Here is a 57,671-nt window from a genome sequence, read left to right as displayed (position 1 = left end):
CTTCGTCTGCTAATAATAAAATTTGTGTTTTCTTACCTTTGTTTTGAACTTCGATTACATCGTAAGCACCTAAGTCTCTTATTTTGCTTTGAGAAGCGTTAACCATAACTTCAATAGAATCAATTAAGATATCTTCTTCAATGTATGATTCAGGCAATGCCATATCTTCAGTATCTAATACACATGCGTATAGATTTTGTAAGTTTTCAGCAGTTGGATTTTGTTCTTCAACATCAATGATGTTTTTTACTGCTTCCATATTTTCTTCTTTTGCTTGGTATACTTTAATTTTAGCCATTGTTTTAATCTCCTTTATAACGTAATCGTAGAGGCTACACTTCATTATAACGTTTTTTTCATGAAAGATGAAATTGTTATATGTATTTATAGGGAAATTTATGTGTTAGTATTCATTTTTAATGCGATAAGTAGGCAAATATGTTCCTACGTTAAAGTTATATTGTCCAAGCTTTTCTCATATCCCCCTCATATTATGTGTATGAGATAAAACATATAGAGAAGGGATGGAGTGTAAGTGGGTTGTGAGCCGAAACGAAATGATCGATGTTGCCAAAATAGTATTTGTGAATTTTTGCGAAGTCTAGAGCCTTTTACAAAAGTTGAGAGTATTGTAATTGCCGGAAATGAAATTGTTGTATCTTATTTTCTTTCATTTAATAAGAAGAATGGTGTCGTATCCTTCGTACAAGAGGTCGGTGAGGTTATTTTTGTAGATTGCTCTAAGATTGATGCAATTCGAATAGGAAAAGTTTGTAGTTGTAAAACGAAAGTCAAATTTATTGAAGAGGATTTCAGTCTACTTGGAAACGTTTGTCCGCAATGTTTAACAGAGGGAAGCACACTCTTTTTTGACTTTCACAATTCAGAATTGAATTTATCACTTCAAGCAAAAACAATTGATGCGCCTAATTGTACTGAGTTTATAGATGAGATGGGAAATGTAGTAAAGCAAATTACTATAATAGGTGAAGCAATTGTTTCTAAAGATTTTGTTCAAGTGCCTGAATTATTACGTTTCCGACTAGTATTATCTGATACGGCTACGAATCCTTTAAAGTTTGGAATACTGTTCATTAATTTCCCTGATCTTACGTTTATTATTCTTTTCGCATCGAGTGGATACCTCAACATTTCGAGTTGTTTGAGGATAGAGAGTGGAACTGGTAATGCTGAAATAGAAGAGATGAAAAGAATAATATCGAATGACGATAATACGTACACATCAGTTGTTAAAGTAACTAAAGTATATAAAAACGGAGGAACAGAATCATTTGTTTATAAGAATGAGTTATAACATATATTTTTAAATGAACCCTTAAACTAATGTTAAGGGTTTTACATAATAAAAGATTATAGATTGTGAATTTTTATTAAGTATATTATCTGTAAACCTATACACTAGAAAGTCATTTACTTTTTGATTAAATGTTATAATAATTTTATATTTATGAATAATTTATAATTATATGGAATGTAGTAGACGTTTGCTTATATGTAGAAAAGAGTAGAAGTACATTAATTCTAAAGAAAGCAGGAATGTAAATGATATATGAAGCGAATATACATACAAGAGAAAAATTAGTTACTATGTTCGAAGATTTCAATAACGTTGTTTTACTTTCTTATTTACAAGGACATATGGGTACCGCTTGGGTAAATGATCTTGAAAATCCGACAGTAGCGCAAATTACGGTAGGGATCTTTACATTTTACGCTGGGGATTCAAAGGTGAAAGAAACAGAAGAATTGCTTCGAAACATTCCTGATAGAATGTTAGTCATCGTAAATAGTGTAGAATGGAAAAAGCGTTTAGAAACATTTTACGAAAGAAAAACAGATAAGTTTTTACGCTATAAATTTAAACGTAATGCAGAAGTTTTTGATCGTTCAAAATTACAATCTCTTATATCAGCGCTTCCAAAAGGATACGAGTTAAGAAGAATAGATGAAAATATCGTAAATAACCCTACATTACATAAAGTCTCTAAAGATTTTACAAGTCAATTTCAATCAGTAGAAGATTATATAAACCGAGGTATAGGGTATTGTATTTTGTATAAAGGAGAAGTTGTATGCGGTGCATCATCATATAGCATTTATGATAATGGCATTGAAATTGAAGTTGCGACTGCTCACAATTATAGAAGAAAAGGATTGGCGACTATAGTTAGTGCAGCACTAATCTTGGACTGTTTAGAAAAAGGAATATATCCAAACTGGGATGCAGCGAATACTACATCTGCAAAACTAGCTGAAAAACTAGGATATGTTTTTGATAAGGCGTATGATACTTATTTTGTGGATAATAGTTCAAATAAAAGAGCAGTTAGCCAAAGCTAACTGCTCCTCTCCAAAGGGGGAATGGAGAGATACAATCATGTTATTTACATTATTGACGGGAGATTGATTTTTAATCAATCTTCTATACAAGTTGAGATAAAATATTTTTAATTAACCCTGAGGATCCAATTAAGAGTACTGATAAAAAAACGATTGAGAATATACTTTTTTTAGGTTTTTTAAATTCTATGTATATGTTAATAATGGCACCAATTGCAACTACAGTAAAGATAACGAGTCTTATTACATCTATCATAAATAACGCTCCTTTTAATTACTTAATTGTATTATATAGGAATTGGCCTTTCGATTAGTTTATTTGAATACGATTTAAGGTAATTTTAAACAAACTAATCTTTTATACAAAAGTAAGGTTAAGAAAAAAGACAGCGTAAGAAGTAATAGTATATCTTGTAGAAGCTGATGTTGACCAAATAAAGTAGGGTTATTATCTATGCGGAAAAGTATAATTAATATTTATATATACTCACTTTAGGTACCTTTACAACTTAAATAATAAAACATGCTTTTCATAATGATCCAAACACCAATTATATTTTTCTAGAATAATTGGATGAACAAATTCTTTCGTAGTATCGACCTCAGTATAGCCATATTTCTTATAAAAGTTTTCTAATTCCTCAAAAGGAAGACAATATACATGTTGTACTTGTAATTTCTTCGCAGTTTCTACTAAAAATGAAAACAAGTTCCCCGGCTAAGTGTAGCCCTCTAAATTGAGGGAGAATATAAATCCCGCCCATTTCTAAAGTATCTTCATCTATTTGGACTAATCGTCCAACACCTGCATACTCATTGTTGTATGTAATGATTGCGACTTTCTCTCGATTTAAATCACTTCGTACAAATCCTATTGAGTCATATTGTTTATTAATCCATTCTAGATCATTAGATGTAGCTAGTTGAATGCTCATTTGGATCACTCCTTTGGAAAATTCGATATATTTGTATTATACAGAATGTAAAGCGGTTAAATTTAGATGATTTTTAATAACAGTTCAAGTTTTGAAGAATAGTGCATACAATATAAAGTCTTTTCCTTTCTTCATTTAAGTTTTACGTATATAATTTAAAAGTACTATTTTTATTTTATATTTTTATATTTATAACAGAATAGAGGTTTAAAAATGGGTGTTAAAATCATTACGGATAGTGCGGCGGATTTACCGGTAGAATTGCTGCAAGCATATGATATTGATTTAATTCCACTCCGTGTTTATGATGAAGCAGAAACAGAGTATTTAGATGGAGTTACATTAGAGTCAGTTACGTTATTGCAAAACATGAGAGAAGGCGCTGTTTATAGAACGTCATTGCCTTCCCTTGAAACTTTCCAAGAGAAATTTGTTTCTTATGCAAAAGAAGGTAATCCTTGTATATATTTAGCTTTTTCATCTGAACTGTCTGGTACATATCAATCATCAGTTCTCATTAAAGAGGAAGTAAAAGAAACATATGCTAACTTAGACTTAGAAATTATTGATACGAAATGTGCTTCGCTTGGTCAAGGACTTGTCGTTTTAGAAGCTGCTAAAATGGCAAAAGACGGCGCATCAAAAGAAGATATTTTAAAACGTGTTGATTTTCTAATGAACCATATGGAACATATCTTCACTGTAGCTGACTTACAGTACTTAGTGAGAGGTGGACGTTTAAGTAAAGTCGCAGGATTTATCGGTGGTTTACTAAACATTAAACCGATCTTAAACGTGGAAGAAGGAAAACTTGTACCACTTGAAAAAGTACGAGGGAAAAAGAAAGTATTGAGCCGTATTGTAGATATTATGGAAGAACGCGGAAAAGAGCTTAAAGGTCAAACAATTGGTATGACTCATGGCGATGACTTAGAAACAGCTGAAGCATTAAAAGCATTAATTACAGAAAGATTTGGCTGTGAAGTATTTATCGTAAATACAATTGGTGCAGCAATCGGAGCACATACAGGACCTGGCGTTATAACGTTATTTTTCTTAAATGAAGTAGAGTAAAGGATTGATCTTTTGATCAATCTTTTTTTCTTCAAGATAATGCTACTGTTTCTGTAGCAGATGAGCTGAAATAATTTAAGGAATTATTAGGTATGGGCGTTATTACAGAAGATGAATTTAATGCGAAGAAAAAGCAGTTACTAAATATAAGATGTTAAAAAGATGATTCTTTTTCCAACAGAATCATCTTTTTTGTGTGTTGAAGTCTTTTGGTTATAAAAATCTAAATATTTCAAGATGTTAAAATTTAGCTATCTCATATATAATTGTTTTACGGGAGATATCTGTAACTATTTGTAAAAATAGGAGGCGGCTATAAAAATGCATGAAATTGCTAGGTGGGATTTAGATCGATTGTATTCAAATGGGGATATTCTAGTACCAATATTGGAGTTGAAAGAACAATATTTTGTAACAAAAGATATAGAGATTCTTTCAAAACTTATACAAGCTATTGAAAAAGCAGAATATTATTTGTATTGTCGATCAGTTGAAGAAAGCGTTGCATCGGATATTACTAGATTGACTGTGAAAGTAAAGGAATTAAAAAGTGAAGTGCAGCAACCAAGTGAAGTGGAAATTACCGATAATACTAGGCTAATAAAAGATGAACTTCATGCGTGGGAAAATATGTACATACAATTAAGGAATAGGATAGAAATAGAGCACAATAATAAGCAATTATCATTTGGACAAGCAAATCATATTGCAATGAATAGTCATAATAAAAAGGAAAGACTAGAAGTATTCGAGTTATTAACAAATGCCTTATATAAGGAAAAAGAAATTTTTGCTACTGTATTAAATCAAATAGGGAGATTGCGTAATACAAAGGGCAATGCATTAGAAGATATAGAGATTTTAGCAAGGTCCCTTCATGCGAATGGTATTTCAGAAACTGTATTATTACAAATATGGAATGCGACAGAAGAAAACATAGATAAATTAGTAAGTGCTTTAAACGTGTATAAAAAAGGAAAAACTTCGATAACATGGTATGAACTTATGACAGTAAAGGAAAATAATGAGGTAAGTATTTCTTTTTCAGTAGCAGTACAAAGCATATACGATGCATTAAAAAATATAGATGAAGAATTAGCAGAATTTGCACGTAATGCGATAGAAAGTGGTTGGGTAGATGCAGAACCGAGAGAGAATAAACCACCTGGCGGATTTTGTGCTCCTTTTTTCAGTGAAAAAGAATCTCGAATCTCTATGCGTTATGACGGAAGTATCGATAGTGTAAGAGTACTTGCCCACGAACTAGGACATGCTTGGCATTTTTATAATATGAGTTTTGAACAATCCTCTTCTTTTTTAGATGATTATTTGCCAATGAGTACAGCTGAATCAGCATCTATTTTCTTTGAAACGGTGCTTATAAATTATCTAATTCAAACAACAGATAGTATAGATATGAAAAAGTTATTGCTTAGCTGGAAAATAAGAAACTGTTTTAATTATGTAATGGCAATTCGAGCATCGTACGAATTTGAGAAGAACTTTTACGAGAAATGTAAAGAAAGTCCTTTAAGTGCTGATGAAATCGAAAAATTATCTATAGTAGCGCAAGAAAAAGCATATGGAAATTCATTATCAGAATATCAGCCGTTTGTTTGGATGAAATATGTTCAGTTTTATTTAGCAGATGTTCCTTTTTATAATTATCCATACATATTTGGGTATTTAGTTAGTTTTAGTTTATTAGAAATAGCTAAAGAAAGGAAAAGTACTTTTCACTTGAAATATAAAGAGTTTTTACGAGAAACAGGAAAAGCTCCAGTGGAAGAACTTATGAAAAAGCATTTTGAAATAGATATAACGAGCTATGAATTTTGGGGTAAGGCTTTTAGACAAATTTCTATAGATATTGATGAATATTTGAGGCTTATATAAGGGGAGAGTATAGTGGATCACCAACTTATAAAGGGAATACCTTTTTCAACTTTAGAATATGCAAAAGCTATAAGTTTATTAAAAGGTTGGCTACATGAAAAACAAGAAAAACCAAGATTTGTAGTAACTGCAAATCCTGAAATTGTTATGTCTGCAAAGGAAAGCACGGCTAAATCAAAACAGTTTAAAAAGATGTTACTTTCTGCAGATTTAATAACAGCGGATGGGATTGGTGTCATAATAGGCTCGAAAATATTAAAAGGAACGCTGAAAGAACGTGTTACTGGGGCAGATATTACTCATGAGTTAATAAAGTATTGTAATGACAATGAATATCGTGTCTTTCTTTTTGGAGCTGCGCCAGAAAGTAATAAAAAGGCATTAGTAAAATTAAATGAGCAGTTCCCAGGAGCACAGTTTAAAGGACAGCATGGATTTGTAAATAATGAAGAAATAGAAGAAGTAAAAATAAAAATTAAGCAATTTAAGCCGCACTTACTACTAGTAGGACTAGGTTCACCCAAACAAGAAGAATTCATCTATGAAAACATGCAAACATTAAACGTTCCACTATCTATTGGTATTGGAGGTATGATCGATATATTATCTGGTACTGTAAAAAGAGCACCTAAAATTATGCGGGATACTGGAACTGAATGGCTGTATAGGTTACTTTCACAGCCGAAACGGTTAAAGAGACAACTTGTACTCCCAAGATTTATATTTTCGGTTTTGTCTGAAAGAATTAAAGGGATTAATTAATAAAGGGGAAAACATACATGAACAGAATTGGCATTATCGGGGCAATGCAAATTGAAATAGACTTACTTTTAGAAAAACTAGCTATACAAGAGGAACAGACGATTGCGGGAATGCCCTTTTACATTGGCGAATTCATGGGAACAGAAGTAATTATTACACGTTCTGGTGTAGGGAAAGTAAATGCAGCCGCATGTACGCAAACGTTAATTCATAAATTTGATGTAGATGCTATCATCAATACCGGTGTTGCTGGCGGGTTACACCCAGATGTAAAAGTTGGTGATATCGTTATTTCAACGAATGTTACCCATCATGATGTAAGTAAAACTCAAATGAAAAACTTATTCCCGTTCCAAGAAGAATTTGTCGCAAGTAAGGAATTAGTAGAGTTAGCACGTATTGCATGCAATAGTAGTTGTTTACATATGGAGGTTCATGAAGGAAGAATTGTAAGTGGTGAATGTTTTGTTGAAGATTCAAAATTAAAAGCGAAATTAATAGATGAATATGCGCCGCTTTGTACAGAGATGGAAGGTGCAGCAATAGGACATGTTGCTTACATAAATGAAGTACCGTTTCTCGTAATACGATGTATTTCTGACAGTGCAGACGATGAAGCACAAATTTCTTATGATGACTTCGCGAAAACGGCCGCAAACTATTGTTCAGAAATTATCGTTGAGATGCTTAAAAATATATCAAGTAAAACTGTATTATAATTCAAAAGGAGAGAATGAAATGTTACAAGCATTAATTTTTGATATGGACGGAACGTTATTTCAAACAGATAAAATTTTAGAATTATCGTTAGATGATACTTTTAATCATTTACGTGCATTACAATTATGGGATACGGTAACACCTATTGATAAGTACCGTGAAATTATGGGCGTGCCGTTACCGAAAGTTTGGGAAGCTTTATTACCGGATCATTCTCTTGAAATAAGAGAACAAACAGATGCATATTTTTTAGAAAGATTAATTGAAAACATTAAGAGCGGAAAAGGTGCTTTATATTCGAATGTAAAAGAGATTTTTACATATATAAAAGAAAATAATTGCTCAATATATATTGCAAGTAATGGTTTAACTGAATATTTACGAGCAATTGTATCTTATTATGATTTAGACCAATGGGTTACTGAAACGTTTAGTATTGAACAAATAAACTCACTTAATAAAAGCGACTTAGTAAAAAGTATTTTGAACAAATATGATATAAAAGAAGCAGCTGTAGTCGGGGATCGTTTATCTGATATAAACGCAGCTAAAGATAATGGCTTGATTGCGATTGGATGTAATTTTGATTTTGCACAAGAAGATGAACTTGCTCAGGCGGATATAGTAATAGATGATTTACTGGAGCTGAAGGGAATATTGTCTACTGTGCAGAGATTATAAAGTGTGTGCAGTTTTTGGCCAATTCCTATATATCTTATTCCACGGAGGAAATATGCTTAAAGATAATTTTAACATTAGTAATATTCCCACGGTTTTGTGGGGAGATAAAAGTGAAAAAGTTTTTATTGCAGTACATGGAAATATGTCAAATAAAGAAGATGCAGTTATTCAAATATTAGCTGAAGGAGCTAATCAAAAAGGTTATCAAGTATTAAGCTTTGATTTACCTGAGCATGGAGAAAGAAAAAATGATGATACTCCTTGCAAAGTACAGTTTTGTGTTAGGGAATTATCTATAATTATGAATTACGCAGAAGAACATTGGAAAGAAATAAGTGTGTTTGCATGTAGTATAGGTGCGTATTTTAGCCTTTTAGCTTATCAAAATGATGTGATAGAAAAGGCGTTATTTTTATCACCAGTAGTTAATATGGAACGAATTATCGAAAATATGATGAAATGGTTTAATGTAACACCGGAGCTTTTGCAAAAAGAAATGACTATAGAGACACCGATTGGTCAAAAGTTATATTGGGATTATTTATGCTATGTAAAAGAACATCCTATTAATACATGGAATATAGATACATATATTATGTATGGAGCCAAGGATGAACTGTGCGAATTTAAAATTATTAACGATTTTACAAAAAAACATCGCTGTGAATTAGAGGTCGTGGAGACAGGTGAACATTACTTTCATACTGCAGAACAGTTAAAGATATTTCAACAGTGGTTACACAAACATATCAATTAACGAAGTATAATTTATCTTGGGTCTGTTTGAGAATAAACTAATATAATATTTGAGTACAAATAGTTTTAAACGTATAGCAATTAAACAATTATATTATCGATTTACATCTGAAGTGCAAAATACGCATGACACAAATTGAATAAAATAACAACCATAAAAATGCTCAGAATAAATAATTCTTGAGCATTTTTATGTATTTTTAAATCAAGGAGGAAATCACTTGAAAGATATACATATTCAACAAATAGAAGATTTAATGATATACGAACATAATTATCTTGTTCAAGAAAGCAAAGAAGAAGGATTTAATTTCTTAATAAAGCTAAAAAGTGAATATAAAAATAAAACAAATACATTTAATAAAACAGGCGAATGTTTATATGGCATTTTTCAAGAGGGAAAGTTAATTGGAATAGGAGGGTTAAATGAAGACCCATACTCAGAAAATAATAAGATTGGCCGATTAAGGAGATTTTATATTGCGAAGGACCATCGTTGTATAGGACTAGGGAAGTTGTTATTAAAGCAGCTATTATCTCATGCGGAAAAGTATTTTAAAGTGGTTGTTCTACATACAGATACGAAACAAGGTGATGCGTTTTATATTGCAAATGGATTTGTGAAAGGGAAATTATTTAAAGGATCTAGTCATTATAAAGTGTTATATTAGTAAAAAAGGAGACCTCATCTTCAAAAATAAGCTTATGAAGTCTCTTTTTTTCTAATCAATTATGTTTCACATTCATTTCTTTCAATAATCCCTTCGGATCACCTTTTACATAATAAAAATGTGGATTATTTTCATCATCGTAAAGCATAATATAAGGTTTTTGGTTAAGCGGGAGAAGAATAAGTACTTCATCAATTGTTGAATGTAGCCATTGATTTGTAATAGAAACTGGTTTAGATAAAGGGATTTTTATCATGTGACCATCTTTTGGAACGACGTTTAAGTTTTTGAACGGGCCAGTAATCGATTTAGCATATTGAATAGCGTCTTTTTGAATAGCTGGATCTAAAGATTGCTTTTGAATGACCATTTCTTTTTGACAATCAAACACTTCAATTTGTTGATTACTATTTGCGAACACATTTGTTGATAATAAGAAGAACAGAAGAGTAATGACTCCGATTTTTTTCATCATAGTACAACACCTCGTTTTTACTATACCCTTAAATGGTTCAAATATTTTTTTGTCACATACATGTAACAAAGAAGTTGTATGATACAATTGATTTTTGTTTAAAAGCAATGGAGGATAATGTATGAAAGTATTAATCGCAGATGATGAACAAGATATGTTAAGGATTTTAAAAGCTTATTTTGAGAAAGAAGGCTTCGAAGTTTTCTTAGCGAAAGATGGAGAAGAAGCACTTCAAATATTTTATGATGAAAAAATTGATTTAGCTATTTTAGATTGGATGATGCCGAAACATAGCGGTATTACTGTTTGTCAGGAAATAAAGAAAAACTCAAGCGTAAAAGTATTAATGCTCACGGCGAAAAGTGAAAGCGAAGATGAATTAGCAGCTCTTCAAAGCGGGGCAGATGAGTACGTAAAAAAACCATTTCATCCAGGTGTACTCATTACTCGAGCGAAAAAGTTAATACAGCATGATGATGTCATTCAAGTTCAAGATTTGAAAATTGATTTTACGAAAAATAAAGTTTATAAAAATGACAAAGAATTAGATATTACAAAAACAGAACTACAATTAATAAAATGTTTTTTAAATCATAAAGGGATGATTTTAACTCGTAAAAAATTGTTAGATATCGTATGGGGATTTGACTATTTTGGAGAAGAGCGAACTGTTGATACACATGTAAGGAGATTACGAAAAAAAGTTGGAGAAAATATTATAAAGACGCACCGCGGGCTAGGATATAGTTTGGAGGAACAGAGTGAATAAACTTGGAAAAAAGCTATTTCTTAGTATATCTTTAACCGTTATTCTTATATTTACGATTTCTTTATTATTAATTAACTATCTTTTACCGAAATATAATATTTACAAAACACGAGAAAGCTTAGAAGGTATTACAGCGCAAATTCAGTCCATACCGAGAGAACAATTGGATGAAGCAATTACGAGCATTGAAAATGAGGGGAATGTTACGATTGCGTATACATCCATAAAAGACTCAGAAGATCATATTAATGATGAGTTACGTATGCAACTTACAAAAAAGAGAGTTGCCCTTAATAAAATTTGGATTACAAAAGAAGAAATAATGAAAGTAAAGAAATTCGGACATTCGAATAAAATATATGATCAAGAGAAAATCAAATCTAGTTTTTTTGTGAAATACATGGCGAAAGATGATATGTTGATTTTAGTAGGAGTTTCTATCGCACATTCAAATGAAATAATAAAAACGTTAAACTCATTTTATTTATTCATTTTAGGTATTACGATTTTTCTCATTATCGTACTTGTATGGATATTGTCAAAAACAATTACGACACCGCTGAAAGAATTAAGTGATGTCGCAGAAGATATTTCACGTTTACAGTTTAAAAAGACAAAAGTGAAAACGAATGATGAAATAGGAGACTTAGCTACTAGTATTAATATCATGAGTGAAAAACTACAGGAAGCGCATCAAGATTTAACAGATCGTAATGAACATTTAAAACGATTTATGGGTGATGTGACCCATGAATTAAAAACTCCAATCGCGTTAGTGAAAGCATATTCTATGGGAATAAAAGATGGTCTAGATGATGGTACATACATAGATACAATCATTAAACAATCGGATCACATATCAAACTTAATTGAAGAGTTATTACGATTTTCTAAACTAGAAAGAGATGTGTTACAAAAAGAAGAATTCTCTATTAAATCACTAGTCCAAAGTATATTACATAAGCATAAGATTGAACTGGAGTCGAAAGAAATTAATTTGCAAGTGAACTATAATGTTGGCGATGCAATTGTTTATGCAGATGTAAATAAAATGAGAATGGTGTTCCAAAATTTAATTTCTAATGCGATAAAATATACATCAAATCAAAATATAAAAATTACATTAGAAGATCGAAATGAGAGTGTATATTTTCAAATTCAAAATGGTATGAATGCTGAACATATGAAAGATATCGATAAAATTTGGGAACCTTTTTACGTCTTAGAATCTTCTCGTAGTAAAGATCATTCAGGTACAGGACTAGGCTTAGCGATCGTGAAAAGTATTTTAGAAAGACATGGTTTTGACTATGGCGTATTTACTATAGAGGGAGAAATACGATTTTATATAAATTTGATGAATGAGTAATTCAATACTATTAGAAGCGTCGTCTATTATTAGACGATGTTTTTTATAGTAGTAAGTCAGAATATATAATATTGGAAGAGTGTTCTACAAATTTCTCAAGTTGTTGTATAAAGTATAAACTGAATTTTCTGCAATTTTACTGTATAGTAAAAAGAGAAATATATGGGGAGGGAAGGGTATGGGGAAAAAGAAAATAGCAACATTATCAGCAATATTATCTTTATCAATTACATCAGGAGTTTCTAGCACGACTGCGTATGCAGACAATAAAGAAACAAACTACATAAATGAGAATGACGTGAAGTTAAATGGAAAAGTTTCAGAGGCGTTACAATCAAACACGAAAATTGAATTAGAAAATGGGATGACAAAACCGATTTATTCGCTTGATGAAGCGATTATTGAAAATTTATTTGTAGAAACAGAAGTAGATAGTGATCGAGATGGAAAAAAGGATCGTGTATCGGTAAAAGTTATGCGTCCAAAAACTGATCCAAATGTGAAAGTTCCTGTTATATATGAAATGAGTCCATATCGAGCTGGTTTAAAAGATGTTCCTGTATATAATGTAGATGAAGAATTGTATGCGTATGAAGGGAAACCGTATGGAGCTGTTAATCTTGGTTCGTATGGAAATTATTATGTGCCAAGAGGCTATGCAGTCATTTTAGGCGAAAGTATTGGAACTGGAAAATCAGATGGATGTCCGACTACTGGAGATGAACAAGAAATATTAGGGACGAAATCTGTCATTGATTGGGTGAATGGACGTGCGAAAGCATATACAGAAAATGGTGAGGAAGTTAAGGCGGATTGGTCAACAGGTAATGTAGGTATGACAGGAGTTTCTTATAATGGTACGTTACCGAATGCTGTTGCAACGACTGGTGTTGAAGGGTTAAAAACAATTATTCCAATCGCAGCGATTAGTAGTTGGTATGATTATTATCGCGCAAACGGTGCAGTCATTGCGCCAGGTGGATACCAAGGAGAAGATACAGATAATATGGCAGAAGCAGTACTAACAAGGGAAAACCCTGAAGTTTGCGGACAAGTAATAAAAGAGCTAACAGCCGGACAGGACAGAAAAACTGGTAATTATAATGATTTTTGGGATAAACGTAATTATGTAAAAGATGCCAAAAACGTAAAAGCGAGTGTATTTGTTGTTCATGGTTTAAATGATTGGAATGTAAAGACGAAGCAGTTCGCGCAATGGTGGGATGCACTTGGAGAAAATAATGTTCCTCGTAAAATGTGGTTACATCAAGGTGGACATGGTGGCACATCAACGAATGACTGGCAAAGAACACAAAATAAATGGCTCGATTATTGGTTGTATGGAATTGAAAATGGAATTATGAATGAACCAATGGTGGATGTACAACGTGAAAATAAAACGTGGGAGAAATTAAAAAATTGGCCGGATCCATCAGCTGTGCCGTCAAAAGTTCGTATGTATTTAAGTAACAAAGCAGTTAATTTACCATTAAGTATGGGATCTGCAAATAAAGTTTTCTCATTCGTAGATGATGCAAAAATGAAATCAAACCAATTAGTAGCAAACCCAGAATTAGAAGTAGCCAATCGATTAGTGTATACAATGCCTGTACTGCAAAAAGATACACGTATAAGTGGTACACCAAAGATTTCAATTACAGGAAATATTGATCGATCTGTATCAAATTTAACAGCATTACTTGTTGACTATGGAGGAGCGAAGCCGGAAATCGTAACGAGAGGCTGGATGGATCCACAAAACGTAAAGAGTATAGAAAATTCAACGGCGATTCAACCGGGCAAAGATTATACATTTACATGGGATATGCAGCCAGATGATTATGTATTTAAAGCTGGGCATCAAATAGGGGTCGTTTTAATGGCTAGTGACTATGATTATACAATTAGACCGAAAGCGGGCACGAAGCTTACAGTAAAATTAAGTGAAGTGACATTGCCAATTGTGAAATAAATAGTGATGGATAAAGAGCTTACCGCCTAGTAAGCTCTTTACATTTTGAAAAGGGGGAGTGTAATGTGAATGTTTATTGGTAGATACAAAAAAGCTTACAATAAATAAAAAAATGACATTTATGATCAATAGGCCACTAAAGATAAGCCCAGCAAAACCTCCAGCGAATCCATCTCCTCTACTTTTTCACCAATAACGTGCAAAGTGGCAAAGAAAACAACGGGAGAAGAAAGTATGAAAATGCCACTAGCTATTTTCCATATTCGTTTATACTTCTTTGCTATAAAGAAAGTTAGTGCATTTAAAGCAAAAAGAAGTAAAAGAAATATAATTAATGAATTCATCACATCCTCCTTTTCAAAAAAGACTGAATTTTCATTTTGATGAGAATATAATATGATTATATTATATGGAAAGCGAGTGATATATTATGACAGTCAGCTCTTTCGAATTTTTATTAAAAATAAAGGTACAGGAAGATTAATTGAAAGAAAATCTTCCGTACGTAAAAACGGAGGAGAAAATAAATGTTTAGTTTTTATAGTACACTTTGCACGGAACTTTATGATTTCACTAAGCCTGTCGGTTATTCTTTAAATGGTGATATTGAGTATTACAAAGAACGTTTAAAAAATTGCACCGGAAGAATTCTCGAAGCAGCGGTTGGGTCAGGGCGTGTCATTATCCCACTTCTAGAGGCTGGATTTAAAGTAGATGGGATAGACTATTCACCTGAAATGCTAGAATCGTGCCGCGTGCGATGTAAAGAGAGAAACTTACATCCTCACTTATATGAAGGAAGCTTACAACAATTTTCACTGCCACATAAATATGAGGCAATTATCATTCCAACTGGATCTTTTTGTTTAATTGAAAATCGTACGGATTCGATAAACGCATTGAAATGTTTTCATGAACATCTTAATCCAGGCGGGCGATTAATCGTAGATATTATGCTTCCGCATGACTGGAAAACAGGAGAGATTCATACATCGACTTTTTCTTTGCCGAGCGGAGACGGAATTACATTAGAAAATAAATCAATTGAAATAGATTGGCTGAACCAAGTTACTCTATCCTATTTAAAATATGAAAAATGGAGTAAAGGGCAGTTAGTACAAACGGAATTGCAACGCTTTGCGGTGCGCTGGTATGGAATAGAAGAGTTTAAACTTCTGCTAGAAAGTATAGGTTTCTCTAACATTACGTGCTCCGCTGACTATGTTTATGAAAAAGAACCGTCAAATGCAAATCAAATGTTTACTTTTGAAGCGGTGCGAAACGAAAAATAAAGAATTATTTATGAAAATAAGGCAATCGATACAGTATCGATTGCCTTATTTCAATTGTATATCACTTACATGGTATTACGTTCCAGTTGTCCAAGCATCCTTCTACTAAATACATATACTACTTATATTAAAGGGAGTTACTATTTTAAAAAGAACCGTTATTTTTTGTAAATGATATTTTAGAGAAGTAGGGGGGATAAATTTTGGAAAACGAAGCACAAGATAGAGTTGAAAATCAAGTGTATTCCAATCGTGTAGTAAGATCAGAATTTGATGCAAATTGGGAAACATGTATATCAAAAAGTGGCTATGTAATTTATGTAGCAACAAGTAACAATGCCGAAGTAATAGTACTTCTTGCAGATGGTTCAAGTAAATTATTAATTTTTGAAAAAGGCGGTAAAGTAGTAGTAGGCGGTGGTGGAACAAGTCATTATAGTAAGCCGCATATTGCAAGAAATATTTAAGGTAGAACATATTAATTGAGAAGAAACCAATAAGTAACTTAAAAAAGCATTTCCTATTTCGGGGAATGCTTTTTCTATGTTATAGTATAATAGTGTTTTGGAACGATGTTATTTTAATATACCTCAAGTTTTGTTGTGTATTATTTTTATATTAAATTAGTTGCGTAAGTATTTTTTTATATAAGGAGTAATAATTAGAGAAATGAAAAATATAGACTTTATACTAGAAAGTGACGAAGCATTAAAACCGTCTGAACGATTAGTACTATTATTATTGGAGAAGCATAGAATGCTATATACGAACGATCTATTAGCATTATCTAATTTATCATATAAAACATTAACGGATTCATTAACGTCGCTCGTATTAAAATCGTATGTGTTAAAGGAAACAGGTAAGGGAAGAAGACAGAATTGTTATAGATTGGTATGATAAGACTGCTGATTTTAGAGGGTTTACATTCATGTTTTTCAAATGTAAGGGTAAGTGAAAAAATAGCTTTCAAATGAAAAAACGTACTGCAATTCGCATTTAAATATTCGCATTTCATTTTTATTAATGGGAATGAAATCATTATTGGAAATAGAAAAATAAAATAAACCGCACAAAAAAGAAATAAAAAAACAATCCATTTTAAAAATGGATTGTTTTTTATTGGAATAATATTATTTGATATATTGAAATTAAATCATAGTTCTCACTATTTTAAAACGAAAAATAGATAATATTATTATGTAAACTACTGTGTTGACAGGAAAATATAATAATCAATAGAACATATAGAAGAGTATACTTAAATATTTTGAGAGATGGGAGATTATTATGGCGATTTTACAATCAATAGTACAAGCTATTATAAGTGGTAATAAGGAAGAAGTGGTGGAGTTTATAAAGACGAATCCAAGTGCTATTAACGAATTTAGTGACGATGGTTGGACTCTAGTTCATTTATCGGCTTATTTTGGACAAAAAGAGATAGCAAGTTTTCTTTTAGAAAGTGGTGCAGATATACATATTAGAGCAAAAAACGAAAATGAAAATACACCTTTGCAAGCGGCAATCGCGAATAAACAAAGTGAGCTTGTTGCTTTCTTAATTGAAAAAGGATCAGATGTAAAAGCTATACAAAGTGGTGGTTGGACAGGGTTACATGAAGCAGCATTATTAGGAAGTGAAGAAATAGTTATGTTACTTCTTGAAAATGGAGCTAAAAAAGCGATTAAGAAAAATGATGGAAAAACAGCTTATGATATTGCGTTAGAAAAAGGGTATGATCACCTTTTACATCATTTAAAACAGGAAGTGAACGTATGATAAATAAATGGAGCGTAGGCATATTTTTATTTAATGATGTAGAAGTGTTAGATTTTGCAGGACCATTTGAAGTTTTTTCTGTAACCGAAGTGGAGGAAGAAAAACCATTTACTGTTTATACAGTTAGCCAAAATGGAGAAATGATTACAGCAAGAAACGGATTAAAGGTAAAGCCGGATTATAGTATTGAGGATTTACCACCAGTTGATATTCTAATCATTCCAGGTGGTAAAGGTGTTCGGGAAAACGAAGTGAAAAATGATATTATAATAAATTGGGTTCGTCAGCAAATGAAAGAAGTAAAACTAATGACTTCAGTTTGTACGGGTGCATTATTACTTGCGAAAGCCGGTCTACTGGAAGGCTTAAAAGCAACAACGCATTGGGCTAGTATTCAAACTTTCAAAAAGGATTTTCCGAATGTAGAAATAATGGAGAATGTGAAATTTGTAGATGAAGGTCACATTATTACATCTGCAGGTATTTCAGCTGGTATTAACATGTCATTTCATATTGTGAAAAATTTGTTAGGTGTGGAGATTGCTGAGGATACGGCAAAAAGCATGGAATATGATATTGATTTGTAAAATAAAAAAGCCCAACTTGGGCTTTTTATATGTAGCAAAGTTTCGTAACAGATAATCTATGCTTAAAACTTTAGTTCAGAAACAATAATTTCAGTTTTAGCGAATATACGACAATTTATCTTTTTTCTCCTTGCAAGCATGTTATTACAAGGAGAAATTTCGTATGTAAAAAAACTCTTCTACAATAGTAGAAAAAGAATAACAGAAACTACTATTTTATGTCAGCATACATAAAAAAATTCAATGTAAATATGGAAATGTCGTCGAATGCTATCTTTAATTGGTTAATTTGTGAGATATTTTTATGAAGGAGTTTATTTTATAAGAATAGAATTAAAGTTAGTAAGAGATCATGCCGATGGTAGTGAAAATATATGTGTTAGGGGGATTTCATAATGAGGAAACTCAAGCGGATAAATGTTCCTAATATACAAGAACAACTATCACAGTCCAATGAGAATCGAGCAATTAATAAGAAAAAACTAAGGCGATTTATATTCATGTTTATCTTTATTGCGGCGGCTACTTTGTACGTTCAATTTATTTTAACGAAACAACAAGAAATAATCGTAGAAAAAAAAGATACAATAACGAACCAAAAAAAACAATTGGTTTCTTTAAAGAAAGATAAGGCTTCTTTAAAGACTAACATAGAAAATTTAACAGACGATGAAGAAGAAATTTTAAAGTTTGCGAGAAAAGAATATCAATTTTCTAAATCAAATGAAACTATATTTGTGTTGCCGAAGTAGTGTAATAGAACAGTTAGCAATAGCTAGCTGTTTTTTCATGTATGAATGTCATGGTACAAGAAACAATTACATATTGTAAAAATGAAGAGCTCGAGCTGTTTTTGTACTTATGGAATATATACGAAAATAAATGTTGTTAAAATTCTGTCAATTGTATTATAATACAAGGTAAGCGGATACATTTTTTAATCCATGTTGAGTTTATCACTCATACGACTATTAAGAAAACCGTTATCCCGTATTAGAAAGGAAGAGAGCTGTGTACGCTTCAAATACAATTTATGTCGTAGGGGATGCGAAAGCACCTCAAAATAATCCCATTACCGAAAAGTTTAAAAGCTATTTTGTAGCGTTTGTACTTGTTAAGGAGACTGGGGAAATTGTAGATGCAGATTGCTCAGCGACAATTGCATTAACATCTCAATTCGTTAAATATTTATTTCTACATAAAAATATTAATGACCCAGAATTAGTAATGGAAATAAAAGATCGTTATTTCGGTTCGTCTCAAAAAGCACTACTTGTAGCATTAAAAGATGCACAGAAAAAATATAATCAAATCGCTGCTTTGTCTACACATTCATAGACAAAATCCAGCCGTAAGAATCTTCTTATGGCTGGATTTTTTTATTTCACATGTACCTTCTACATGGAAAGTAAGCACAACCGGAGATCTTTTGATCCAAAAAAGTTAAGAATTAAGGCTCTATTTTGCTAGATAAAGAAAGGATGAACAAAATGAAAATTACCGATGTAAAAGTAAATCGTAGACGTGTAAATCTTCATACACCGTTTAAAACCGCGCTTCGTACCGTAACCGAAATAGAAAGTATAGATGTATATATTCATACAGATGAAGGAATTGTCGGTAAGGGAGCTGCAGCTGCAACACCAGTTATTACGGGGGATTTCGCTAGTGGGATTGAAGAAGCAATTTTAGGGCCGATGCGTTCAAGTTTAATTGGTCAAGATATTATTCAGTTTCAGCAGTTACTACAGCACATTCAAATGAGTTGTATTGGAAATCCAAGTGCAAAAGCGGCGGTAGATATCGCTTTATATGATGTGTATTGTCAGTATCATAACGTTCCACTTTACGCATTATTAGGTGGAAAAAAAGAAATTCACACAGATATTACTGTAAGTGTAGATGAACCGTTCATTATGGCGAAAGAGGCAAAGCAACATGTAGAAAAAGGATTTCAAACTTTAAAAATTAAAGTGGGGAAATCTGCACACTTAGACTTAGAACGTATTGAAGCGATTCGAAATAGCGTACCAAAAAATACGACGTTACGATTAGATGCAAATCAAGGGTGGAATCCAAAAGAGGCAGTTTCTATCATTAAAGAGATGGAAAATCGCAATTTAAATATTGAATTTATTGAACAACCTGTTCATGCGAAAGATTGGGATGGATTAAAGTACGTCAAAGATCATGTACAAACGCCTATTATGGCAGATGAAAGCATATTTTCAGCGAGTGATGCATTAAAAATTGTGCAAGGAAGATATGCAGACTTAATCAATATTAAATTAATGAAATGTGGTGGCATTCGCGAAGCGTGGCGTATTGCCGATATTGCAGAAGCAGCTGGTGTGAAATGTATGGTAGGAAGCATGATGGAATCTTCTCTTTCTGTTAGCGCTGTTGCACATTTAGCTGCTGCACATCCTAATATTCATTACTTCGATCTTGATGCACCGCTTTGGTTAATGGAAGAACCGGAAGGAATGACTTATTCTGGATCAAAGGTAAACCTTCAATCGACAGTGAATAGTAAATCTTAGGAGAAGAGACTAGTAAATTATCTTTTAAGGGGGATATGTATGAAAAAAGTAGGAACTGCATTTTTAACAACTTTATTTATATTTTCATCGTTTACATCAGCAAATGCTGAAGAAAAGAAAGATAGTAAGGCTTTTATCGATGTATCTGCTGCAACACTTTGGACCACGCCTGATTCATTACGGCCAATTGATGCACCAAGTGCTACAAATCCAGTTGATTTGTGGAAGTGGACGAAATCGATGACGCTTGATGAGAAACTTTGGTTAACAAGTGCAAATAAATTAGAAACGCAAGCGTTATTAGGCCAAGAAGTAACAGTTGTAGATAAAAAAGGGGATTGGGTGAAAGTGTTAGTTCATGGCCAGCCAACACCTCGAAATGAAGAAGGCTACCCAGGATGGATGCCTGAAAAACAGTTAACATATAATCAAGAATTTGCAGATAAAACAAATGAACCTTTCGTATTAGTAACAAAACCGACAGCCATTTTATATATAAATCCTTCTGAAAAACATAAATCGCTTGAAGTGAGCTATAATACGCGACTGCCGCTACTTAGTGAAGATACGATTTCATACCGCGTGTTGCTACCAAATGGGCAGAAAGCTTGGCTACGAAAAAATGATGGAACGGTTTACCGTTCTCAAAATGATATTCCAACCCCGACGGCCGATGATTTAATAAACACAGGGAAAATGTTTTTAGGATTACCGTACATTTGGGCTGGTACAAGTGGTTTCGGATTTGATTGCTCTGGATTTACACATACGATTTATAAATCGCACGGTATTACAATTCCACGAGATTCTGGTCCGCAATCGAGAAATGGAGTTGCAGTGGATAAAGAAAATTTACAAAAAGGAGATTTAATCTTCTTTGCATATGATCAAGGGAAAGGTAGTGTCCATCATGTGGGAATGTATATTGGTGACGGAAATATGATTCACTCACCAAGAGCTGAAAGATCAGTAGAGATTATCCCGTTAAATACACCTGGATATATAGAAGAATACGCTGGTGCTCGTCGTTACTTACCTTAAAAAATAGAGGGGGTTTTCAAATGAAAAAATTTGTTCGCTACTCATTAGTTAGTACTCTATTCGTTTCTTCGATTTTAGTTGGCTGCGCAAAAGAAAAAACAACGACAAAGCCGAAAGATGAGAAGAAAGTATTACAGTTACTAGAAACGGGTGAAATCCCGTCTTTACATTCAGGGAAAGTAACAGATGCAGTATCATTTAACGTTTTAAATAACGTAATGGAAGGATTATTCCGTTTATCGAAAAATGATGAAGTGATTGAGGCTGGAGCACAAAAATATGAAGTGAGTAAAGATGGGAAAACATATACATTCCACTTGCGTGATGCGAAGTGGTCTAACGGAGATCCAATAACAGCGCAAGATTACGTATATGCTTGGAAGCAGCTTATTAATCCGGATACTGCTTCTCAATATGCATACATTGCGTACGATGTGAAAAATGCGGAGAAAATAAATAAGAAACAACTAGGATTAGAGGAATTAGGAGTAAAAGCGAAGGATGATAAAACGTTCGTTGTAGAGTTGGAACATCCTGTACCGTATTTTACGAAACTACTTATTTTACCGTCCTTCTATCCAATTAACGAGAAATATGCGAAAGAGCAAGGCGATAAATATGGATTAGAAGCAAATAAAACGGTATATAATGGGCCATTTACATTATCTGATTGGAAGCATGAAGCGAGTTTTACAATGAAGAAAAACGATAAGTATTGGGATAAAAAAGAAGTGAAGCTAGATGAAATAAACTATCAAATTGTAAAAGAAATTTCAACTGCGGTAAATTTATATGAAACAGATAAAGTTGATAGAGCTGTCATTTCAACAGAATTCGTAGATAAATATAAAAATAATAAAGAGCTTAAACAATATACAGATCCGGTTATGTACTTCTTCCGATTCAATGAAAATGTACCGATTCTTAAAAATAAAAATGCACGTCTTGCGCTAAGTACAGTGTTTGATAAGAAAGGACTTGCGACTTCGTTTTTAAATGATGGTTCGGTAGCAGCGAACTATTACGTACCTAAAGGGTTCTTAAAAGGCCCTGATAAAAAAGACTTTAGAAGTACGGCAGGTGAGTTTAATAAGACGGATGTAAAACAGGCGAAAGAATATTGGGAAAAGGCGAAGCAAGAAACAGGTACAAATGAAGTGACGCTTGAGTTATTAAACTATGACTTAGAAAACTTCAAAAAAGTAGGAGAATACATTAAAGAAGAGCTAGAGAAAAACTTACCAGGCTTAAAGGTAAATGTAAAATTACAACCGCATACGCAAAAACTAGCGTTAGAGAAGAAGAAAGAATATGAAATGTCACTATCACGCTGGTTACCGGATTATCCAGATCCAATGACTTACTTAGAAGTATTCCTTTCTGGAAGCAGTGTGAACAATACAGAATATGCAAATCCGGAATATGACGCTTTAATTAAGAAGATTAAAACAGAATTAGGTAATGATGAAAAAACTCGTTGGAAAGCAATGCAAGATGCGGAAAAAATGCTGCTAGATGATGCAGTAATAGCACCGGTATTCCAGCGCGGGTTATCATACTTACAAAAGCCATATGTGAAAGATTTATATGTACATCAATTCGGCCCGGCAACTAGTTTAAAATGGGCAGATGTACAAAAATAAAAGTATGGAGAAACAGACTTCACCTGTGTGATAGTCTGTTTTTCTTATTTAAAGTTAGAGAAATAGTCCGTGGTATAATTTACTGGTCTGTATAAAACGTTTGGATGGGAATGATGTTTATGTTTGAAGAAAAGGAAGTAACATGTACAAAAAGATTGTTCATGAGGAAACCAAGTATAGAATATGTTGATCAATTTTATAACATATTAAAGCAAGAAGCTGTTGGCAAATGGCTTGCTAAATCACGAGGAATGTCAAAAGAAGAAGCAAATGATTATATCAGGAATCTTATATTACATTGGGAACAGTATAATTTTGGTGTATGGTTGTTATTTAATAGTGAAACAGGAAAGCTTTTAGGACATTGTGGTTTAAGGAAAGTGGATGAAACTGATGAAATAGAGATTATGTATCTACTTGATCCAGAGTATTGGGGAAATGGCTATGCGTCAGAAGCAGCAAAGGCGTCCATTCAATATGCAAAAGAGATGATGAATGAAAAAAGAATAATTGCTAGAGTAAAAGTAGAAAATGAGAATTCGAAAAAACTTTTACGAAATTTAGGTTTCACATATACTCATGATGTTGATCATAGTGGCCGTTTATTATCGTACTTTGAACTCAAGACATCATTGGATAAATTATAGACATTTTTTATGTTTTTTAACTGTTTAAAAATAAAATTATTACTCAAATTCCAGTGTGAAATGTATGTAGAATCTTGTATAATTAACGTGTTTCTATGGAAACATTTTCTTGTGCTAAATATAGGACTTAATAGAACAAGGAAAGAAATACATACATGTATATAATAGATAAATAGAATGGAACATGTATAGAGAAAAAGGAGAGAAATGATGGCGTGTCAAAGACAAGGGTTACAATTTAATAGCGAGAGAAAGAGGAAGAGACGATGAAAATGAAGCATGCTTTTGGTCCGATAATTTTAGCGTGTGTACTTTTTTTCATTATCATACTCATTCCATCGAAAAGTTTAGTATCACTTATTAGTGATAAGAAAGTAGAAGATGCGGCAACTTCCTTACAAAAAGAAAAATTACAAAGTGTATTCTTGCAACAGAAAATGTTAGAGAATTCGCAGTATTTACCGATGTACGGTTCATCTGAATTTTTACGAATGGATGCATATCATCCGTCTAATTATTTCAAAGTAAATCCCGCTGGTTTTACGCCATATTTAATTGGGATTGGCGGTACACAAAGTTTAGCTCATATATTAAATATGACATCTACAATGGATGAGTTAGAAGGTAAAAAAGTAGTCTTTGTTTTATCACCACAATGGTTTACAAAGACTGGGGTATCACAAGGGGATTTTACGAACAACTTCTCGAAGCAACAAGCATATCATTTTATTTTTAACGATAAAATAAATTTTGAAATGAAGAAGCAAATTGCGAAACGACTTTTAGATTATACAGTTGTTCAAGAAGATGATATATTAAAAAATTCATTAGAAGGTATTGTATATAATGATACGAAACATAACATAAAAGCAGGATTGGTTAAACCACTTGCTTATATGCATCGAAATATTTTAGATCATAGAGATTTATTTAACTCCTTATTTAAGATTGAACCGATGAAAGAAAAAACAAATATGGGATTACGTTCAATTTCTTGGGTAGATGCACGTAAACATGCAGAACAAGAAGGGAAGGCTGAGTCTACTACAAATACATTCGGAATTGAAAATCCCTATTATCATAAGAATAATCTGAAGAAAAAACTAAAAGGTTTAAAAAACTTTAGAGCAAATGAAACATATGATGAATCACCAGAATATGGTGATTTGCAAATTATTTTAGATTTATTTAAAGAGAAAAATGTCAAACCACTCTTTATTTCTGTACCTGTAAACGGGCCTTGGTATGATTATACTGGCTTCCCGAAAGAACGCCGTGAAGTGTATTATAAAAAAGTTCGAGAACAAGTTGAGAAAGCAGGATACCCAGTAGTTGATTTCTCTGGCCATGAATATGATAAGTATTTCTTAAAAGATACAATTCATTTAGGCTGGAAAGGCTGGATTTACTTTGATGAAGCAGTGCAAAACTTTTATAGTGAAAAATAAGCGTGAAGAAGGAACGGCTATAAGCTGTTCCTTTTTTAGTATAGAGTATTTTGATGTGGGCAATTCGGGAAGGCATGTATATCTTGAATTTGTCTAAAATCATAATGCTTCATTGCGAATTGCGCTTGGTAAAGGTATTCATACACATATAATTGACCATCATGTGCTGAACATAATACACCAGAAGTTCCTTGGCCATTAATGAAGGAAATGCCGATAGGGCGTCCGATTAAGTATTGTATTTTTTGTTGCCAATGCATAGGGGAATCACTCCTTTTTGAGATAATATACGAAATGAATGAGTGAATTGTAGCTTATCCACATAAGTATGAAGGCTTTTTATACAATTTCTAGAAGATATTAATATGAATGAATTATAAGTGCGAGAAAGGATTGAATAATGAAGAAAGAGAATATTTTGGAAGAAAAATTAAATATAATAGAATGGTGTCAAACATTGAAGGGATTAAGTGATGATATGTGGCTTCGATCATTTAAAAATGGTTCGTGGGGAATTGCAGATGTGATTTCACATTTTATCGTTTGGGATACGTTTTTAATAAAGCATAGAATTCCATACTTTATAAGTGGACGATCTGTACCAAATGTTCCAATAGATGTTGAGGAAATGAATAAGGGAGCAATAAAATATGCGAGATCTGGAATTTTAAGAGAAGAGCTTATCAACCAGTTTAGCTATACCCGTAAACAATTAGTAGACGAAATTGAGCGGATTCCTACCGATAATTTTTATAATGACTTTCAAATTGGTATTAAAAAAGTAAGGCTGAATCATTATTTTTCATCACTCATTCATCATGACTTAAAACACAAAGAAGAAATAATCCAATTTTTAATACATAATCCAGTCTATAATAAAAACCGCTAACATTCGTAATGAATTTTTAGCGGTTTTTATTATTTTAAGCAAGCTTTTTACGTTTTTTTGTCCATTTTTTAATGACGAAGTATAAGAGAATAAGTATGATGCCACCTATTGCGAACGATTTCACATACGGTCCTGCAACATCGTTAATATTCTCCCAATTCTCACCTAGTTTTTCACCTAAATAAATGAAAATGATAGACCAAGGAATGATTGCAAGTGCTGTTAATGTAGTGAAACGTAATAATGGCATTTTTGTAATGCCAGCAGGAATTGAAATCGCATGACGCACTACTGGAATAAAGCGGGCAGTGAAAATTACACCAGTTCCGTAACGGTTAAACCAATCTTCAGCTGCATCAATATGTTTTTTATGAATGAAAATATATTTTCCGTATCGTTCTAATATAGGTCGTCCACCATATCGTCCAAGCCAATAAATAAAGATTTGAGCAATAACGCCGCCAATTGTACCGAATACAACTGCACCCACAAATGAGATACTACCATTGAATACTAGGAATCCCGCATAAGCAAGGACAATCTCACTTGGGATAATCTCAATCATAAGTCCAAGCATAATGCCCCAATAACCTAATCCCTCAAAAAACGTTAATACTGAATGAATAAAACTACTTACCATTGTTGCACCTTCTAGTTTATGTATTTTTGAATAGGTGAACCTTATACTTAATAACATAAAAGATTCACTATGTGTAGATTATACCTTATTTGTATAGAGGATTGCTATTTCAATTCTTTTATGTCTCTTATAAGTAAAGTATGTAAGCTCGGTTTTCCTGAAGAGGTAATGAAAAGGTTATTAAAAATTTCTCATATACTAATGATAATAGACTGAAAATTAAGTATAATTGTATAGGTCTTTAATTTACAAAAATAGGAGGAGAATGTATGTATATTACAGATCCGATTTATGGACCAATATCTATTCAGGATAGATATATTCTTCAATTGATAGATACAAAAGCATTTCAAAGGTTGGCGTGTATTAAACAACAAGGACATATTGTTGCAATCCATTTTTCGAAAGGTAATGGAAAAAAATCTTAAGTTCTATACTCCTGAATTACAAAATTTCTTTTATAAAGAAGATTTATTAGTAGAAGACTTTCTTCCATTACAAGATGAAATGATTTTACATGAAATTCAGTGCTTTGCAAAATCAGAGGACAAACAATTAGTGGCGTTAATTCAACTTTATTTTTCAGGTGCTAAAAGTTTATCATTTCAAAAAGGAGTAGAGGGTGATTTTAAAAAGGAAAACAACAATTTAGCGATAATAACTGAGAAAAAGGCGTACAGTTCATATGTAGGTGGTATTTACGTCTATAGTGAGGAGCAGTTAGAGGACATTGTAGAAAAATCCCTTTTTATTCGAGAGATAGTAAGGTTACCTAAAAAAGAATATGCATATTCAATTTAAAATGGATGAGGTGGAAATATGGTTTGGAAAGAACGTCTTTTAGAAATGGATGATTTACCAGTTATATTAGAATGGTATAACGATGAAGAATTACATAACATAGCGGATATAAAACCATTCAAGCGATATACAATCGAAGAGCTTCGTGAGTACTGGACTGAAAAATTTTCGCGTTCTTATGCAAGTTATCATGTAATAGTAGTGAAGGATGAAGTAATAGGGAGGGTCGGATTAAAAAAGACGAAATATGATGATACATATGTGATGGAATACTCTATTCTCATTGGCGTTTCGAAGTTATATTCAAAAGGGCTTGGGACGGAGATTACAAAGTATTTTATTAATAAATCATTTTTAGACCCTGATATAGAAGCAGTTTTATTGCAAGTTAGGGAAGATAACAAGAGGGCGATTCGTTGTTATGAGAAAGCTGGATTTGAAAAAGTAAAATTGTATGTGGAGAATGAAGTGAAAGTGTACGAAATGCGTAGAGTTAAGAAAGAGGAAACAGTATAGAAAGAAAAAAGCGTGTGCATTTAATTCTGAATATAGCGTGAATTAGGGAGAGTGAATAAAATACATGAAACATAAAAAATGAAACTTATATGTAAACGATTTTTGCATCTTATATTGATATAAAAAACAAGCATCTCCCAGTTCTACATATAAGATAGGGGGATGCTTGTTTTTTTACGGTTTCACATCTAAATTTTGTAAAAATAACGTTGCTGTTACGTAACGTTTCGCTAACATTTGTACATAAGCGGTATGTACAGAAAGTGTGGCGATAATAATGGCGTTACGAATTGCTTCACGTTGTTCGTTATTAACCTGATCGAACTTGCTTGCAATTTTATCAGCTCTTTCTTTTACGATGTTTTCAATTGTATGGATTGTATCTGTTGCATTTAGTTGTAAGCAATTCCCTTGATTGAGTTCTTCAAATAGGGAAGAGTATGCTCCATATAAATGAACAGGATTGATTAAGTCATCACTTCGATCGGCTGGGTCATTTACGATAAGGCGTAATAGCTTACGAATGGATTCAAAATCAAGTGCTGTTTTTAAATCTTCGACAATGAATAGTAAGGCTGCTTGTTCAATTGAATATTTTTTTCCTTTTTGAGGAGAGCCAATCATTTCTTTTATATCTCGTTTCACCCAGTTTTGCATGGCCGTTACTGAGAAACTTGTGTTTTCAATTTGATTTCCAAGCGCAACTATTTCATTTAATGAAAAACCAACGTCCGTATCTTCAATCTTAATTAGTTTTTCAAAAATAGGTGAAAGTGCGGTAGTAATAAAAGCAGTTACGCTTTGTCCGCTTTCAATATCTTTTTTATGTGACTTCGCCCATGCTTCTTGTAAAATACCGAGAGGCTTTTTCGTATTCCATCCTCTTAATGATAGAAGAAGGGTAGCCATTTCGTTTCGTGTGAGATGAAATGTTTCCATCTTTTCACCTCCAAAAATAATAAAAAGTTCTTATGAACCTATAATATGTTTTGTTTCATTTAAAGTCAATTCTGTTTTGCTTAATTTTTCCTTTGTCACCAAACTGTCGGAAGTAAATAATACTTGCATATTTCGACAAAAGTTCATATAATAAGTTCATAAGAACCTTTAAAATGTTTTTAAAAACAAATCTATCATTCTGAATTTACTAGAAAGGTAGATTTCACATATATCTATATAAAAGGAGAATGGATATAATATGTTGAAAAAACTTGTAGCAGTCATGACAGCATTCATGGTTATCTTTGGTGCTAGTAGCTTTATGTTTGTAGACCACGCAGCAGCGAAAAGTTACAAATCTGGTAAAAAATCATTTACACCAAGTTCAGGTCAAAAATCAAAAGTTGATTTAAACAAAAAAGATTCAAATGTAAATTCTCAAAAAACGACTCCAGATTCAAAAACAAAAGCAACAAATACAGCACCAAAAAGTAATAAAGGAAGCTTTATGAAAGGTTTATTACTAGGTGGTCTCGGTGGTTTACTAATGGGTAGCTTATTTGCAAATATGGGAGCTCTTGGTTCTGTATTAGCGTTTATGGTAAATATGTTAGTAATGGCTGGTATCGTAATGTTAGCAGTTCGTGCATTTAAATACTTCAAAGATCAACGTAAGAAAAAGGAAGATGAAGTAGCATGGAAACAATAAAAATTTCTGAACAAGAATTAATAAATGCGCTTTGCATATATATTGCTGAAAAAAGACAAGTTGGCCCAGAAGAAGTTTTAGTTGAACTCATGTACGACGATGACTACGGTTTCTCTGCTGAAGTAGAGGTAAATGGTCGCCAGCAAATTTTAATTCAAGCGAACTTAATCGAAGCACTACGCTTATTACTGGACAGAGAATATAATGTCAATTCATTTGCGGCAAGATTACAACTTGAATTAGATGATGAAGAAGGCATTTACGCATTAGCGAAATTTAATAACTCAGATGAGTAGGAAAAAGAGCTGTTGAGATTACTCTCAACAGCTCTTTTTAGTATGTGCATATGCAAGGTAATAATCACGCCAAATTTCATTCATTTTTCGTCTACCAACATCAATGTTCGGGTTAAATTGTATAGCAGCTTGTTGACGTACGGCATGTACATGTTGGATCGCTTGTTGTAAGTGTTGTTCAACCGAATGAGATTTTTTATTTGCTTGTTTTACAATTGAATATCCAGCAACAGTCCCTTGTGCCATTGCAATTTTCCCACTTTCAATGCCAATTATATTGCCAGCTACAAATAAACCGGGAAGAGGGGTTTCCATTGTTTCGGAATGGAGAGGAACATGACCGCCTAATTCCGGAATGTAACGGAACGGACAACCAGCTACAGCGGCCAGCTCAGCAAGAGGATATAAGCCGCCGGCAATACAAACGAAGTCTGCCTCATATATTTGTTCCGATCCAGTTACTATATTTCCTTTCGTATCAATATTAGCAACCCGTACACCTTCAACTTGATCTGTTCCGATAATTTCAAGAGCTGCTTTTCGAAGGTGAAGAGGTGTGCCGTTTATGTTCATACCTTTATTTGGATAGAAGTTTAATCCAGCTTGTTTCGCCCAATTATATTTCATCAATCGACTACCTATACGTAATAAAGGTGACGGGGCAAGATGAGCAGCATGTAAGAGAGAATTTAATACTTCTTCTGGTTCACCAGCCTTTTGACTTAATTCATTTTTTTCAGGAAGCACGATATGTTCCACTTTAATTCCCGCTAATTGTAATTCATTTAAAATAGCGAATGACAAAATGTTAGCACCAATAATTACTCCTTTTTTCCCAACTTGAACGCGGTGTACATTTGTCATTACTTGGGCTGCCCCGATTGACATAACTCCTGGAAGTGTCCAACCAGGAAGGGGAATGGAGTATTCAGCAGCGCCAGTAGCAAGTAGAACGAACGGTGCTTCTAACGTACCGATATTCGTATGTACGAACCAAGTGCTTTCATCTTTATCTAAATTATAGACGGAAATACCACATCGAATATCAACTGAAAGTGATTTTGCTTCTTCGTGAAGGCGTTTTGATTCTTCTATGCCGTTCCACCATTCTCCAGTAGGTTCTTGATGTAATTGACCGAGCAACCTTCCGCCAGGCTTCATAAATTCATCAATAACAAGTACATTGAAACCAAATCGAGCGCAAGAGATGGAGGCTGATAAACCTGCTGGTCCAGCACCGATAATAATGACATCGTTCATCGTTTTTTCACCATCTCTCTCACGATATTTGGATGTTGTTTGCCGCTATCAACAAGCATATCTTTTTCTACAACAGTTAAGCATGCTCGTACGTTCGTTTGATTATTTACTGTGACGCGGCACTCAGAACAATGTCCGATATTACAGTAAATACCTCGCGGCGTCCCGCTGTCTTCATGCACTCTTAAAGTTCTTATTCCGTTTGCAAGTAAAGCGGCCGCAATCGTTTCATGTTCATATGCCTCATATTGTTGACCGTTAAATTGGAAAGTGATACGTTTACTACTATTTAAACTCCCTAAAACAGGGTGATGGGTAATTCTATTCATTTATTTTCACCTACCGCTCCAAAGGTAACTGCACGCACTGGTGGTTGATATTTTAATGGAATTTCATTAGTAGTTACGTCAGGATTTGCACTTTCAATCATTCGATCTATCATCATTCTACATGTGCGGCCACCGCAAAATCCCATACCAGCACGTGTTCTTAGTTTTAATTCTCTTGCCGAGCAATTATATTCAGCAATTGTCGATTGAAGTTGACCGTATGTAACTTCTTCACATCGACAAACAATTACATGATCTTTATTCGTCATATGTATTCCTCCTCTAGTTCGGTTTGCACAAATTATTATGCAAAAACTATGCCAATATAGAGGAGGGAAACGGTTATTGTAACCCAAGTTTTTTTAAACGGTTATATAAGGTAGCCCTCGTAACACCGAGCTGTTTTGCGCATTCTAATTTATTCCCATTCAAAATGCGTAAAGCCCTCTCAATGACTTTCTTCTCATGTTCATCCATCTCTTCTTGCAAAGAGAGAATCGTATTATTGTTGCTGAGTAATAGGGAATGAGCCGTATGATTCTCTAACGTTTCAGTTGTATGAAATGGTAAATACTCTTGTTTTATAATGCCGTCAGTCGCAAATACGACAAGTCTTTCAACAACGTTACGAAGCTCGCGAATATTACCTGGCCAATTGTAATGAAGCAGTTCATGCATAATGCTGGAAGGTAAGTCACGAATTGGTCTGTTATAGTTGATTGAAAAATGGTTTAAGAAAGAATAAGTTAATTCAATAATATCCTCACGTCTTTCGCGTAGCGGTGGAATATGCAAACTAACTACATTTAGGCGATAGTATAAATCTTCTCGGAACGTGCCTTTTCTCATTTCTTCTTGTAAATCACGATTTGTAGCAGCGATAATACGGAAATCAATCTTTATTTCTTTTTCTCCACCAACTCGGTAATATTTTCTTTCTTGTAGTACACGCAAAAGCTTTACTTGCATATCGAGCGGCATTTCTCCTATTTCATCAAGAAATAATGTGCCACCTTGTGCGAGCTCTATTTTACCTTTCTTACCTTTACTATTTGCACCAGAAAATGCCCCGCGCTCATAGCCGAATAATTCACTTTCAAATAATGCTTCTGGAATGGCGCCGCAGTTAATTGAAATGAACGGAGCTTTAGCTGCTTCACTTGCATCATGAATCGCTTTCGCAAATACTTCTTTTCCAACACCACTTTCGCCGAGTATTAAAACAGTTGATTTCACCGAACAAACTTTTCTAGCTAATTGTATCGTTCTTTGTATAACAGGGCTCTTTCCATTCATCGCAAGGAAAGGGTCTGATTCATCTTTATACTTTGCGACCTCTTGTTCTAAACGGTGCATTTCATGTGACATATTAAATAGTTTTTCATTTAAAGCAACTTGATTCGTAACATCAGTTTCTGAAACGACGGCTCCAATAATTTCATCGTTACAATACACTGGGTTTGAATTAATTAATACGAACAGATCTGGACGGGGCTGATGGAACTGAGCAATTATGCTTTTTCCGTCATGTAATGATTGTAAAATTTCCAAATCTTTATAGTCAAAAAAGCGAGTGATAGGTTGTCCAATAATTTCATTATGACTGACTGAAAAAATTTTTTCGGCGCCATCTGTCCAAGTACGAACACATTCTTTATCATCGATGACTGTAACGGAAGAATCAGTTGTTTGTATTACGGTGTTATAGAAAGATTGTAGTTCATAGTAAGACTTAACAAGAAACGGAATGATTTGCTGTGCCGTTATACAGCATATAGGCTCTTTATTTCGGTTCATTATGATACCGGCTAGTTCATTGGAAAACCCGTCAATTAAAGCGGTGAACGAGTCATCTTCATATATAACTGCACAAGTATATTCTTCTGTAGTAGAAGGTCGGTAATAAAATTTTTCGTCAACTTGTTCAATGTGTTGAATGCTATATGTATGATCAATAGATAATGTTTTTAGAAATTCTTTTATTGTGGGAAATGAGAATGTCATAATGTCCTCCTATTATGTATAAAAATTTTGACAGTGATAAAAAAATAATACACCTATTTATGATAAATTCAAAATATTTTTACAAATAAAAATATTGTTTGTAAAAATTGTATATATGTACAGTTGGCACGTCAATTGCATAAAAGAAAGTGAGAGGTTTAGGGGAAGGAGGAGTATTTTGTGAGGCACTGCGACGTTTTAATAATTGGCGGTGGTATTATTGGCTGCTCGATCGCTTATTACACTTCAAAATACGGAAGAGACGTAACAATCATTGAAAAAGGAGAATTTGTCAGTGGGACGTCTTCACGGTGTGACGGAAATATTTTGGCTATTGATAAAGACCCAGGGTTTGATAGTCAAATGTCGTTAGTAAGTCAAAAATTAGTAACTGATTTAAGTGAAGAGTTAGAGCACTCATTTGAATATAGGGCGCCAGGAAGTATTCTCGTATGTGAGTCGGACGAAGAGATGGAAGCAGCGCAGCAATGGGTGAATCGTCAAAAAGAAGCGGGTTTACCGTTTCGAATGCTTGATAGGCAAGATATAAGAGCGGAATCGCCATTCTTTGCAGATGATTTATTAGGCGGGTTAGAATGCGCAACGGATTCGACTGTAAATCCATATCTTCTCGCTTTTTCACTTCTTGCAGAATCGAAGAAATTTGGTACGAAAGCATTTAATCATACGGAAGTAAAAGAAATGAAAAGAGATATAGACGGTTCCTTTATTATAGAAACGACAAATGGGACGTTTACTGCGAAGCAAGTAGTAAACGCAGCCGGTGTGTGGGCTCCGAAAATCGGACAAATGCTTGATGTAAATATCCCAATTGAACCGAGAAAGGGGCATATTATTGTAGCATCAAGGCAACAACACGTTGGTTGCCGTAAAGTAATGGAATTTGGTTATTTAATTTCTAAATTTGGCGGGAAACGAAAAGTGGATGCTTTAACTGAAAAATATGGGGTAGCTCTTGTATTTGAGCCGACAGAAAGCCAAAATTTTTTAATTGGTAGTAGTAGAGAGTTTGTAGGATTTCATACGAGGATAAATAATGAGGTAATTAAATGTATTGCGAACAGAGCAATTCGTTTTTATCCGAAAATGGCGGATATGATGGTGATTCGTTCATATGCTGGGTTACGCCCGTGGACAGAAGATCATTTGCCGATTATTTCACGTGTGGAACATATCCCGAATTACTTTATTGCAGCAGGGCATGAGGGGGATGGCATTAGTCTTGCCGCAGTTACAGGAAAAGTGATTGAAGAGCTATTAAACGAAAAAGAAACAATCATTCCTATTGAATCACTTCGTTTGAGTCGTTTTACAGAAAGGGTGTTAAATGGATGAGGTCACAAAGAGTCTTTACGACGATTGATACACATACGGGTGGGAATCCAACGAGAACATTGATTAGCGGCCTGCCTAAGTTAATAGGCGAGACGATGGCAGAGAAAATGTTACATATGAAAAAGGAGTATGACTGGATTCGCAAATTGTTAATGAATGAACCGCGTGGTCATGATGTAATGTCAGGAGCACTATTAACAGATCCATGTCATCCTGAAGCAGATATTGGTGTTATTTACATAGAGACAGGTGGATATTTACCGATGTGTGGTCACGATACAATTGGCGTATGTACAGCTTTAATTGAATCAGGTTTAATTCCGGTAGTTGAACCGATTACTTCGTTAAAGTTAGACACGCCAGCTGGGTTAGTTGAAGTGGATATCTTTGTTCAAGATGGAAAAGCGAAAGAAGTCTCCTTTTGTAACATACCAGCTTTTTTACTGAAACACATTACTGTAGACGTCGAAGACATTGGAACAGTAGAGGCAGATATTGCGTATGGAGGGAATTTTTATGCCATTATCGATGCGAAATCAGTAGGGTTAGAGTTAGTACCAGAAAACGCATCTACAATCATAGATAAGGCAATTCATATAAGAAATATCATTAATGAGAAATTTGAAATCATTCATCCAGAGCATTCGTTTATTAGAGGATTAACCCATGTGGAGTTTTATACAGATCCTACACATGAAAGTGCGCATGTGAAAAATACAGTTGTCGTTCCGCCTGGAGGAATTGATCGTTCTCCATGTGGTACAGGAACATCAGCGAAGTTAGCGGTATTATATGCTAACCAAAAAATTAAGATTGATGAAGAGTTTGTTCACGAGAGTATCGTTGGCTCTTTATTTAAAGGGTGTGTCATAAATACGACAAATGTTGAAAATATGGAAGCTGTCGTAACGAAAATTACAGGTTCAGCTTGGCTTATGGGGATGCATAAATTTTTTTACAATGAAAAGGATCCACTGAAAGAAGGCTTTTTGCTAATTCCGCCGATGGAACATGAAACGGAGGATGTAAAATGAACATTCAAAAAATGTATACAGCAGTAGACGTACACGTAAATGGCGAGGCATTCCGTGTAATAAAAGATGTACCATGCAAGTACTACTACAATTTAGAACAATTAAACGAACAATTTTCAGGTGAATTAGCAGAAGAAATGCAGCTTTTATTAAATGAACCGCGTGGTTTTATCGGTTTAAATGGATGTATCGTCGTTCCTTCTATTCACACGGAAGTTGATGCAGCTGTATTATTTTTTAATCATGAAGGGTCAATCCCTCTTCATTACGGAGGTATTGTCGCAGTCATAACGATGTTACTAGAAAGCGGGTATTTAAAAAAAAGAGAGACGAATCAATACAAAATCGAAACGTTATCTGGCATATTTTCAGTCCTTGCGTATGTAGAGAATGATGAAGTTGTATCTGTTTCGTTTGAAAGTAAACTATGTTATATGATTGAGAAAAATTTACAAGTTGAAAATATAAGTTACTCTCTCATACAGGCAGATAAAGTATACGCAGTTGTAGAAAAAGGTGCATATTCACCAGAAATTTGTATTGAAAACATTTCTGAATTGAAAAAATGGGGAGAAAGTACACTACAAGCTATACAAAAACAGTCGTTAATAAAAAGGCTTATTTTAGTAGATTCTTCGCATAAAGAGAAGAACCATATAAAGTCAATTACATTTCATGAAGATAACTTTATCGTACGTTCGCCGGGGTTTGTCTCTACTATTGTGTCTTATGTTCACGCGTTATTTAAAAATAATTATATAGTGGATAAACCTTTTATAAATGAAAGTATATGTAATAGCTTTATAACTGTTGAAAAAGTGAAGAAGGAGGAAACGGGTTACATTTTCCGTTTTGAAAGTAGAGGATTTATTACAGGGATGCAGACGTTTCTATTAGATCCTACAGATCCGTTTCCGACAGGATTTTTATTAAAATAACATGTGGTAAAGGGAGAGGTAAATATGAAAAAAATTAAAGGGGCATTTCCAGTATTAATCACACCTATGGATGAGTTTCAAGAGATTAATTGGAACGGTGTAAAACAAAACGTAAACTACTTTATTGAGCAAAAAGTGGCTGGCATTATTATTAATGGAAGTACAGGAGAGTTTGTTAGTTTATCAAAAGAAGAGCGATTTAAAATGGTAGAAACAGTATTAAAAGAAGTTGATGGTCGTATACCAGTTATTGTTGGAACTGCTGCGGAGACGACGAAAGAGACGATTGAATATACGAAACATGCAGAAGCGCATGGAGCGGATTGTGCATTAATTATAAATTCGTATTATTGTAAACCGAAAGAAGAGGAAATATATTTTCATTTTAAAGAAATCTCAAACGCTGTAAATATTCCAATTATGTTATACAATAACCCGTTTACATCTGGTGTTGATATGAGTACAGAACTCATGCTACGTATTGGAAAAGACTGTGAAAATGTTACACATATTAAAGAATCTAGCGGAGATATTCGAAAAGCGAGAGATTTAGTAAGACAAGGCGAAGGTGCTTTTCAAGTATTCTGTGGATCTGAAGATTTAGTTATGGAATCTTATTTAGTTGGTGCGACGGGCTGGGTTTCAGTAGCAGGAAATATCGTACCGGGACTTGTTACGAAAATGTATGAGCATTTCCAAAATGGTGAATTAGAAAAAGCTTGGGAAATAAACGATGCGATTTTACCTCTTTGTGAGTTTCTTGAAGGGTCCGGAAAATATGTACAAATCGTGAAACGCTCAATGGAATTACACGGGCAAGCTGGGGGGCCTTCTCGCTATCCGAGACTCAGATTAACTGAAGAAGAGGATCAAAAGCTTCAAATGATTATTTCAAAAATTGCAGCTCATGCAGCTGTTTAAATAAGGAGGAAAGCATATATGTTAACGAAAAACATTGAACTAAGACCAAAAGTGAAAGCGTTTTTAAATGAAGAAATTAAAATGTTTATTAATGGTGAATTTGTTCCTTCAATTAGTGGAAAGACATTTGAGACATACAATCCAGCAACTGAAGATGTTTTAGCTGTCGTATGCGAAGCACAAGAAGAAGATATTGATGTCGCAGTAAAAGCGGCAAGATCTGCATTTGAATCAGGACCTTGGGCAGAAATGACTACTGCTGAAAGAGCACATCTTATTTATAAATTAGCAGACTTAATTGAAGAGCATGGAGAAGAATTGGCGCAGTTAGAAGCTTTAGATAACGGGAAACCATATCAAGTAGCACTGGATGATGATATTGCAGCGACTGTAGAAAATTACCGCTATTATGCGGGGTGGGCTACGAAAATTATCGGACAAACAATTCCGATTTCAAAAGATTATTTAAATTACACACGCCATGAACCTGTTGGCGTTGTAGGACAAATTATTCCTTGGAATTTTCCTCTCGTTATGTCTTCTTGGAAAATGGGAGCTGCACTAGCAACAGGTTGTACGATCGTATTAAAACCAGCAGAGCAAACTCCTTTATCCTTATTATATGCAGCGAAACTTTTTAAAGAAGCAGGTTTTCCAGATGGTGTTGTAAACTTTGTGCCAGGTTTCGGCCCTGAAGCGGGAGCTGCAATTGTAAACCATCATGATATTGATAAGGTAGCCTTCACAGGTTCAACAGTTACAGGAAAATATATTATGCGTCAATCTGCAGAAACAATTAAACATGTAACGTTAGAACTTGGTGGTAAATCACCAAATATCATTTTAGAAGATGCTGATTTAGAAGAAGCGATTAACGGTGCATTCCAAGGTATTATGTATAATCACGGCCAAAATTGTAGTGCTGGATCTCGCGTGTTCGTTCACCGAAAACATTACGAAACAGTCGTAAATGAACTAGTAAAAATGGCGAATAACGTGAAACTTGGAGCAGGTATGGAGAAGGACGCGGAAATGGGTCCACTCGTATCTAAAAAGCAACAAGAGCGTGTGCTACATTACATTGAACAAGGAAAAGCTGAAGGCGCTACTATTGCTGCTGGTGGTGAACGTGCATTTGAAAAAGGTTATTTTGTACAGCCAACAGTATTCATAGATGTTACTGACGATATGACGATAGTTAAGGAAGAAATCTTCGGTCCAGTTGTCGTTGTACTTCCATTTGATTCAACGGAAGAAGTAATCGAAAGAGCAAATCGCTCTTCTTACGGACTCGCTGCAGGCGTATGGACACAAAATATTAAAACAGGACATCAAGTTGCCAATAAATTAAAGGCAGGAACGGTATGGATTAATGATTATAACTTAGAAAATGCAGCGGCACCATTTGGTGGATTTAAACAATCTGGTATCGGCCGTGAGTTAGGTTCATATGCGCTTGATAATTACACAGAAGTGAAAAGTGTTTGGGTAAATATAAAGTAATAGAGAGATGAAATAATGAGATAGACGGACAACTGGAATTTTTAATAATAGTTGTCCGTTTTCTTATATATAAAATAGTTTTCTAAAGAATGATAAGGGGGATTTGGATGGAGCAATTAGTAGAGTGGTTAGTAGGGCAAGTGTGGAGTATTGGTTTAGTTGTTTTCGCATTAGGAGCAGGTGTGTATTTTACAATTGCAACTCGTTTTCTTCAAATTCGTTATTTTAAAGAGATGATTAAACTATTATTTGAAGGGAAGAGCTCAGAAACGGGAATATCATCCTTTCAAGCATTTTGTTTAGCCTTATCAGGTAGGGTTGGAATAGGTAATATTGCAGGGGTCGCAACAGCTATCGCTTTTGGCGGACCTGGAGCTGTATTTTGGATGTGGATAATGGCTCTTTTAGGAGCAGCTAGTGCCTTTGTCGAATCAACATTATCTCAAATATATAAAAGTAAAGTTGGAAATGAATATCGCGGTGGTACACCGTATTTCATTGAAAAAGGCTTAAACATGAAATGGTTTGCAGTTATTGTAGCGGTCGTTGTAACAATTTCATATGGCGTTTTATTACCAGGAATTCAATCTAGTAGTATCGCAGTTGGATTCGAAAACTCTAATGGTATTAGCAAATATATAACTGGTATATTGTTAGTCATATTATTAGCAGCAATTATTTTTGGTGGCGTAAAGAGAATTGCTGGCGTTTCTCAAATGCTCGTTCCATTTATGGCAATTGGTTATGTAATTGTTACATGTATCGTATTAATTGCAAATGCAACAGAAATCCCAAGTATGTTCGCTTTAATTTTCTCAAGTGCTTTTGGTGTGAATGAAATGTTTGGTGGAATCGTCGGTGCAGCAATCGCGTGGGGCGTAAAGCGCGCTGTATTTTCAAATGTAGCTGGCGTTGGAGAAGCGACGTATAGTTCGGCCGCGGCTGAAGTATCTCATCCAGCAAAACAAGGGTTAGTTCAAGCATTTTCTGTATACATTGATACAATTGTCGTATGTACAGCGACAGCTCTTATGATCTTAATAACAGGTATGTATAATGTTATACCTGAGGGGAAAAGCGCTATCGTAAAGAATATAGGGAATGTTGATGCAGGTCCAATTTATACACAACAAGCAGTTGAAACTGTTATGACAGGGTTTGGTCCATTATTCATTTCAATCGCAATTTTCTTCTTCGCATTTACAACATTACTCGCATACTACTATATCGCTGAAACGACACTTACTTATTTAGATCGTGAGCTTAAACATAGCTGGTTAAAACCAGTTTTGAAAATTGGATTTTTAATTATGGTTTACATCGGTAGCATAGAATCAGCGTCGCTTTTATGGAATCTTGGGGATTTAGGAATTGGTAGTATGGCATGGTTAAACTTAATTGCGATTCTACTATTAAGTAAAATCGCATTAAAAGTGTTAAAAGATTATGAAGCGCAGAAAAAAGAAGGGAAAGATCCAGTATTTGATCCTAAAAATGTAGGAATTGAAGGTTTAACATTTTGGGAGGAAAGAAGTAAAGAGGTTGCAAGAAAAAACTCTAAAGAACAAGCGGTAGTGGATGATAGTCTGAAACTGTAGTTATAATAAACTGAATATTCATTCTTTTTGGGTGGCGTATATTGCCTTCTTTTCATCACATACTACAATAGGTACATATAATTGGAATGGAGGTAATAATAAAATGGCGCACGAACAACATAGTTCAGTAAATGACGTTCTACATCATTATAAAGAAGGTATCGGTAGTTTTACAAACCAAATTCCTGAAATTGCTGAAACATATAATGCATTCACGCAAGCTTGTTTTCAAGAGGGTTCTTTAACAAAAAGGGAAAAACAACTTATTGCATTAGGAATTAGTCTAGCAACGCAAGATGAATATTGTACCGTTTATCATACAAAAGGGTGTCTGGATCAAGGGTGTTCAGATAAAGAAATTCTGGAAGCATGTGGTGTATCAGCAGCATTTGCTGGTGGAGCTGCAATGAGTCAAGCGGTAACTTTAGTGCAAGAGTGTTTAAGTGAACTGAAAAATCAAAAGCATTGAATAGAAAAAACGTTTTAAACTTTATGTTTAAAACGTTTTTTATGTGAAATTACATTTGTATTCATTTTAATATTTTATTTCTTCATAAATCGAATTCTCTACATCAGGAAGAACTGTGTATATGCTTTTACTGATTAAAGCTTCTAATTCTTTCTTAATTGCATAAAACCCTTTCCAATGTAATGATGTATGAGACGTTGTACCGTGACGTAAACCAACGGAAATCAATCTTCTTTCCAGCGTAGTAAAACCATCCGCGTCAGCAAGAGCATCACAAAGAGTAATTACTTTATTGTATAAATCGTAGTTACAATGTTCATTCAATATTTCAACTAATTGGATTCTCATATGGTCAGGAACGAGACTCCACTCCGCTGCGATATCTATATGTTCATTTTTGCAGGGGAATGAGTGTGTAACACAAATAACAGCGTTTCCTGTATACCCTAAATCATTCATATACATATAACCATCATAGGAATGAATGACCGATTTGGTAAAACCTTTGTATCTTCCGATATCATGCAAAAGGGCAGCATTATATGCTATATCAGCATCTAGGTTATACCCATTTTTAATAAGTTCTATAATTATGTTTTCAGTTGCCTGAGCAACATTTATTGAATGTTCAAACCAAGGACCGGGGTTTTGTTCATATGCCCATTCGAGTAATTCTTTTGCATATGTTCTATCTACTATATATTTCATATCGTTATCCTTTCCCTAAAAAATCATGTTTTAAAGAATTTCATCTTAGTATATCATTATTCCTGCTTTAAAAATTGATACAATGAAACAAAAGGGGGATTAGTAATGCAAAATTTAGTAATTGAAGAGATTAAGAAAATAAATGATGATATGGAAGAGCTTTCTGAACTTTTGAAAACGGTTGTAAATGATGGGGCATCAATTGGTTTTTTACCTCCACTGGATCAAAAAGAATCAGCGAAATATTGGGAAACTGTTTTAGCACCAGAAGTGATCTTATATGTTGCTAAAATAAATAATGAAGTGGCAGGGAGTATTCAATTACATTTAGTTGCAAAGCCTAATGGGATTCATAGAGCTGAAATTTGTAAGTTAATGACTCATCCAAACTTTAGACGTAATGGCATTGGACGTTCACTTATGCGCAAAGCAGAGGAACGAGCGAAGCAAGAAAACAGGACTCTTTTAGTGCTAGATACTAGAGAAGGAGATCCTTCGAATAAATTGTATAAATCATTAGATTATCAAGAAGCTGGAAAAATACCAGAATACGCAATTTCTCCAAATGGTAATTTAGATGCCACAGTTATTTATTATAAATTTTTATAAGTGATGATTAAAATGCTGTCATGCTTAAAATAATAAAGTTTGATTTTTAACACCGTCTATATTTCTCTAGCGGTGTTATTTGAATTTAATTAATGTGCTAATTGAATTTGAGAAAGTTTTTAGAGGGTTCTTTTCGTAATGTTCCTCGACTTATAATGGATGTAGAGAAGATGACTAGGCAACTATAGTTATTTTCGCTTTATTATGGGAAAGGGGATGACGAGATGAAAACGAAAGGTTTACAGAAGGTAAAGAAAGTTATATTAAGTGGTGGGATATTACTTACAGGATTGTTAACTTTCGGTTTTTCAGAAAAAGCTTCAGCTCATGGATACGTAGAATCACCAGCGAGCCGTTCTTATTTATGTAAGCAAGGGGTAAATGTAAACTGCGGTCCGATTCAATATGAGCCGCAAAGTGTAGAAGGAATAGGTGGATTCCCGCAATTAGGACCTTCTGATGGTCAAATCGCAGGAGCTGGCCATTTCCCTGCTTTAGACGTTCAAACAGTTGATAGGTGGAAAAAAGTTACGTTAAACGGCGGGACGAATACATTTAAGTGGAAACTAACCGCACCTCATAGTACGAAAGAGTGGAAATATTATATTACGAAAAAAGATTGGAATCCAAACAAGCCTTTAACGAGGTCTGATTTAGATTTAGTGCCTTTCTATGTGAAAAATGATGGAGGAGCTAGACCTGGAACTTCCGTAACACATGAAGCAAATGTGCCTACTGATAGAAATGGATATCACCTTATTTTAGCTGTGTGGGAAATAGCGGATACTGGAAATGCATTTTATCAAGTTATAGATGTTAACCTTGTAAATAACGGTTTACCATCAAATAACGTGCTAAATCATGTAGCACAAGTTCCTACTTTATTTTAAATAAAGTATACATTTCGATCATCTAATTCATTTTAGATGATCTTTTTTACGAAAAACGATGAAAAATATAGAAGAAAGTGCAATTATTTATAAAAAATTATGCTTTAAATATTGTCATATTTGCTTCTTTAAGATATCCTTTTCATGAAGAGGTGGAAAACATGGAAAAAGTACTAGTTTTCGGGCATAAAAACCCAGATACAGATGCAATTTGTTCTGCAATTGCTTATGCAGAATTGAAAAAAGAATTAGGAATGAATGCTGAGCCTGTACGTTTAGGCGAAATCAGCGGTGAAACTCAATTTGCGTTAGACTATTTTAAAGTAGAAGGACCGCGTTTTGTTGAGACAGTTGCAAACGAAGTGGACAACGTTATTTTAGTAGACCATAACGAGCGTCAACAAAGTGCTAACGATATCGAATCTGTTCGTGTGTTAGAAGTTATTGATCATCACCGTATTGCTAACTTTGAAACAAGCGATCCTATTTACTACCGTTGTGAGCCAGTTGGTTGTACAGCTACAATCTTAAACAAAATGTACAAAGAAAACGGTGTTACAATTCGTAAAGAAGTTGCAGGTTTAATGTTATCTGCAATCATTTCAGATTCTTTACTATTCAAATCTCCAACTTGCACAGAGCAAGACGTAGCAGCAGCTCGTGAATTAGCGGAAATCGCTGGTGTAGATGCTGACAAATACGGCTTAGAAATGTTAAAAGCTGGTGCTGACTTAAGCGGAAAAACAATGGAGCAATTAATCTCTCTTGACGCTAAAGAATTCCAAATGGGTAATGCGAAAGTTGAAATCGCACAAGTAAACGCTGTTGATACAAATGACGTTCTTGTACACCAAGCTGAACTTGAAAAAGTTATCTCTGCAGTAGTAGAAGAAAAAGGTTTAGACCTATTCTTATTCGTTGTAACTGATATCTTAACTAACGATTCTGTCGGACTTGCGATCGGTAAAGCAGCAAACGTTGTTGAGAAAGCATACAACGTATCTCTAGAAAACAATACTGCTACATTAAAAGGTGTAGTATCTCGTAAAAAACAAATCGTACCAGTATTAACAGAAGCATTCCAAGCTTAATATTATTGAGTATGATTTAACAAAAAGACAAGTAGTCAGATTGGCTACTTGTCTTTTTCTTTCTCTAAAAAACAGAAAATTAAAAATAGGAGGATTGTGTATGTTTAATGATTTGGAGAGTAAATTACAGTCACTTTTAGAGCGAAATATTACTTCTGTTTCAGAATTAGAAAGTTGGCTTTTCGATGAACTGCGTGTAAACGCTGAAATAGAAGAGGAGATAACAAGTAGTTTAATCGCCACGTATAGGGATACAAATGACAGAAATATGCGTGATTTACATTTGTATAATCAAAATACAATTCAACCACTTTTAAAAAGATACACTGCAAAGTTTGACCAAAAATTTATAGAGTGTCCGTTTTCTGACTTATTAGATGAGCGAAAATATGGATTTATGAAAAAAGCAAGATTTGTAAAGAGTAAAATGTTTAATGAAAAAAACATTTCTCTTTCTATTAAAGAGCAAGAGTGCATTACGAAATATAGAGAAATAATGTCTAACATAACAATTAATTGGGGAGGCGAGCAAAAGACGTATGCACACGTTAAAGCAAAGCTAGATAACCTAAATAGAGCTATTCGCGAAAAAGCTTGGTACGCTTTATGTGAAGCAAGGAGTGTAGTGAAACCAGAAGTGGATCGTATTATGAATGAACTCATACAATTGCGGAATGAGATAGCTTTAAATGCAGGGTTTAATAATTATAGTGAATATGCTTTTAAACAAAAAAACAGAGATTACAGTATTGATGATTGTTATAAGCTCCATGAATCTATAGAAAAGTATGTTGTACAAATTTGGAAACAGTTAGGAAGTATTTCTAAAAAGAATCTCGGTGTAAAAACGTATCGTCCTTGGGATCTTTCTCCATGTAGTTTACCAAAAGTCCCATTCCAAAATGTGATTGATTTATTAAATGGTGTGGAAGAAATATTTCGAAAGACAGATTTATATTTTTATGAGAAATTTATTCATATAAGGAAAGCTGGATGCATTGACGTAGAAGAACGTGAAAATAAAGCACCAGGAGCTATTTGTTTTACCTTGCCTCATAGTAAAGAGGTTTTTGTGTATTCTAATTTTAGTCCTTCATTTTATGCAATTAATGCACTTATACACGAAGTGGGGCATGCATTTCATTTTTATAAACAATTTAAAAACGATAGTAGTATGCAGGAAAGATATCTGCGCGAAGAGGTGGCTGAACTTTATTCCCTCAGTCTTGAGTTATTAGTAATGGATAAGCTGAATGTTTTTTATAAGCAAGAGGATGAATATAAAGAAGTGCAACGCGTACAAATATATCGTGCTTTGTCTTTATTAATGTCGTCAATTGTAGGAGATGTATTCCAGCACTGGATCTATGCGAATCCAAACCATACACCAGAAGAACGTGATAAGAAATACGCCGAACTATGCAAAAGATATCAATATTCAACAGTCGACCTTGCAGGATTAGAGGATGAAATCGGTGCAAGTTGGATAGAGTCATTTCACTATGTTCAGTTTCCTTTTTACAAAATTGAATATGCAATTGCACAAATAGGAGCAATGCAATTGTTTCAAATGTACCGGGAAGACCCAGAAAAAGCGATTGCTTTCTTTAAAGAAGGTGCGAATGCAGATTGGAATTTATCTATACAAGAAATATATGAAAAAACAGGTGTCACGTTTGATTTTTCGGAAGAAAGGATAGAAAGTACTGCAAGTGTTATTTTGGATGTGATCAATGAATTAAAATAAGGATAGCATTCGCTATCCTTATAACTGTTTATTCGTAGATTTTTTCTTGTTTATATAAAATGTAATAATAGCTGTAATTAGGAAAATAGGTAGGGCATACGCTTGCCCAACAAACAATTTCCAGCCAATATGATTATAGCCTTGGGATGATGGAGCGATCATAGCGATTATGCAAATTATAATATAGAGTACTAGTGCAGGGAGTATATTTTTCATTTGTTCACCTCCTTCTAAAGATATCCTATTTGATTATTTATATATTTTAATTATTATTAAGGGCTTTGAAAAGTAAATATACTATTGTTTATAGTATTATAATATTTACAAGAAGGTACTATGTTTAAATAGGGTAATGGGGGTTCAAATCTTAAAAAAGTGAATTATTAGTAAAGAAGATGGTCATATGGTAAAAGATGTAATTTTTATATTTAATATCATTATATAGCATGTTGAGGGCAAAATGTATAAAATAATTAACATTACTTATGCAGGAGAAGAGGTAAGAAATATATGGGAAGGTTATGCATAATTCCATGCGGAAAGAAGAAAATTTGGGATAAGTATCCTGATTACGGACCGATGGAGGCAAAAGATGTATATATTAGCCCGTTCGGAAAAGCATGTCAGGCATATGCAACAATGTTTTTTGAGAGTTGGGTTATATTATCGGCGAAGCATGGATTTTTAAGGCCAAATGATATTGTACTAGAAAACTATGATCTTGCGTTTGATTCAAAGAGCGATAAGGTAATAAGTATAGAGCAATTACAAAAACAGATGGTAGATAAAAGTTTACTACAGTTTGACGAAATCGTCTTACTTGCAGGGAAAAAGCATAAAAAAGTAGTAACAAAGCTATATCCAGAAGGAATGATTACATATCCGTTAGAAGGATGTAAAGGAATTGGATATATGTTGCAGAGGTTGAAAGAGGCGGTGAAGGAAGAGGAGGAAATATAAGTATAGTTTCGGTCACCATGAGCTTAAACTGTTTTTAGGGAATTAAAACGTAAAATAGAGTTTTTAAGCATCGCCAAAAAGGTGATGCTTTTTGTTCGTGTCACCACTTTTTATATCGAAAACGATTTGCCTTCACCTTTAGAAAATGTAGGATGTATGGGGACAGTTAAGATTGTAAGAGGGAATAGCAATAAGACAAGTTTTGAATATGATATTAAGAAAGGAGATGTTGATAAATAATGGCCAGATATAGTTTGCATGGAGGACACAATAGTATTGTTCAAGGGGCTAATTTTGGGAATCGGAAAGAACACGTTCTAGATAGGCAAGTTAAAGATGCTGTGGCGGCTAAGTTAAGATCCCTAGGACACACGGTTTATGACGATACGGACGAGGTAGGGACAACTCAATCACAAAATTTAAATAATATCATTCGGAATAGCAATTCCCATGCTGTGGATTTAGTTATTTCTTTTCATCTTAATGCAAGTGATGGAAATGGACAGGGTGTTGAGGTTTTGTATTATGATCAGAAAGATTTGGCGGCTAAAATATCAGCTCAACTAGCAAAAGATATTGGATGGCGTGATCGAGGTGCGAAACAACGTACAGATTTAGCGGTATTAAATGGAACGAAGGCACCGGCTATTCTTATTGAATTAGGATTTATTGATAATGAATCCGACATGGCAAAATGGAATGTTGATAAAATCGCTAATTCTATTGTATTTGCTCTTACAGGACAAACAGGAGGAGGTGCAACGGACTTGCTCAAAGTAAAAACTGGTGGTGTAGCATTTAGCAATTTACAAGCTTTGGCTCAGGCGATGGTTGATGCGGGTATTGATGGACAAATTGTCGTTCAGAAAGATGGCATTGGTTATGCTATAACGAATGGCTATCCGTCCGGAAATATCGATAAATTTACAGCTTGGTTAGATGCACGTAAATGGTACTATGAGTACTTGAGATAAAACGAAAATTAGTTTGATTAAAAACTAAAAATTGTCTTATTTTTAGCTAACAAGTATATTAAGTAATTAATAATTATGTAACTATAAATATGGATAATGTATATGTAAAGTAGTACACAAAACCACCTGTCAGAAAGGTGGTTTTGTGTATCCCGCTTTAATGGGCAGTAAAATTCATACCTCAAAATTCGGATGAAGCTAAGAAATTAGCTGGGAATTGTACTGCTTGTGGCCTCCTACTGATTATAGTTTAGAGCTTTGTAAGTCTTTACTTATTAAACCTGTAATAATATTTTATTTTCTCAATACATAAGCCGAATTTTAAATTATTACTAAATAATACAATACTTCTCATACTATTTATTAGATGATAATAGCAAAAAAACAAGCTTTGAATATAATAATGAAAAAGGAGATGTTAAATAATGGGTTATATTGTAGATATTTCGAAATGGAATGGCGACATTAACTGGGATATTGCAGCACCACAATTAGATTTTGTAATTGCACGTGTGCAAGATGGTTCAAATTATATAGATCCTTTATATAAAAATTATGTACAAGCAATGAAAGCAAAAAATATTCCGTTTGGTAATTATGCGTTCTGTCGTTTCGTTTCAGTAGAGGATGCACGGATAGAGGCGAGAGACTTTTGGAACCGTGGTGATAAAAATGCAACAGTTTGGGTAGCTGACGTAGAAGTAAAAACAATGAACGATATGAGAGTGGGTGCACAAGCTTTTATTGATGAATTACGCAGATTAGGAGCTAAGAAGGTTGGTTTATATATTGCTCATCATATGTATGATCCATTTGGAATGGCAAATGTCAATTGTGATTTTGTATGGATTCCTCGTTATGGTGGTAACAAACCAGCCTACCCATGTGATATTTGGCAATACACAGAAACAGGGAATGTAGCCGGTATAGGAAAATGTGATTTAAATAAGTTAATGGGAAATAAACCGTTAGTTTGGTTTACTAATCAAACTATTGAACAATCGACAAAACAAGAAGGAGTTGGAATTATAGTGAATAAATTTAGTAAAGTTGTTACGTATGAATTTGGTACAGCATTAGTAGTAGAAATGTTAGGAATGATGGATGCTCTTGGGTATGAATCTCGTATTATCTCATATGGAGATAAACAAGGATTAGTTAGATTTGAAACAGCATATCGCCAAGGGAATGAATTAGATCGAGCGACAGCGTGGTTAGATGCTAAAGGACTTAAATATTTTTATACAAAAGAATAGTTTGCTAAATAAAAAGCCGTCATGTGACGGTTTTTTATTTATATGTAATCTTTTAACTCTACTTATAATATGGAGAAAATAGATTAACAAACAAGCCATTGTATACTTTCAAACATAGAATATGATGCATTCTATCAAGGAGGAAGCATATTTATGAGAAATACTTGTCATTGTGGACATTTTCAAGATTGTAAAAAATTTTGGGATGATTTGATGTTTGGGAGATATAGATGTAAACGCAATGATTTTCACGAGTGTTGTTGCAAAGAGAAACCGAAGTGTGAGTGTGAAAAATGTCATTGTAAAACAAAAGCGAAATGCCATTGTAGGCATGAAGAGGAAGGGTATTAATAATAAAAAGGAGTACGATACGTACTCTTTTTTGGGTGATTATATTCCATGTTGAACAGATTTCTTTACAATTAACCATGTGTCTTTCTTTTTAATCGTTATAGCTACATTAGTTCCATTAGATTCCTTATAAAAGATATATCCATTGTTTGAGTTTACATATGTGACTGGTTCGCCTATGCAATCTCGCGAGCAGGATTTGTTGACTAGTTCAATTAGGGATAGTTCGCTTGGATCTGTTTTACTTGCTTCTATAACAGCATCAAGGTTCGTTTTTCGATAGCCTTGTAAGTTGATATGAAAAAGCTGCTCTATTTCTCCTGTAATGCTAGTATTCATTACTTCTACTGAATTCTTTTTTTCTTGAAGAAATCCGTTTTCATAAAGTAATTTTGTATATCCAATCCATGCTATTAATACTAGCATGAAAAATATACCCGTCATTTTAAGCGTTCGTAGTCGTTTACTTACAATAGTTTCTGAGTATTTCATTCAGTCTAATCCTCCAATGTTTTTAATTTAAAATATGCTTGGATACATACTTTTAGAAGAGGATGAAATTTGATGAGTTTTCAATAAAAAAGAAAACATCCAGAGTTAGATGCTTTCTTTTTTGTATTTTTTGCTATCTGTTCGTTACTTGTTTCATAAGTGGTCTAATTTCTTTAACCGGTGGTTTTTTATCGTATACATCAACGTAAGAAAAATAATAATTTAAGTTTCTGAGAATTCCTTTTCCTATTTTAGCACTTAAGAAAGGAAAGACTTGTCCAGTATAATCATCAAGAGATTTACAGTAGTATTTTTCATCTAAATATATACTGTATTTACATGTTAGTTCTACTAGTGAGTTTCCTTCATCATCAATTACTTCTTTAGAATCAATAATGTCTATTAATGCGAATTTTTCATTTAGATAAACTTTCTTCTTTTTCTCATGTTTATTTGTAAGTATAAATACGAGACCAATGGCGTTAATCAAACTATTTCCTCCTATAAAAAACGGATATTAATAAAATATATCGATATACGTTAAATGTAAAGAGGACAGGTGAAATATCATTGCTAGAAAGTTCGATAAGCCGATTTGGTTTTCAAATCGACTTATTGTTATTGAAATACTTGCGGGAATTGCTTTACGATTGCGTTTGTTATTATGTCGGACATTTCTAAAGCTTCTTTTTCAATTTTATCGTACAATTTTACTCCTGCTTCATAATCTTTATTTAGAAATGCCAGTGCTTCTGCTTTTGTTAATGCTAGATGTTCATAAAACATTTGTGTAAATTCTTCTTTTTGTATATATGGGTTGATGCTAGTAAGAAACGCTACAATTTCATCACCGTTAGCGTACCATTTTTTCTCTATAGCGACAGCTGCGTTTTGGTCACCAGCTTTTGCGGCTTTAACAAGATCTGCTGCAATTACTAAGTGGTCTTTAATTAATGCACTATATTTTTTTACTGCATCTTCACCATAGAATGGTTCAAGAGATAGTCCCATATGTGTTGCATTTTGAAGAAGCCGTTTAACTGTAACGTTTACGTCTGGTAAATGAAAGACAATACTTATAATAGCTAATCTCGTCCAAGCGACATGTTGTTCCCATAAGGAACGCATATAACCTTTTAAAAAGTTCTCATTTTTACTAATTCTGTAATTACGTACAGATGTATCAAAGTGTAGATAATGGTTATGATAGGGGGAGTAATACGATTGCCAATAAGAATACATAAACGGTAACACTCCTTTGAACATGTATAACTCAAAGTATGATGGGAATTTATAATTAGTTACGTGTCCTCGTTTATTTTCAGAAATTGATATGGAAAAAGATGAGGAATTTTATTGCGTTATATATAAATAAATTGAATATAAAGTAAAAGAGGCTCTGCAAGGGAAGTTGCAGAGCCTCAAAAGGGTATTGCCGAGATGTCGGACTCGACTACGTAATATTATCATAAAATTCTATTAAAAAAACCTGGTAAATGTGTCCAATTGAAAGTGAGTCTTTAATAAAGTGAAAGGGACCTGCTTCCCGCGGCAGATCCCTTTCACTAGATAATGTCGATGAGCAAAAACTCATCTGGAGTACCTTTATAGTAACAAGTGAAATTCGTTTTGTGTATTGAGAAAAAAGAATTAGATAATTAAATGTTAAGCATTTATATTTTACCTTTTGTGATTATCACCATTTGTAGTGAGTGGATTAAGATTATAAAATGGCGATAAGATTTATAATTACATCTAATAGTGTTATGAAATATATAATAATAATAAAAGACCCGCTTATATAAACAGGTCAACTTAAGGGGGTTATCAAACAGAATATTTCATATGTTAACAACTGTATTGTATTAAGTCTATAAGGTTCATATTGAGAAAATGATTATGAACGATCTATTTCGCACGTGTATTAACGTTTAAAAAGTTGAGAAAGAAAATGAAAAAGCTTTCTATAAGAAAATAATGGTTGGTACTTATAGTATGATTCATATTTCCACGCTTCATTATTTGAGAATTGGGGTTGGTTCGATACGCCTTTCTGTTTGATGAAACTAATATTATGGTGCTTCATATAGTAACCTCCTGAATTCATATGTATAAGATTAGTAGTATTCAAGGAGAATTAATAAAATGTGTATTTATTTAGAAATTCGTTATAGTTGTTAATCAATCTCTAAAACGTAAAGAAGCATAAAATAATGAAAAAGCAAGACGTTAGTCATGTATTCATCACTTTCATGACGCATAAGAGATGATATAATAGGAGTAGATGAAAGATAAAGAAAAGCAGGTGACTCTTTTTTGTTTACAAAAGCACAAGAACTTTTAGCGTCTTATTTCGGTTATTCGTCATTCCGAAGAGGACAAGATGAAACAATTAAAAATGTATTAGATGGGAAAGATACAGTTTGTATTATGCCTACAGGTGGTGGTAAGTCAATTTGTTATCAAATTCCCGCATTAGTATTTGAAGGAACAACGTTAGTTATATCGCCTTTAATATCACTTATGAAAGACCAAGTAGATACATTAGTACAAAATGGTATTTCAGCTACATATATTAATAGTTCTATTTCGATTACAGAAGCGAATCAACGAATTCAATTAGCGAAACAGGGCCATTATAAGTTACTTTATGTAGCGCCAGAGCGACTTGATTCAATGGAATTTGTTGACCAACTGATCGATATGAAAATCCCGATGATTGCCATTGATGAGGCGCACTGTATTTCGCAGTGGGGACATGATTTCCGTCCGAGCTATTTACATATACACCGTATATTAGATTATCTTCCAGAAAAACCGCTCGTATTAGCATTAACTGCTACGGCAACACCACAAGTTCGTGATGATATTTGCAACACGCTTGGAATTAATCAAGAAAACACGATTATGACAACGTTTGAGCGCGAGAACTTATCATTTTCTGTTATTAAAGGACAAGATCGTAATGCATATTTAGCGGATTATATTCGTCAAAATCAAAAGGAATCTGGGATTATATATGCAGCTACTAGAAAAGTAGTTGATCAGTTGTATGAGGATTTAATGAAAGCGGGAGTTTCTGTATCAAAATATCATGCCGGTATGAGTGATAACGATCGAAATGAGCAACAAGAACTCTTTTTACGTGATGAAGTGAGTGTAATGGTAGCCACATCTGCGTTTGGGATGGGTATTGATAAATCGAATATTCGTTACGTTATCCATTATCAACTTCCAAAAAATATGGAAAGTTATTACCAAGAAGCAGGACGTGCTGGCCGTGACGGATTAGATAGTGCATGTATATTGCTTTATTCTTCTCAAGATGTACAAGTACAACGCTTTTTAATTGATCAATCGACAGGAGAGTCTCGTTTTTCAAATGAACTTGAAAAACTGCAAAATATGACTGACTACTGTCATACAGAACAATGTTTACAATCATTTATTTTGCAATACTTTGGAGAAGAACCAAAAGAAGATTGTGGCCGCTGCGGTAATTGTACAGACGACCGAGAAAGTATCGATGTGACGAGAGAAGCGCAAATGGTTTTATCTTGTATGATTAGGACGAACCAACGATTTGGTAAACAAATGATTGCACAAGTACTAACTGGATCTAAAAATAAGAAAGTCATTGAATTTAATTTTCATACTTTGCCAACTTACGGACTTTTATCAAATCGTAGTGTAAAAGAAGTGAGTGAATTTATTGAGTTTTTAATTTCAGACGAATTAATTGCAGTTGAACATGGTACTTACCCGACACTAAAAGTGACGGAAAAAGGGAAAGAAGTGTTACTAGGTAAAGAGAATGTATTACGTAAAGAACGAGTAGAGACAAGACAAATCGTTCAAGATCATCCTTTATTTGAAGTACTTCGTGAAGTACGTAAAGAAATTGCACAAGGAGAAGGTGTACCTCCATTCGTTATTTTCTCTGACCAAACGTTGAAAGATATGTGCGCAAAAATGCCGCAAAGCGATTCTGAACTTTTAACTGTAAAAGGGATTGGTGAACACAAACTTGTGAAGTATGGTTCGCACTTCTTACAAGCAGTTCAGCACTTTATTGATGAAAACCCAAACTATGCTGAAACTATTAAAACAGAAGTGGTGACAGAGCGGAAGAAATCAGGGAAAGCTTCAGCAAATTCTCATTTGGAAACGTATGAAATGTATAAACAAGGTATTAATCTAGCTGAAATTGCGAAAGAACGTGGATTATCAAGACAAACGATTGAAAATCATTTAATTCGTTGTTTTGAAGATGGAATGGAAGTAGACTGGAACAGTTTTGTTCCTGCAGAATACGAACAACTGATTGAAACTGCTGTGCAAAATGCTGATGGTGGTCTGAAATCGATTAAAGAACAACTTCCGAATGAAGTGAGTTACTTTATGATTCGTGCTTATTTACAAATTAGAAAGTAGAGACATGTAAAAGGGGATAGGGATTTATGCATCACGTTTTTGTATATGGCACGTTAAGAAAAAAGCAATCGAATGCTCATTTTATGCAAGGTGCAATATGCATTGCAGACGAAGCATGGACGTATGGGGGATTATTTGATACAAACGAAGGGTATCCGGCGATGACTTATTCGAATGAAGAAAAGGTGTATGGAGAAGTTTATGAAGTAAATGATGACATATTGCGTAAGTTAGACGAACTAGAAGAATATACAGGTAATGCAGAGACGGATTTATATGAACGAATCACACAAATAGTATTTGATGGTGATAGGGAAATAGAGGCATATGTGTATATCGCTCAAGATAAAAATATGCTAAAGAAAGTTATCATTTCTGGTGATTGGTTGAAGTATCAACAAGGGAAATAATAGCAGCCATAGAGCAGATAGTGGAATTGTCCATTATCTGCTCTTTTATTTTTGATACTTTAAAAATTCTTATTATTTAGATAAAATGTAAATATAGGGAAATCAAAAGGAGGATTTTTCATGGGTATCAGAAATTTAGTTTCTCACCTGTAGTAGAAAAATAACGTACAGGAGGAGAATAATAATGAACGAATTAAATGTAAAAGAATTTTATAAAAAACAATTTGAATTACTAAGCTATGATATAAAAAATGAAAATTGGTTGCAGGAAGTTGCGAAAGAAGTACAAGAACAAATTGGATATCCATTTCAAACGATGTTAGAACTAGGAGCTGGAAATGGTGGTTTTGCAAGAGCGATGTCTAATTTGGATGTAAAAATGACTACTGTTGAGCTTGTACCAGAGTTAGTTATGTTTGCTAAAGAACATTCTACTAGTGATATTGAGATTCATTGCGCTGATTTTTATGAAATTAACTTTGAAGAAAAGTTTGATGTTGTTAGTTATTTAGATGGATTTGGTGTAGGGACAGATAAAGAACAATTGGTTTTATTAAAACGAATCCATAATTGGTTGAAAGATGATGGGTGTGCACTTATTGATATTTATCAACCATTATATTGGGAAAAAGCAAATGGACAAGAAATGCCGATTTATTCTGCAATGCGAAAATATGAATATGATAGTGAAAATGCTAGGATGCTGGACCACTGGTGGGAAAAGGATTCTTCAAATGATATCGTGACACAATCTTTACGTTGCTATACGATAGATGAGATTAGTAATTTATGTGCGGAGGCTGGTTTCAGTATAGTTGGGATTTTCCCAGGAGGAGCGTATGACTTTGAAGAGAGGAAATATAAAGAGCAAGCGTCTTTAAATGAATGTTTATCATATCGAATAAAAGTAAAAAAAGAGTAGGGATTAATTCCTTACTCTTTTTGTGCTTTTATAGTGTGAATCATTGACTGTTTTTCGTATTTAATTGTCGTTCTTTTTTTATTCTTATAGATCTTAGTACGATCCCAATTCCAAGAAATATAATAGTAGCAACGACTCCGCTAATAGGGTTTAACCAAAAATCACTGCTGTTAGTAAGTGTAATAATCCCTGTTATTGTAACTAAAACAGTAGGAACGGCATCTTCAATTGCATGCATGATAACGCATGGCCATACTGACTTTGTAAGTCTATATATTTCAACATACATAATAGACCAAGAAACCATAAGTAGACAGCCTGATAAAAGCATATGTAACCTTGAAATAGATTCGAAATATTCATTTGGTAAAAAAACTAAATAATAAGCGGCATGCCAAAGAGCCCAAACTAAACCAGAAATAATATAAATAAACCAATCGTTTAACTTTAGTTCAATGAGCTTAGGAGTTAAATAACCGCGCCATGAAAACTCTTCAAAAATATTTTTAATAAAGTTACCAATAGTAGACATGAATATGAGTGACAATAACGAATATATTTCAAAACTAGTTATGTTAGCTACTCCAAAAATAAGTGCTAAACTTATCGTTATTACTGTAACGAACGGATAAATTAGTATCGCAACGAAGTACCATTTAAAGTTTGCTTTCAAATTTAGTTTTATACCAAAATCATTCCAATCTCGGCTAATAACTCTAAGGAAAATACATGAGAGGAAAGGTAATATTAGCCACAGTCCCATGCCTAAAGAGTTTCCTTCAGGCTGATCTGTTAGAAAAGAATCTAGAATTACGCCAATCCAGCCACTTGCCAATACAATGAACACAAAAATAAGTAAATGTAACTTAAGGGTTTTTCTTTTGGTAGCAGTCATTTTCAATAGACTCCTTTACTCTTATTTTTGACTTTTGTGACCTTGGGTGTTTTATCAATGAAATAATAGATAACTAGAAAAGAAGCTGGAGAGTATGTAAGGGAAACTTAGTTAGATAGTATAAAGTCCTTTTAATCAATAGAAAATAGCGGCTTTTGTATAAACCACTTTATTATATGTGTAGTTGTATGATTTAGATGTTATATATTCTTATCATGTAAAAATCTCATTGGAATTTCAATATTAGAAAGGTGAAAAGTAAGTTTTTTCAGAAAAAACAAATTAAGTCCTTGACTTTATAATTGG

The 57,671-nt window shown here is 33.7% G+C and carries 61 protein-coding genes and 5 pseudogenes (1 of these 66 cut by a window edge); 48 read left to right on the top strand and 18 right to left on the bottom strand.

The features are described 5' to 3' along the window. Positions 1 to 298, bottom strand: the 5' portion of a protein-coding gene (locus MR070_RS09840; RefSeq protein WP_001062732.1) for a hypothetical protein. The gene continues 23 nt to the left of window position 1, outside the view; the window shows 298 of its 321 coding nt (coding positions 1–298); it begins with the start codon at positions 296 to 298; its stop codon lies beyond the left edge, outside the window. A 237-nt stretch (positions 299 to 535) separates the two neighbouring features. On the opposite strand from MR070_RS09840, the gene MR070_RS09835 reads away from it, so the two are divergent. Further along, positions 536 to 1,315 carry a BC_2878 family exosporium-associated protein gene (locus MR070_RS09835; protein ID WP_138321854.1) on the top strand — a complete coding sequence of 260 codons (780 nt, stop codon included), beginning with the start codon at positions 536 to 538 and terminating at the stop codon, positions 1,313 to 1,315. Positions 1,316 to 1,563: 248 nt separating this feature from the next. Further along, a complete protein-coding gene (locus tag MR070_RS09830) occupies positions 1,564 to 2,361 on the top strand; it encodes a GNAT family N-acetyltransferase (protein ID WP_000638722.1) in 798 nt (265 codons plus the stop codon). An 82-nt stretch (positions 2,362 to 2,443) separates the two neighbouring features. Here MR070_RS09830 and MR070_RS09825 read toward each other — a convergent pair whose 3' ends face one another. Together MR070_RS09825 and MR070_RS09820 are read right to left on the bottom strand one after the other, a co-directional pair. Further along, on the bottom strand, positions 2,444 to 2,617 hold the full coding sequence (locus tag MR070_RS09825; RefSeq protein WP_242261154.1) for a hypothetical protein: 174 nt from the start codon (positions 2,615 to 2,617) through the stop codon (positions 2,444 to 2,446). 246 nt (positions 2,618 to 2,863) lie between these two features. Further along, positions 2,864 to 3,296: pseudogene (locus tag MR070_RS09820) on the bottom strand (GNAT family N-acetyltransferase). A gap of 213 nt (positions 3,297 to 3,509) precedes the next feature. Between MR070_RS09820 and MR070_RS09815 the strand changes: the two are divergent. The 7 genes and pseudogenes from MR070_RS09815 to MR070_RS09780 all read left to right on the top strand — a co-directional run bounded on the left by MR070_RS09815 (position 3,510) and on the right by MR070_RS09780 (position 9,856). Next, positions 3,510 to 4,370 carry a DegV family protein gene (locus MR070_RS09815; protein WP_000538288.1) on the top strand — a complete coding sequence of 287 codons (861 nt, stop codon included), beginning with the start codon at positions 3,510 to 3,512 and terminating at the stop codon, positions 4,368 to 4,370. Positions 4,371 to 4,408: 38 nt separating this feature from the next. Further along, positions 4,409 to 4,528: pseudogene (locus MR070_RS09810) on the top strand (SHOCT domain-containing protein); the annotation flags it as partial. A gap of 163 nt (positions 4,529 to 4,691) precedes the next feature. Continuing rightward, positions 4,692 to 6,266, top strand: coding sequence for a M3 family metallopeptidase (locus MR070_RS09805; RefSeq protein ID WP_138321858.1), 1,575 nt, complete (start codon positions 4,692 to 4,694; stop codon positions 6,264 to 6,266). A 12-nt stretch (positions 6,267 to 6,278) separates the two neighbouring features. After that, positions 6,279 to 7,028, top strand: coding sequence for a WecB/TagA/CpsF family glycosyltransferase (locus MR070_RS09800; protein WP_242261153.1), 750 nt, complete (start codon positions 6,279 to 6,281; stop codon positions 7,026 to 7,028). Between the two features lie 17 nt (positions 7,029 to 7,045). Then, positions 7,046 to 8,429, top strand: a pseudogene (locus MR070_RS27110) (5'-methylthioadenosine/adenosylhomocysteine nucleosidase). Between the two features lie 52 nt (positions 8,430 to 8,481). Next, positions 8,482 to 9,186, top strand: a complete 705-nt coding sequence (locus tag MR070_RS09785) for an alpha/beta hydrolase (protein ID WP_000910333.1) — start codon at positions 8,482 to 8,484, stop codon at positions 9,184 to 9,186. Positions 9,187 to 9,406: 220 nt separating this feature from the next. Continuing rightward, positions 9,407 to 9,856, top strand: coding sequence for a GNAT family N-acetyltransferase (locus MR070_RS09780; RefSeq protein ID WP_138321868.1), 450 nt, complete (start codon positions 9,407 to 9,409; stop codon positions 9,854 to 9,856). Between the two features lie 55 nt (positions 9,857 to 9,911). Here the strand turns inward: MR070_RS09780 and MR070_RS09775 are convergent, their stop codons facing one another. After that, on the bottom strand, positions 9,912 to 10,331 hold the full coding sequence (locus tag MR070_RS09775) for a hypothetical protein (RefSeq protein ID WP_138321870.1): 420 nt from the start codon (positions 10,329 to 10,331) through the stop codon (positions 9,912 to 9,914). 121 nt (positions 10,332 to 10,452) lie between these two features. On the opposite strand from MR070_RS09775, the gene MR070_RS09770 reads away from it, so the two are divergent. The 3 genes from MR070_RS09770 (at position 10,453) to MR070_RS09760 (ending at position 14,441) form a co-directional block, all read left to right on the top strand. Continuing rightward, positions 10,453 to 11,100, top strand: coding sequence for a response regulator transcription factor (locus tag MR070_RS09770; protein ID WP_000865973.1), 648 nt, complete (start codon positions 10,453 to 10,455; stop codon positions 11,098 to 11,100). Next, entirely contained in the window at positions 11,093 to 12,469 is a 1,377-nt protein-coding gene (locus tag MR070_RS09765; protein ID WP_242261150.1) for a sensor histidine kinase, read from the top strand. Before MR070_RS09770 ends, MR070_RS09765 begins: the two co-directional genes overlap by 8 nt. A 178-nt stretch (positions 12,470 to 12,647) precedes the next feature. After that, a complete protein-coding gene (locus MR070_RS09760; protein WP_242261149.1) occupies positions 12,648 to 14,441 on the top strand; it encodes a Xaa-Pro dipeptidyl-peptidase in 1,794 nt (597 codons plus the stop codon). A 66-nt stretch (positions 14,442 to 14,507) separates the two neighbouring features. Here the strand turns inward: MR070_RS09760 and MR070_RS09755 are convergent. Next, positions 14,508 to 14,785, bottom strand: a pseudogene (locus tag MR070_RS09755) (hypothetical protein); the annotation flags it as partial. Between the two features lie 183 nt (positions 14,786 to 14,968). Here MR070_RS09755 and MR070_RS09750 point away from each other — a divergent pair. The 12 genes from MR070_RS09750 to dltD all read left to right on the top strand — a co-directional run bounded on the left by MR070_RS09750 (position 14,969) and on the right by dltD (position 25,424). Next, positions 14,969 to 15,733, top strand: coding sequence for a class I SAM-dependent methyltransferase (locus tag MR070_RS09750; RefSeq protein ID WP_242261148.1), 765 nt, complete (start codon positions 14,969 to 14,971; stop codon positions 15,731 to 15,733). 203 nt (positions 15,734 to 15,936) lie between these two features. After that, positions 15,937 to 16,200, top strand: coding sequence for a hypothetical protein (locus tag MR070_RS09745; protein ID WP_000426643.1), 264 nt, complete (start codon positions 15,937 to 15,939; stop codon positions 16,198 to 16,200). Between the two features lie 202 nt (positions 16,201 to 16,402). Beyond that, complete coding sequence (locus MR070_RS09740; protein WP_000789033.1) at positions 16,403 to 16,633, top strand: hypothetical protein; 231 nt, start codon at positions 16,403 to 16,405, stop codon at positions 16,631 to 16,633. Positions 16,634 to 17,023: 390 nt separating this feature from the next. Beyond that, positions 17,024 to 17,515, top strand: a complete 492-nt coding sequence (locus MR070_RS09735; protein ID WP_000996345.1) for an ankyrin repeat domain-containing protein — start codon at positions 17,024 to 17,026, stop codon at positions 17,513 to 17,515. Continuing rightward, positions 17,512 to 18,102 carry a DJ-1/PfpI family protein gene (locus MR070_RS09730; RefSeq protein ID WP_242261147.1) on the top strand — a complete coding sequence of 197 codons (591 nt, stop codon included), beginning with the start codon at positions 17,512 to 17,514 and terminating at the stop codon, positions 18,100 to 18,102. Before MR070_RS09735 ends, MR070_RS09730 begins: the two co-directional genes overlap by 4 nt. 395 nt (positions 18,103 to 18,497) lie before the next feature. Further along, positions 18,498 to 18,854 (top strand): FtsB family cell division protein, encoded by a 357-nt coding sequence (locus tag MR070_RS09725; RefSeq protein WP_001228722.1) that lies wholly within the window; start codon positions 18,498 to 18,500, stop codon positions 18,852 to 18,854. Positions 18,855 to 19,113: 259 nt separating this feature from the next. Next, complete coding sequence (locus tag MR070_RS09720) at positions 19,114 to 19,440, top strand: DUF3870 domain-containing protein (protein WP_000271328.1); 327 nt, start codon at positions 19,114 to 19,116, stop codon at positions 19,438 to 19,440. A gap of 143 nt (positions 19,441 to 19,583) precedes the next feature. Next, positions 19,584 to 20,645: a dipeptide epimerase gene (locus MR070_RS09715; protein WP_052587760.1), complete on the top strand. Its 1,062-nt coding sequence runs from the start codon at positions 19,584 to 19,586 to the stop codon at positions 20,643 to 20,645. 39 nt (positions 20,646 to 20,684) lie between these two features. Continuing rightward, complete coding sequence (locus MR070_RS09710) at positions 20,685 to 21,686, top strand: C40 family peptidase (protein ID WP_000755453.1); 1,002 nt, start codon at positions 20,685 to 20,687, stop codon at positions 21,684 to 21,686. A 20-nt stretch (positions 21,687 to 21,706) separates the two neighbouring features. Beyond that, a complete protein-coding gene (locus tag MR070_RS09705; RefSeq protein WP_242261146.1) occupies positions 21,707 to 23,329 on the top strand; it encodes a peptide ABC transporter substrate-binding protein in 1,623 nt (540 codons plus the stop codon). Positions 23,330 to 23,448: 119 nt separating this feature from the next. Next, entirely contained in the window at positions 23,449 to 23,976 is a 528-nt protein-coding gene (locus tag MR070_RS09700; RefSeq protein WP_242261145.1) for a GNAT family N-acetyltransferase, read from the top strand. Positions 23,977 to 24,242: 266 nt separating this feature from the next. After that, positions 24,243 to 25,424: a D-alanyl-lipoteichoic acid biosynthesis protein DltD gene (gene dltD, locus MR070_RS09695; protein WP_139895341.1), complete on the top strand. Its 1,182-nt coding sequence runs from the start codon at positions 24,243 to 24,245 to the stop codon at positions 25,422 to 25,424. A 35-nt stretch (positions 25,425 to 25,459) separates the two neighbouring features. Here the strand turns inward: dltD and MR070_RS09690 are convergent, their stop codons facing one another. Beyond that, positions 25,460 to 25,684 carry a hypothetical protein gene (locus MR070_RS09690; protein WP_000558704.1) on the bottom strand — a complete coding sequence of 75 codons (225 nt, stop codon included), beginning with the start codon at positions 25,682 to 25,684 and terminating at the stop codon, positions 25,460 to 25,462. A gap of 140 nt (positions 25,685 to 25,824) precedes the next feature. On the opposite strand from MR070_RS09690, the gene MR070_RS09685 reads away from it, so the two are divergent. Beyond that, a complete protein-coding gene (locus MR070_RS09685) occupies positions 25,825 to 26,313 on the top strand; it encodes a DinB family protein (RefSeq protein WP_000711952.1) in 489 nt (162 codons plus the stop codon). A 34-nt stretch (positions 26,314 to 26,347) separates the two neighbouring features. On the opposite strand, the gene uptA is transcribed toward MR070_RS09685, so the two are convergent. Then, positions 26,348 to 26,953 carry an undecaprenyl phosphate transporter UptA gene (uptA, locus tag MR070_RS09680; RefSeq protein WP_139895342.1) on the bottom strand — a complete coding sequence of 202 codons (606 nt, stop codon included), beginning with the start codon at positions 26,951 to 26,953 and terminating at the stop codon, positions 26,348 to 26,350. A 269-nt stretch (positions 26,954 to 27,222) separates the two neighbouring features. Between uptA and MR070_RS09675 the strand changes: the two genes are divergently transcribed. The 3 genes and pseudogenes from MR070_RS09675 to MR070_RS09665 all read left to right on the top strand — a co-directional run bounded on the left by MR070_RS09675 (position 27,223) and on the right by MR070_RS09665 (position 28,270). Next, a complete protein-coding gene (locus MR070_RS09675; RefSeq protein ID WP_164860971.1) occupies positions 27,223 to 27,381 on the top strand; it encodes a hypothetical protein in 159 nt (52 codons plus the stop codon). Continuing rightward, positions 27,329 to 27,754: pseudogene (locus MR070_RS09670) on the top strand (HD domain-containing protein); the annotation flags it as partial. The gene MR070_RS09675 and the pseudogene MR070_RS09670, both read left to right, overlap by 53 nt. Positions 27,755 to 27,772: 18 nt before the next feature. Continuing rightward, a complete protein-coding gene (locus MR070_RS09665) occupies positions 27,773 to 28,270 on the top strand; it encodes a GNAT family N-acetyltransferase (RefSeq protein WP_242261144.1) in 498 nt (165 codons plus the stop codon). Between the two features lie 174 nt (positions 28,271 to 28,444). Here the strand turns inward: MR070_RS09665 and MR070_RS09660 are convergent, their stop codons facing one another. Further along, a complete protein-coding gene (locus MR070_RS09660) occupies positions 28,445 to 29,209 on the bottom strand; it encodes a DUF1836 domain-containing protein (protein ID WP_000447235.1) in 765 nt (254 codons plus the stop codon). 259 nt (positions 29,210 to 29,468) lie between these two features. On the opposite strand from MR070_RS09660, the gene MR070_RS09655 reads away from it, so the two are divergent. Continuing rightward, positions 29,469 to 29,918 carry a hypothetical protein gene (locus MR070_RS09655; protein WP_139895343.1) on the top strand — a complete coding sequence of 150 codons (450 nt, stop codon included), beginning with the start codon at positions 29,469 to 29,471 and terminating at the stop codon, positions 29,916 to 29,918. Next, positions 29,906 to 30,214 carry a YxcD family protein gene (locus tag MR070_RS09650; RefSeq protein ID WP_000447750.1) on the top strand — a complete coding sequence of 103 codons (309 nt, stop codon included), beginning with the start codon at positions 29,906 to 29,908 and terminating at the stop codon, positions 30,212 to 30,214. The genes MR070_RS09655 and MR070_RS09650 overlap by 13 nt, the downstream gene beginning before the upstream one ends. Positions 30,215 to 30,238: 24 nt before the next feature. Here MR070_RS09650 and MR070_RS09645 read toward each other — a convergent pair whose 3' ends face one another. From MR070_RS09645 to MR070_RS09630, 4 genes are all read right to left on the bottom strand, one after another. Further along, complete coding sequence (locus tag MR070_RS09645) at positions 30,239 to 31,474, bottom strand: NAD(P)/FAD-dependent oxidoreductase (protein WP_242261143.1); 1,236 nt, start codon at positions 31,472 to 31,474, stop codon at positions 30,239 to 30,241. Then, entirely contained in the window at positions 31,471 to 31,803 is a 333-nt protein-coding gene (locus MR070_RS09640) for a (2Fe-2S)-binding protein (protein WP_242261142.1), read from the bottom strand. Before MR070_RS09640 ends, MR070_RS09645 begins: the two co-directional genes overlap by 4 nt. After that, positions 31,800 to 32,072, bottom strand: a complete 273-nt coding sequence (locus tag MR070_RS09635) for a (2Fe-2S)-binding protein (RefSeq protein WP_098669746.1) — start codon at positions 32,070 to 32,072, stop codon at positions 31,800 to 31,802. The genes MR070_RS09640 and MR070_RS09635 overlap by 4 nt, the downstream gene beginning before the upstream one ends. A gap of 73 nt (positions 32,073 to 32,145) precedes the next feature. Then, the gene (locus MR070_RS09630) at positions 32,146 to 33,807 is read right to left on the bottom strand and encodes a sigma-54 interaction domain-containing protein (RefSeq protein WP_242261141.1); all 1,662 of its coding nucleotides are present in this window, start codon (positions 33,805 to 33,807) and stop codon (positions 32,146 to 32,148) included. 180 nt (positions 33,808 to 33,987) lie between these two features. On the opposite strand from MR070_RS09630, the gene MR070_RS09625 reads away from it, so the two are divergent. The 7 genes from MR070_RS09625 to MR070_RS09595 all read left to right on the top strand — a co-directional run bounded on the left by MR070_RS09625 (position 33,988) and on the right by MR070_RS09595 (position 41,626). Beyond that, on the top strand, positions 33,988 to 35,163 hold the full coding sequence (locus tag MR070_RS09625; protein WP_242261140.1) for an NAD(P)/FAD-dependent oxidoreductase: 1,176 nt from the start codon (positions 33,988 to 33,990) through the stop codon (positions 35,161 to 35,163). Beyond that, positions 35,160 to 36,197 (top strand): proline racemase family protein, encoded by a 1,038-nt coding sequence (locus MR070_RS09620; RefSeq protein ID WP_242261139.1) that lies wholly within the window; start codon positions 35,160 to 35,162, stop codon positions 36,195 to 36,197. Before MR070_RS09625 ends, MR070_RS09620 begins: the two co-directional genes overlap by 4 nt. Further along, positions 36,194 to 37,135: a proline racemase family protein gene (locus tag MR070_RS09615; protein ID WP_242261138.1), complete on the top strand. Its 942-nt coding sequence runs from the start codon at positions 36,194 to 36,196 to the stop codon at positions 37,133 to 37,135. Before MR070_RS09620 ends, MR070_RS09615 begins: the two co-directional genes overlap by 4 nt. Positions 37,136 to 37,159: 24 nt before the next feature. Further along, positions 37,160 to 38,056, top strand: a complete 897-nt coding sequence (dapA, locus tag MR070_RS09610) for a 4-hydroxy-tetrahydrodipicolinate synthase (protein ID WP_242261137.1) — start codon at positions 37,160 to 37,162, stop codon at positions 38,054 to 38,056. A gap of 18 nt (positions 38,057 to 38,074) precedes the next feature. After that, the gene (locus MR070_RS09605; protein WP_242261136.1) at positions 38,075 to 39,559 is read left to right on the top strand and encodes an aldehyde dehydrogenase family protein; all 1,485 of its coding nucleotides are present in this window, start codon (positions 38,075 to 38,077) and stop codon (positions 39,557 to 39,559) included. A gap of 107 nt (positions 39,560 to 39,666) precedes the next feature. Next, on the top strand, positions 39,667 to 41,157 hold the full coding sequence (locus MR070_RS09600) for an alanine/glycine:cation symporter family protein (RefSeq protein WP_242261135.1): 1,491 nt from the start codon (positions 39,667 to 39,669) through the stop codon (positions 41,155 to 41,157). Between the two features lie 31 nt (positions 41,158 to 41,188). Next, the gene (locus MR070_RS09595; protein WP_179192338.1) at positions 41,189 to 41,626 is read left to right on the top strand and encodes a carboxymuconolactone decarboxylase family protein; all 438 of its coding nucleotides are present in this window, start codon (positions 41,189 to 41,191) and stop codon (positions 41,624 to 41,626) included. 66 nt (positions 41,627 to 41,692) lie between these two features. Here MR070_RS09595 and MR070_RS09590 read toward each other — a convergent pair whose 3' ends face one another. Continuing rightward, positions 41,693 to 42,334, bottom strand: a complete 642-nt coding sequence (locus tag MR070_RS09590) for an HD domain-containing protein (RefSeq protein WP_000875267.1) — start codon at positions 42,332 to 42,334, stop codon at positions 41,693 to 41,695. A 105-nt stretch (positions 42,335 to 42,439) separates the two neighbouring features. On the opposite strand from MR070_RS09590, the gene MR070_RS09585 reads away from it, so the two are divergent. From MR070_RS09585 to MR070_RS09570, 4 genes are all read left to right on the top strand, one after another. Continuing rightward, positions 42,440 to 42,943 carry a GNAT family N-acetyltransferase gene (locus MR070_RS09585; RefSeq protein ID WP_242261134.1) on the top strand — a complete coding sequence of 168 codons (504 nt, stop codon included), beginning with the start codon at positions 42,440 to 42,442 and terminating at the stop codon, positions 42,941 to 42,943. Positions 42,944 to 43,167: 224 nt separating this feature from the next. Beyond that, positions 43,168 to 43,833, top strand: coding sequence for a lytic polysaccharide monooxygenase (locus tag MR070_RS09580; protein WP_000850065.1), 666 nt, complete (start codon positions 43,168 to 43,170; stop codon positions 43,831 to 43,833). A 161-nt stretch (positions 43,834 to 43,994) separates the two neighbouring features. Next, entirely contained in the window at positions 43,995 to 44,924 is a 930-nt protein-coding gene (ppaC, locus tag MR070_RS09575) for a manganese-dependent inorganic pyrophosphatase (protein WP_000416850.1), read from the top strand. Between the two features lie 100 nt (positions 44,925 to 45,024). Continuing rightward, positions 45,025 to 46,671 carry a M3 family oligoendopeptidase gene (locus tag MR070_RS09570; RefSeq protein ID WP_242261133.1) on the top strand — a complete coding sequence of 549 codons (1,647 nt, stop codon included), beginning with the start codon at positions 45,025 to 45,027 and terminating at the stop codon, positions 46,669 to 46,671. A gap of 18 nt (positions 46,672 to 46,689) precedes the next feature. Here the strand turns inward: MR070_RS09570 and MR070_RS09565 are convergent, their stop codons facing one another. Beyond that, positions 46,690 to 46,887, bottom strand: a complete 198-nt coding sequence (locus tag MR070_RS09565; protein ID WP_000789867.1) for a DUF4017 family protein — start codon at positions 46,885 to 46,887, stop codon at positions 46,690 to 46,692. Positions 46,888 to 47,181: 294 nt separating this feature from the next. Here MR070_RS09565 and MR070_RS09560 point away from each other — a divergent pair, with 294 nt between their 5' ends. The 4 genes from MR070_RS09560 (at position 47,182) to MR070_RS09545 (ending at position 50,267) form a co-directional block, all read left to right on the top strand. Continuing rightward, positions 47,182 to 47,631 carry a DUF6884 domain-containing protein gene (locus tag MR070_RS09560; protein ID WP_242261132.1) on the top strand — a complete coding sequence of 150 codons (450 nt, stop codon included), beginning with the start codon at positions 47,182 to 47,184 and terminating at the stop codon, positions 47,629 to 47,631. Between the two features lie 239 nt (positions 47,632 to 47,870). After that, positions 47,871 to 48,605, top strand: a complete 735-nt coding sequence (locus MR070_RS09555; protein ID WP_000135293.1) for an N-acetylmuramoyl-L-alanine amidase — start codon at positions 47,871 to 47,873, stop codon at positions 48,603 to 48,605. 425 nt (positions 48,606 to 49,030) lie between these two features. Beyond that, the gene (locus MR070_RS09550) at positions 49,031 to 49,861 is read left to right on the top strand and encodes a GH25 family lysozyme (protein ID WP_000540603.1); all 831 of its coding nucleotides are present in this window, start codon (positions 49,031 to 49,033) and stop codon (positions 49,859 to 49,861) included. 217 nt (positions 49,862 to 50,078) lie between these two features. Continuing rightward, positions 50,079 to 50,267, top strand: a complete 189-nt coding sequence (locus MR070_RS09545) for a hypothetical protein (protein ID WP_000502289.1) — start codon at positions 50,079 to 50,081, stop codon at positions 50,265 to 50,267. Here the strand turns inward: MR070_RS09545 and MR070_RS09540 are convergent. The 3 genes from MR070_RS09540 to MR070_RS09530 form a co-directional block, all read right to left on the bottom strand. After that, positions 50,252 to 50,704, bottom strand: a complete 453-nt coding sequence (locus MR070_RS09540; RefSeq protein ID WP_000877599.1) for a hypothetical protein — start codon at positions 50,702 to 50,704, stop codon at positions 50,252 to 50,254. The two genes, MR070_RS09545 and MR070_RS09540, sit on opposite strands and share 16 nt — an antisense overlap. 133 nt (positions 50,705 to 50,837) lie before the next feature. Continuing rightward, complete coding sequence (locus MR070_RS09535; RefSeq protein ID WP_000606237.1) at positions 50,838 to 51,194, bottom strand: hypothetical protein; 357 nt, start codon at positions 51,192 to 51,194, stop codon at positions 50,838 to 50,840. Positions 51,195 to 51,322: 128 nt separating this feature from the next. After that, positions 51,323 to 51,946 carry an acetylglutamate kinase gene (locus tag MR070_RS09530; RefSeq protein WP_242261131.1) on the bottom strand — a complete coding sequence of 208 codons (624 nt, stop codon included), beginning with the start codon at positions 51,944 to 51,946 and terminating at the stop codon, positions 51,323 to 51,325. Between the two features lie 1,074 nt (positions 51,947 to 53,020). On the opposite strand from MR070_RS09530, the gene recQ reads away from it, so the two are divergent. The 3 genes from recQ to MR070_RS09515 all read left to right on the top strand — a co-directional run bounded on the left by recQ (position 53,021) and on the right by MR070_RS09515 (position 56,470). Continuing rightward, on the top strand, positions 53,021 to 55,138 hold the full coding sequence (gene recQ, locus MR070_RS09525) for a DNA helicase RecQ (protein WP_242261130.1): 2,118 nt from the start codon (positions 53,021 to 53,023) through the stop codon (positions 55,136 to 55,138). A 26-nt stretch (positions 55,139 to 55,164) separates the two neighbouring features. After that, positions 55,165 to 55,548 (top strand): gamma-glutamylcyclotransferase family protein, encoded by a 384-nt coding sequence (locus MR070_RS09520; RefSeq protein ID WP_000546575.1) that lies wholly within the window; start codon positions 55,165 to 55,167, stop codon positions 55,546 to 55,548. Positions 55,549 to 55,732: 184 nt separating this feature from the next. After that, complete coding sequence (locus MR070_RS09515) at positions 55,733 to 56,470, top strand: class I SAM-dependent methyltransferase (protein ID WP_242261129.1); 738 nt, start codon at positions 55,733 to 55,735, stop codon at positions 56,468 to 56,470. Positions 56,471 to 56,510: 40 nt separating this feature from the next. Here the strand turns inward: MR070_RS09515 and MR070_RS09510 are convergent, their stop codons facing one another. Next, complete coding sequence (locus MR070_RS09510) at positions 56,511 to 57,365, bottom strand: CPBP family glutamic-type intramembrane protease (protein ID WP_242261128.1); 855 nt, start codon at positions 57,363 to 57,365, stop codon at positions 56,511 to 56,513. Between the last annotated feature and the right edge of the window lie 306 nt (positions 57,366 to 57,671).

Source organism: Bacillus cereus group sp. BfR-BA-01453, from assembly GCF_022662915.1.
GTDB classification, from domain to species: domain Bacteria; phylum Bacillota; class Bacilli; order Bacillales; family Bacillaceae_G; genus Bacillus_A; species Bacillus_A paranthracis.
Note: the sequence above shows the minus strand (reverse complement) of the source record. Positions and strands in the feature narration are given on the sequence as shown.

Bases quoted from the DNA above. Each gene is read 5' to 3' on its own strand.
- MR070_RS09540 (WP_000877599.1), bottom strand. From the start codon at position 50,704: ATGAAATACTCAGAAACTATTGTAAGTAAACGACTACGAACGCTTAAA.
- MR070_RS09665 (WP_242261144.1), top strand. From the start codon at position 27,773: ATGGTTTGGAAAGAACGTCTTTTAGAAATGGATGATTTACCAGTTATA.
- MR070_RS09600 (WP_242261135.1), top strand. From the start codon at position 39,667: ATGGAGCAATTAGTAGAGTGGTTAGTAGGGCAAGTGTGGAGTATTGGT.
- MR070_RS09635 (WP_098669746.1), bottom strand. From the start codon at position 32,072: ATGACGAATAAAGATCATGTAATTGTTTGTCGATGTGAAGAAGTTACA.
- MR070_RS09775 (WP_138321870.1), bottom strand. From the start codon at position 10,331: ATGATGAAAAAAATCGGAGTCATTACTCTTCTGTTCTTCTTATTATCA.
- MR070_RS09770 (WP_000865973.1), top strand. From the start codon at position 10,453: ATGAAAGTATTAATCGCAGATGATGAACAAGATATGTTAAGGATTTTA.
- MR070_RS09565 (WP_000789867.1), bottom strand. From the start codon at position 46,887: ATGAAAAATATACTCCCTGCACTAGTACTCTATATTATAATTTGCATA.
- MR070_RS09650 (WP_000447750.1), top strand. From the start codon at position 29,906: ATGGAAACAATAAAAATTTCTGAACAAGAATTAATAAATGCGCTTTGC.
- MR070_RS09655 (WP_139895343.1), top strand. From the start codon at position 29,469: ATGTTGAAAAAACTTGTAGCAGTCATGACAGCATTCATGGTTATCTTT.
- MR070_RS09520 (WP_000546575.1), top strand. From the start codon at position 55,165: ATGCATCACGTTTTTGTATATGGCACGTTAAGAAAAAAGCAATCGAAT.
- MR070_RS09675 (WP_164860971.1), top strand. From the start codon at position 27,223: ATGTATATTACAGATCCGATTTATGGACCAATATCTATTCAGGATAGA.
- MR070_RS09700 (WP_242261145.1), top strand. From the start codon at position 23,449: ATGTTTGAAGAAAAGGAAGTAACATGTACAAAAAGATTGTTCATGAGG.
- MR070_RS09580 (WP_000850065.1), top strand. From the start codon at position 43,168: ATGAAAACGAAAGGTTTACAGAAGGTAAAGAAAGTTATATTAAGTGGT.
- MR070_RS09815 (WP_000538288.1), top strand. From the start codon at position 3,510: ATGGGTGTTAAAATCATTACGGATAGTGCGGCGGATTTACCGGTAGAA.
- MR070_RS09760 (WP_242261149.1), top strand. From the start codon at position 12,648: ATGGGGAAAAAGAAAATAGCAACATTATCAGCAATATTATCTTTATCA.
- MR070_RS09785 (WP_000910333.1), top strand. From the start codon at position 8,482: ATGCTTAAAGATAATTTTAACATTAGTAATATTCCCACGGTTTTGTGG.
- MR070_RS09550 (WP_000540603.1), top strand. From the start codon at position 49,031: ATGGGTTATATTGTAGATATTTCGAAATGGAATGGCGACATTAACTGG.
- MR070_RS09685 (WP_000711952.1), top strand. From the start codon at position 25,825: ATGAAGAAAGAGAATATTTTGGAAGAAAAATTAAATATAATAGAATGG.
- MR070_RS09805 (WP_138321858.1), top strand. From the start codon at position 4,692: ATGCATGAAATTGCTAGGTGGGATTTAGATCGATTGTATTCAAATGGG.
- MR070_RS09640 (WP_242261142.1), bottom strand. From the start codon at position 31,803: ATGAATAGAATTACCCATCACCCTGTTTTAGGGAGTTTAAATAGTAGT.
- MR070_RS09725 (WP_001228722.1), top strand. From the start codon at position 18,498: ATGAGGAAACTCAAGCGGATAAATGTTCCTAATATACAAGAACAACTA.
- MR070_RS09825 (WP_242261154.1), bottom strand. From the start codon at position 2,617: ATGATAGATGTAATAAGACTCGTTATCTTTACTGTAGTTGCAATTGGT.
- MR070_RS09750 (WP_242261148.1), top strand. From the start codon at position 14,969: ATGTTTAGTTTTTATAGTACACTTTGCACGGAACTTTATGATTTCACT.
- MR070_RS09710 (WP_000755453.1), top strand. From the start codon at position 20,685: ATGAAAAAAGTAGGAACTGCATTTTTAACAACTTTATTTATATTTTCA.
- MR070_RS09605 (WP_242261136.1), top strand. From the start codon at position 38,075: ATGTTAACGAAAAACATTGAACTAAGACCAAAAGTGAAAGCGTTTTTA.
- MR070_RS09590 (WP_000875267.1), bottom strand. From the start codon at position 42,334: ATGAAATATATAGTAGATAGAACATATGCAAAAGAATTACTCGAATGG.
- MR070_RS09705 (WP_242261146.1), top strand. From the start codon at position 21,707: ATGAAAAAATTTGTTCGCTACTCATTAGTTAGTACTCTATTCGTTTCT.
- MR070_RS09660 (WP_000447235.1), bottom strand. From the start codon at position 29,209: ATGGAAACATTTCATCTCACACGAAACGAAATGGCTACCCTTCTTCTA.
- MR070_RS09530 (WP_242261131.1), bottom strand. From the start codon at position 51,946: ATGTATTCTTATTGGCAATCGTATTACTCCCCCTATCATAACCATTAT.
- MR070_RS09615 (WP_242261138.1), top strand. From the start codon at position 36,194: ATGAACATTCAAAAAATGTATACAGCAGTAGACGTACACGTAAATGGC.
- MR070_RS09690 (WP_000558704.1), bottom strand. From the start codon at position 25,684: ATGCATTGGCAACAAAAAATACAATACTTAATCGGACGCCCTATCGGC.
- MR070_RS09510 (WP_242261128.1), bottom strand. From the start codon at position 57,365: ATGACTGCTACCAAAAGAAAAACCCTTAAGTTACATTTACTTATTTTT.
- MR070_RS09630 (WP_242261141.1), bottom strand. From the start codon at position 33,807: ATGACATTCTCATTTCCCACAATAAAAGAATTTCTAAAAACATTATCT.
- MR070_RS09515 (WP_242261129.1), top strand. From the start codon at position 55,733: ATGAACGAATTAAATGTAAAAGAATTTTATAAAAAACAATTTGAATTA.
- MR070_RS09735 (WP_000996345.1), top strand. From the start codon at position 17,024: ATGGCGATTTTACAATCAATAGTACAAGCTATTATAAGTGGTAATAAG.
- MR070_RS09740 (WP_000789033.1), top strand. From the start codon at position 16,403: ATGAAAAATATAGACTTTATACTAGAAAGTGACGAAGCATTAAAACCG.
- dapA (WP_242261137.1), top strand. From the start codon at position 37,160: ATGAAAAAAATTAAAGGGGCATTTCCAGTATTAATCACACCTATGGAT.
- ppaC (WP_000416850.1), top strand. From the start codon at position 43,995: ATGGAAAAAGTACTAGTTTTCGGGCATAAAAACCCAGATACAGATGCA.
- MR070_RS09730 (WP_242261147.1), top strand. From the start codon at position 17,512: ATGATAAATAAATGGAGCGTAGGCATATTTTTATTTAATGATGTAGAA.
- MR070_RS09645 (WP_242261143.1), bottom strand. From the start codon at position 31,474: ATGAACGATGTCATTATTATCGGTGCTGGACCAGCAGGTTTATCAGCC.
- dltD (WP_139895341.1), top strand. From the start codon at position 24,243: ATGAAAATGAAGCATGCTTTTGGTCCGATAATTTTAGCGTGTGTACTT.
- MR070_RS09555 (WP_000135293.1), top strand. From the start codon at position 47,871: ATGGCCAGATATAGTTTGCATGGAGGACACAATAGTATTGTTCAAGGG.
- MR070_RS09560 (WP_242261132.1), top strand. From the start codon at position 47,182: ATGGGAAGGTTATGCATAATTCCATGCGGAAAGAAGAAAATTTGGGAT.
- MR070_RS09715 (WP_052587760.1), top strand. From the start codon at position 19,584: ATGAACAAAATGAAAATTACCGATGTAAAAGTAAATCGTAGACGTGTA.
- MR070_RS09570 (WP_242261133.1), top strand. From the start codon at position 45,025: ATGTTTAATGATTTGGAGAGTAAATTACAGTCACTTTTAGAGCGAAAT.
- MR070_RS09830 (WP_000638722.1), top strand. From the start codon at position 1,564: ATGATATATGAAGCGAATATACATACAAGAGAAAAATTAGTTACTATG.
- MR070_RS09585 (WP_242261134.1), top strand. From the start codon at position 42,440: ATGCAAAATTTAGTAATTGAAGAGATTAAGAAAATAAATGATGATATG.
- MR070_RS09620 (WP_242261139.1), top strand. From the start codon at position 35,160: ATGAGGTCACAAAGAGTCTTTACGACGATTGATACACATACGGGTGGG.
- uptA (WP_139895342.1), bottom strand. From the start codon at position 26,953: ATGGTAAGTAGTTTTATTCATTCAGTATTAACGTTTTTTGAGGGATTA.